The organism is Streptomyces incarnatus, from assembly GCF_001027185.1.
Taxonomy (GTDB): Bacteria; Actinomycetota; Actinomycetes; order Streptomycetales; family Streptomycetaceae; genus Streptomyces; species Streptomyces puniciscabiei.
Genome location: NZ_CP011497.1, coordinates 5,986,797 through 6,041,983, shown reverse-complemented (window position 1 = coordinate 6,041,983; position 55,187 = coordinate 5,986,797). Strand labels below are relative to the sequence as shown.

Below are 55,187 nucleotides of genomic sequence, written 5' to 3'. Positions count from 1 at the left end.
TGCACGGCACGGCCCTTGAAGTGGTCCGCCGCGACCGTGGTCGTCCCGCGCAGATAGAGCGGGTGGTGGGTGACCAGCAGGTCGGCGCCGAGCTTCACCGCCTCGTCGACGGTCTCCCGCACGGGGTCGACGGCGAACAGGACCCGGGTGACCTCCTGGTCGGGGTCGCCCACGACGGTGCCGACCGCGTCCCAGGACTCGGCCCGCTCGGCGGGCCACAGGTTCTCCAGCGCGGCGATGACTTCAGACAGACGGGGCACGAAGGCAAGGCTACCTGGCTGGTCCGGGCCGCCGTACCGCATCCGTCCGGTCTGGGCCCGGTCAGCACAAAGGCCCCGGTTTCCTCAGGTGAATCGCTTCTGCGCCACCCGTATGTGTGAAGCCTGAGTCGGCCCCTCCCACGCCTGCGCGTGCGAAAACTAGCTTCGTCGCCGGAGGTGACCGAACGATGACGGCCTGTGCGATCGAATCCCCGTCGACGGGCGGGGCCGGCGGTGCGGCGGGGACGGCGTTCGCCGTGACGGCGGACGGCGCGTACGCGGCCCGGCTCGCCCCGGCCGGCGACTGCTGGTTCCCGGAGCGCTGGACGCTGGACGGCCCGGAGCCGTACGCGGTGCCGTTGCCCGGCAACCAGCCGGAGGAGCCCGGTACCGAGGTGCAGCCCCTGTCCGACGGCCGCGTGCTGATCCACCGCCTGGCCGGGGACCGGCACACCTTCTCGCTGCTGTACCCGACCGGCCCCGGCACCGGCGAGCTGCCGCTGGGCGCGGTGGAGTGCCCGGAGCCCGGCACCCGGCTCACGCTGCTGCCGCCCGCACCGGGAGGCGTACGGGCGTACGCCCTCGCCGTCGGGCCGCGCTCGAGTGTGGTGTGGCTGGTGGCGGGCGGGGCGTTCGGGCCCGAGCGGCTCGCCGAGGTGGCGGGGCGCTGTTCGGGCGGGGTCTGGCTGGACCGCGCCGGGCGGATGCTGGCGCTGGACCGGGAGCCGGCCGGCGGGCCGGTGAAGACGGTCGTGGTGGACCTGGAGCGCGCGGAGGTCTCGCCGCTGCTGCAGATCGCGGCCGGCAGCGACGACCGGCTGCTGCTCGCCGACCCCGACAGCGGGCTGCTGCTCATCTCCTCCGACGCGCCCTCGCCGGGGCAGGAACGATTGGGCTGGGGCGTGCTCGGCAGCGCCCTGCCGGTGCGTTTCCCGGAGTGCCTGAGGATGCCGGAGTGCGCGGTGACGCCGTTCGCGATCCAGCCCGAGCAGGTGCTGACGCCGGAGCACTGTGCGGTGGCGCTGCGCGTCGACGGGCCGTACGGCAACAGCTGGGTGGCCGTCTGGCGGCCGGCCGGGCGGCGGACGGGCCATCTCCCGGCGCCCGAGGGGTGGCTGACCGGGGCGGGGCTGTGGACCCGGGACGGGGTGCTGCGGCTGCCGTACGCCACGGAGGAGACTCCGTGCGGCGTGGCGGAGCTGACGGTGCCCCGGGGGGAGACGGCCGCGGCGGACGGTACCGCCGCGGCGCGGGGGGATGCGGGTCCGGAGGGTCCGGTCCGGGACGGCACGGCTGCGGGGGCGCTCGGGGCGCCGCCGGAGCCGACGGCACCGGACCCTCCGGAACCTGTGGAACCGGTCACCGGTCAGCGCGCGCAACCGGGCGCCGCGGAGCCGGGGATGGCACGTCCGGTGCCGTTGCAGCAGGCGCCTCTGGGACGTCTTGTAACGAACTAGTGCCGGTTGGCGTGTGCGCCTGGATTCGGCCGGTGGTGCGCCGGTTACACTCGCCCGGCTGTACGAAAGATCATGTGACGGGGTGAATACGTCCGATGAGCGACACCAGCACGACCGAGCAGCTGTCTGCCGACTCTTCCGAGGCTGCCGGCCACGGCCGGCACCGGGGCCCGATCGCGGCCCAGGAGAACGAGACGGCTCCGCACGGCCGGCACCGGAGGCCGGCCGAGGAGTCCGCGGAGGCGGCTGCCTGACGGCGGCAAGATGAGGAGGGGGCGTCCGACGGGCGCCCCCTCCTCGCGTTTCTCACCGGTTCCCCCCTGTCCTCACCCGCGTTTCAGCCCCAGCACCTCCGCCGCCGCGAAGGTCTCCCCGGACGGCCGGTCCGCGTAGTGCGGGGTGAGCAGCGCGTCGAGCTCGTCGTACGTGAACGTCTCCTGCTTGCTGTCGAACTTGGCCTGCACCCGCGGCCGTTCGACGATCGCGACCATGCCGCCGTGGACGACGAGCAGCTGGCCGTTGATCCCGGCGGCGGCCGGTGAGGCCAGATAGCCGACGAGCGGGGCGACATGCTCGGGGGCCAGCGGGTCCAGGCCCTCGGCGGGCTCCTCGAACCCGGCGAAGACGTCCTCGGTCATCCGGGTGCGGGCGCGCGGGCAGATCGCGTTGGCCGTGACCCCGTACTTGGCGAGGGCGAGGGCGGTGGAGGTGGTCAGGCCGACGATTCCGCCTTTCGCGGCCGCGTAGTTGGGCTGCCCGGCGGAGCCGGCGAGGAACGCCTCGGAGGAGGTGTTGACGATCCGCCCGTAGACCTTCTCTCCCCCGGCCGCCTTGGACCGCTCCCGCCAGTGCGCGGCGGCGAAGTGGGTGGTGTTGAAGTGTCCCTTGAGGTGGACGCGGATCACCGAGTCCCACTCGTCCTCGGTCATGGAGAAGACCATGCGGTCGCGCAGGATGCCCGCGTTGTTGACGAGGATGTCGAGCCCGCCGAACTCGGTGATGGCCGACCGGATCAGTTCCCGGGCCTGTTGGAAGTCGCTGACGTCCCCGGTGTGGGCGACCGCCCGGCCGCCGGCCGCGCGTATCTCGGCGGCGACCTGTTCGGCCGGTCCCGCCGAGGCCTCCCCGGAGCCGTCCCGGCCGGGCCGCCCGTAGTCGTTGACGACGACGGCCGCGCCGAGCCGGGCGAGTTCCAGGGCCTCGGCCCGGCCGAGCCCGCGTCCGGCGCCGGTGACGACGGCGGACCGTCCTTCGAGTGGCAGTGGCATGGCTTGGGTCCTCAGATCTCGATGCACGTACGCAGGGCCGTCCCGGTACGCATCTGGTCCAGTGCCTCGTTGATCTCCGCCAGGTGGACCCGGTGGGTGATCAGGCCCGCCAGGTCGACGCGGCCGGCCCGCCACAGGGCGATGGTGCGCTCGTAGGAGCGCAGCACGTCGCCGCCGCCGTACAGGGACGGCAGGATGCGCTTCTCGTCGAAGAACAGCTCGAACATGTTGAGCTGGAGGAAGTCGTCCATGGCGCCGGCGCCGACCACGACGAGGGTGCCGCCGCGCCTGGTGTTCTCGTAGGCGGTGCGGGCGGTGGCCGACTTCCCGACGACCTCGAAGACGTAGTCGAAGCCCTCACCGCCGGTGACCTGCTGCTTGGCGTCGGCCAGCTCCTCCGGCGAAACCGCTTTGGTGGCCCCGAACCCGAGGGCGGACGCGCGCCGGGAGGCGACCGGGTCGACGGCGACGATCTCGGCGGCGCCCTTCAGCCGCGCCCCCTGCACCGCCGAGATGCCGACGCCTCCGCAGCCGATGACGGCGACCGACGAACCGGCCTGGACATCGGCGGTGTTGAGGGCGGCGCCGAGGCCGGTGGTGACCCCGCAGCCGATCAGCGCGGCGATGTCGTAGGGCACGTCGTCCGGGATCGGCACCGCGCAGCCGGCGTCGACCACGACCTCCTCGGCGAAGGTGCCGGTGCCGGCGAAGCCGAACACATCGGGAGTGCCGCCGCCGGAGCGCCGGAAATTGGGGGTGCCCGCGTTCATGAACCCGGCCAGGCACAGCTCGGTCTGCCCGCGTTTGCAGGCCGGACAGGCGCCGCAGGCGGGCAGCCAGCAGATGACGACGCGGTCACCGGGCTTCAAGTGCCGTACTCCGTCGCCCACTTCGAGGACATCACCCGCACCCTCGTGGCCCGGCACGAACGGGGAGGGCTGGGGCAGCACCCCGTTCATCGCGGACAGGTCCGAGTGGCACAGCCCGGTCGCCCGCACCCGGACCCTGACCTTGCCGGGGCCGAAGCCCACCGCCTCGACGTCGTCGAGGACCTCCAGCTTTTCCTGGCCGATCTCGTGCAGTACGGCTGCGCGCATGGTGCGGCTCCCCTCGGAGGCTGTCTCGGGCGTGCTGTCAGGAGTGCTGTACGACGGTGTCCGTGAGGACCGGCGCGTCGTCCCGCTCCACCGCGCTCACGGCCACCCGGACGCTCCCCTCCTGCCGCCACATGCGGATGCGCAGTGTCTCCCCCGGGTACACGACGCCCGCGAACCGGGTGGTGTACGACCGCACCCGGCTCACATCGCCGCCGAGCAGCGTGTCCACGACCGCCTTGAGCGTGATGCCGTAGGTGCACAGCCCGTGCAGGATGGGCCGGTCGAAGCCGGCGAGCTTGGCGAACTCGGGATCGGCGTGCAGCGGGTTCCAGTCGCCGGAGAGGCGGTAGAGGAGGGCCTGGTCCGCGCGGACGGGGCGTTCGACGGTCCGGTCGGGTTCGCCGGTGGGCGGGTCGAGGCGGACGGACGGGCCCCGGTCGCCGCCCCATCCGCCCTCTCCCCGTACGAAGATCTGGGCGTCGTTGGTCCACAGCGGGCCGTCGGCGTCGGCGACCTCGGTGCGCAGGACCAGGACGGCGGCCTTGCCCTTGTCGTGGACGGCGGCGAGCCGGTGGGTCGCCCTCGCCGTGCCCTCGGCCGGGATGGGGCGGTGGATCTCCAGCGCCTGTCCGCCGTGCAGCACCTTGGCGAGCTCGACCTCCACCCCGGGCATGGACAGCCCGCTGATCACGCCGGGCGCGCCGGAGCCCGCGACGGTGGCGAAGCTCGGCAGGACGTGCAGCCGGGACTCCAGGGTGTAGCGCAGTTCGTCGGGGTCGGTGGCGGGGGCGTCCTTGTCAGGGTTGGCTCCCGCGCCGATGCCGAGGTGGTACAGCTGCACGTCCTTGGTGGTCCAGGAGATCTCGCCGGTCCGGGGAGGGGCCGCGAGGGCTTTCGCTGCATCGATGGGCATACGGCTCCTGACGCTGGCGGTTCAAGACCCCGGTGCGGACGTCCGCACCGTCGGCCGCACCGAGGTCGCTACGGGCCGATCTAGAACGCGTTCCAGTCCGGCGCCCTCTGTATAGCCCAGCGCTCCACAGTTGTGAAGGCTCCTGACGCTGTGTCAGCGCAGTGTGGCGGCCCGGGGCAGTGACATTTGTACTGCCGGAGTCCGTACATGCGCCTCTGCCGCACGCGGGGGCCGGATTCCTATGGTCCTAGACATGACACCACGGGGACCCCGAGGACAACGGGGAAGCGCCGTCTCCTTCACGGGGGCGGTCAGGACGTACGGCGCGGTGCGCGCCGTGGACGGAGTCGACCTGGAGATCGGGTACGGGGAGACCGTGGCCCTGCTGGGCCGCAACGGGGCCGGCAAGTCGACGGCGATCGGCCTGCTGCTCGGGCTGTACGAGCCCGACGCCGGCGCCGTGGAACTCTTCGGCGCGGCGCCCGGGCAGTCGGTGCGCGCGGGCCGGGTGGGCGCGATGCTCCAGGACGCCCGGCCGGTGCCCCGGGTCACCGTGGGCGAGCTGGTGGGGTTCGTGGCCTCCCGTTACCCGGCACCGATGCCCCTCGCGCGGGCCCTGGAGCTGGCCGGGATCGCCGACCTGGCCGGGCGGCGGGTGGACCGGCTGTCCGGCGGGCAGGTTCAGAGGGTGCGGTTCGCACTCGCGCTGACCGGGGACCCGGCGCTGCTGGTGCTGGACGAGCCGACGGCGGCCCTGGACGTGGAGGCCCGGCAGGCCTTCTGGGAGTCGATGCGGACGTACGCCCGGCGGGGCCACACCGTGCTCTTCTCCACGCACTACCTTCAGGAGGCGGACGCCTACGCCGACCGGATCGTGGTCATCGACCGGGGCCGGATCGTCGCCGACGGCACGGCCGAGGAGCTGCGGCGCGCGGCGGGCGGCAACCTGGTTGGCGTGGACCGGGCCGGCCGGGACGCGGACGACTTCGCCCCGCTGCCCGGGGTCCGCTCGGTGGAGGTGCGGGGCGACCGGATCCGGCTGCGCACGGACGACTCCGACGCGACGGTGGTCGCCCTGGCCGAGCTGGGGGCGATCAGGGGGCTCGAGGTGACGCCGGCGTCCCTGGACGACGCGTTCCTGGCCCTGACCTCCCCCTCCCTGGAGGCGGTGTGATGCTCGCCTACGTCCGCCTGGAGACCCTCCGCACCCTCCGCGACCCCGGCTTCGTCATCGGCGGCATCGCCATGCCGGTGATGATGTACCTGCTGTTCACCAACATCGGTGAGACCGACGGGAGTTGGCGGACCGCGGCCATGGTCGGCATGGCCGCCTACGGCGCCGTGGGCGCCGCGCTGAACACCGGGGGTGCCGTCGCCGAGGACCGCGCGACCGGCTGGCTGCGCCAGCTCCGCGTCACCCCCATGACCCCCCGCGAGGTGGTGACCGGCCGGACCCTGACCGGCGTGGTCACCGTACTGCCCTCGATCGTCGCGGTACTGGCGGCGGGCGGACTGGCCGACGGCGTACGGCTGGCCGTCTGGCAGTGGCCGGCGATCGCGCTGCTGCTGTGGCTCGGCTCCATCCCGTTCACCCTGCTCGGCCTCGGCAACGGCTACCGGCTGACCGGGCCGAGCACCGGCGTGGTCAACATGGTGTGCAACCTGGGGCTCGCGGTGCTCGGCGGCCTGTGGTTCCCGGTCAGCCTCTTCCCCGGCTGGCTGCGGGATCTGTCGGTGTACACCCCCACCCATCGGTTCGCCCAGCTCGGCACCGCCGTATCGGAGGGGCGCGCACCGGGCGCCGGTGCCATCATCGTCCTGACCACTTGGCTCGTTCTGTTCGGTTCGTACGCTGTGCTGTCGTACCGCCGTCGGGCGGGGACCATCTGACCGGGGGACATGCAGACATGACGTGGGTTCAGGGAGTTCGGTGCCAGATACAGGCGCTGCAGGCCGAGCGGCACCAGTGGCGGGCCGCGCACGAGCGCTTCAAGGCCGCGCAACGGGCCGCCCGCAAGCGGGGCGAGGAGCCGGACGTCGACCATCCCGGCCCGCCGCCCACCGGATTCGCCCTGCTGCCCTGGCTGCTGATGGGGATGGGGTCCTTCTCCAACCTGCTCCAGGGCAAGACCCCGAACCCGTGGGTCGGCGGCCTGGGCCTGCTGGCCTTCAACTCCCTGTACATCTACGTCACCTTCCGCTCCTTCGACCGCGCGAAGCGGGAGGCCGCCTCCACCCGGGTGGCGGTGCTCCTCATGGCCCTGGTGACCACGGGCCTGGCGCTCGGCTACGGCGGCAACTGGCTGATGTTCTTCCCGCTGCTCGGCCTCGCCGTGGGCGCCGCGCTGCGCGGGCCGTGGCTGGGCCGGACCGGTCTGCTGCTGACGGCGTACGCGACCGGTGTCTCCGCCGTCCGCGGCGGCTGGGGGGACGCGACGAACATCGGCTACGCGACCTTCCTCTCCAGCATGGTGACGGCCGCGATCCTCGGCCTGTCCGAGGCGGTACGGGAACTGCGCGCCGCCCGCGAGGAGCTGGCCCGGCGCGCGGTGGAGAAGGAGCGGCTGCGCTTCTCCCGGGACCTGCACGACCTGCTCGGGCACACGCTGTCGGTGATCGTGGTGAAGTCGGAGGCGGCCCGGCGGCTGGCGCCGCGCGACATGGACGCGGCGCTGGGCCAGATCACCGACATCGAGTCGGTGGGCCGGCAGGCGCTCACCGAGATCCGCGAGGCGGTGACCGGCTACCGGGAGGGCAGCCTGGCCACCGAGCTGACCCGGGCCCGCTCGGCGCTGTCGGCGGCGAGCGTGGAGCCGGTGGTACGGCAGTCGGGGGTGCCGCTCGAACCCCAGACGGAGGCGCTGCTGGGCTGGGTGGTGCGCGAGGCGGTGACGAACGTGGTCCGGCACAGCGACGCCGGCCGCTGCGAGATCACCGTCGACAGCGGCGCCGAACAGGTCCGGCTCACCGTCACCGACAACGGCAGCGGCCGGCCGGCCGGCCGGACCCGGCAGGGCATCGGCGGCACCGGTCTGAAGGGGCTCACCGAGCGCCTCGCGGCGGCGGGCGGCTCACTCACGGCCGGCCCGTCGCCGCGCGGCGGTTTCACGGTGACCGCCGAACTCCCGGTGGAGCCGGCTCAGTTCGCCGCGGCGGGGGTCACTACGGCGCCCAGGGCGTGCTGACCGCCCAGCTGATGTCGTCGGTCCAGGACGTGCTGCTGTCGAAGTCGTTCGACCCGCCGTCGCTCGCGATGTACAGGTTGTAGTCGTAGTGGCGCAGGTATCGCGTCGGGTAGTTGTACGAGGCGAACGAGGTGCCGGTGCCGCTCTTGCCGGTCTGCGGACAGAAGGTGGCGTCGGCCCGGAACTGGGCGGTGCCGTCCATGGGCTGCCGGTAGAGCTTGTAGTTGTAGTGGCGCAGGTAGTCGCCGGGGTAGTTGCGCGACTCGAAGGAGACGCAGGAGCTGCTCGCGAGGCCTCGGCGGACGATCCAGGTGGCGTCGTTCCTGTCCAGGCCGGAGCTGCCGGAGGTGATGGCGGAGATGACGCCGGCGTCGTTCTGGTGGCGGACGTAGTCGCTGGTGCAGCAGGAGGTGGTGGCGCGCAGCGAGATCTCCGAGCCCGGGGTGAGCGTGCCGGTGCCGCCGGTCGCCCCGCCGTAGCCGACGGAGACGATGTTGGCCTGGACGGCGTTGTCGGCGGCGTCGGTCGGGATGCCGGAGGTCATGACGCCCTCGAAGAAGGAGCCGATGGAGCCGTTGCTGTTGTCGCCGCCGGTGCCGAGGACGATCGCGCCCTCCTGGTGCATCGGCGAGTATCCGCTCCTGGTCGGCTCACCTCCGGAATAGGTGGTCGTCAGCCCGCCGGATTGCGCATTCCCCCATTTGAGCGCGAAATGGTTCTGGCCGTTGTTCTTGAGCAGCGCGGTCACGAACGGCAGCGGTCCGGTGCCGGTGTCGGAGGAGTTCTTGCTGTATCCGGCGTCGGACTGGAACAGCCCGTTCTCCAGGTCGGCCTGCACCCAGGGGCCCTGCCCGTAGCAGGGGGAGAACCAGCACTCGGTGCCGAAGTTGATGGCGTCCATGTGGCCGTTGCCGGTGTCCTTGTTGTTGGTCTCGGCGTTGCCGTAGTCGAAACAGCAGCGGCCGTTGACGTGGGTGCCGGAGGTCACCATGTACATCCCCTCGGCGGCGCCGTTGGTGGCGACACCGGAGGTGGAGTTGTCCCGGTAGCCCATGCCGGCGGAGATCTCCAGGCCGTAGACCTGGTGGCCGCCGACGGTCACCGGCAGCGCGTCGGCGGGCGCACCTACATCGGCGGCGCCGGCGCCGCCCGCACCCTCGATCGTGAGGTCGTTGTGGCGGGAGGACTGGTCGTAGATCTTGGTGATGATGCAGGTCGTGCCGGAACAGAAGGAGTCCTGGGCGGGCGCGTTCGCGTATCCGCCAGCGGCCAGCAGCCCGATGTCCTTCGTGGCGCCGTCCGAGGCGCGCCGCACCTGGTAGAGCGAGCCGTTGTACGAGGAGTACAGCGCCCGGACCAGGCTGTGCGCGGCGACGCAGGGGGTGCCCGCGGCGGCGTAGACGTCACAGGGCAGCGAACTCGCGGCGGCGGCCTGGGGCACTCCGACGCCGAGCAGCAGCGCGGCGAGGGTCGCGCAGACGGCGAGCACGGACAGGGCGGCGCTTCTCAGCCGCCGGGGGCGTATGTGGGGGGAGCTCACGGGCACGGTGCACCTCGGATTCTCTCGTTCGGAATTTCGGACGCCGTTCGACCGAAATACCGAACCTATTCGACGACGAAAAGGGAACGGATTTCTGGAAATGCAGGGGCGATTGTTTGAGCACCGCCTCGGAGCGTCAACCCCCGCCGCACCGGACAATGCCAAGTCTTTAATCGGCGGCGGCCGCCCGCGCCGTGAGCAACGGCTGGAAGAAACCCGTCTCCTCGGGCATCAGCCAGGCGATGTCCGTGAAACCCGCACCGGCGACGAATCCGGCGAGCCGTTCCCGCCCCAGCGCCCAGTAGGCGGCCCGGCGCACCCGCACCTCCCACTGCCCCTCGCCCTCCCGGGCCGGGACCAGCTGGAAGTGCTCCAGCTCGTAGCGCTCGCCGTCCGCCTGCCACCGCCACAGCTGGAAGGTGACGGTCCGCCCGGTGCCGTCGGCGGGCTCGTGCACCTGCGGGGGCGTCGAGACCGGCCGCTCGCGCAGCAGCTCGTCGTAGGGGCGGGTACTGACGAGCAGCCGCCCACCGGGCCGCAGCACCCTGCGCATCTCCCCCAGCGCCGCCCGCACGTCCGGCTCGGTGAGGAGATGGGGCAGCGAGTTGTCGGCACAGACGACGGCGTCGAACCGGCCGCCGGGGAAGGGCAGTCGCCGCATGTCGGCAGCGGCGGTGGGCAGCGCCACCCCGAGCCGGGCGGCCTCCCGGCCGGCCCGGGCCGCGGCCCGCACGCTGAGGTCGGTCCCGACGACCCGGTGGCCGCGCAGCGCCAGCCCGATCGCCTGCGTGCCGATGCCGCAGGAGCAGTCCAGCACCTCCGCCCGCTCCCGGCCGACCAGGGCGTCCAGCGCGGCGCCCTGCCGGCGGACGCTCGCCGCCCAGTCCGGGTAGATCAGGTGGTAGTCGCCGGCCAGCTCGTCGTAGAAGCGCGCGGTCGAGGACTCGGGCATACGGCGAGGCTAGCGCGCCGAGCACCGGGATGGGCCGGGGTTCCCGGCCGTAACCTGAAGCCATGAACGAGATGCCCCGGGACCATCGGCCCGCCAAGTCCATTCGGGTGCTGCTCGCCGAGGACCAGGGCATGATGCGGGGTGCGCTCGCCCTGCTGCTCGGCATGGAGGAGGACATCGAGGTGGTGTCCCAACTGGGCTCGGGCGACGGCATCGTGGACGCCGTGCTCACCCACCGGCCGGACGTGGCCCTGCTGGACATCGAACTGCCGGGCATCAGCGGGCTGGACGCGGCGGCCGAGCTGCGGGAACAGGCGCCCGACTGCCGGGTGCTGATCCTCACCACCTTCGGCCGGCCCGGCTATCTGCGCCGGGCCATGGAGGCCGGGGCGGCCGGGTTCCTCGTCAAGGACGGGCCCGTGGAGGAACTGGCCGCGGCGATCCGGCGCGTGCTCACCGGGGAGACCGTCGTCGACCCGGCGCTGGCCGCCGCCGCGCTCAGCGCCGGGCCCAGTCCGCTGACGGCCCGCGAGTGCGAGGTGCTCAAGGCGTCGGTGGACGGCGCGACCGTCGCCGACATCGCCGGCAGGCTGCACCTGTCCGAGTCCACCGTCCGCAACTACCTGTCCTCGGCGATCGGCAAGACAGGCACCCGCAACCGCGCGGAGGCGGTACGGGAGGCCCGGCAGCAGGGGTGGCTGTGAGCCGCGAGCGCTGCTACTGGATCACCTCCGCGTTCCGGTAGGCCGTCCCCTCCGGGGCCGTGCAGGCGAACCACTCCACCGGCGAGCCGGCCACCGCCTGGGGCTCGACCATGGTGCTGGTGCCGTCCTTCCAGTCGCACTTGACCTGCCGGGCGGTAATGGGGACCTGGCCCACCACGAGCCGGGCGGGACCACCGGAATTCGCCTTGCCCAGGGCGAGGGCCCCCGACGCCAGGCTCGTGCCCGTCAGGGGCTCCCACCCCTTGAGCGTGTCGAAGATGATCGGTCTGAGCGGGTTGTCGCCGTAGTACAGGCCCGAGTAGTACGAGGTCATGCCGACCAGGTGCTGGTGCCGGTGGTCGGGAAGGAGGGCCGGCTCGATGCCGTACTTGCGCATCGCGGCCAGCTGCAGGGCCGCCTCCGACTCGTCCCGCGGCGCTCCCCACACGGAGACGACCACACGCCAGCTCTTGCCGTGGTCCGTCCCGCGCGCCAGCTCCGTTTCCTGTGGAATGTCCACATTCCGGTCCTCGGGGCTGGACGGCGCGGCCGCCACGGTCGGCTTGCGGTCGGTCTGGCCGGGCAGGCCGGTCACCGCCAGCGTCACCCCCGTCGACCCCGCCAGCACCAGCGTCGTGGCCGCTGCCACCGCCCAGCGGCGGGCTCTGCGCCGGCGCCCGCGGCGGATGACCGCCTCGACCGGGGCTATGCCGATCTCGGCCTCGTCCGCGGCGTCCGCGAGGAGGAGGGCGAGGTCCGTGTGCGTCATGTCGGTCATCTCGTTCATGTCGTGGCTCTCCCCATCCGCGCTCGTCACTTCCGGCCTCCGTGCGTCACCGTCTCGGCCAGTCCCGGTATGGCCCGGAGTTTCGCGATCCCCCTGGCCGCGTTGCTCTTCACCGTGCCGACCGAGCAGCCCATCGCCTCCGCCGCCTGGGTCTCCGTCAGGTCCTCCCAGTAGCGCAGGACCACTGCCTCCCGCTGCCGCACCGGCAGTTGGGCGAGCGCCTTGAGCAGCGCGCCGCGGTCATCGGCCTGCGCGATCCGGTCCCCCGTGTCGGCGATCTCGTGCACCAGGCCCGAGTCGTCCTTCGGAGCCAGGAACTCCTTGAGCCTTCTTCGGTGTTTGCGTGCGTGCAGGTTGATCATCACGCGCCGTACGTACGCCTCCGGATCGTCGGCGGCGCCGACCTTGCGCCAGGACACATAGACCCGCTCGAGCGTCGACTGGACCAGGTCCTCGGCGGCGTGCTGCTCCCCCGTGAGGAGAAATGCCGTACGCATCAGCCGCGGCCAGCGGCCGATCATGAAGCTCTGGAACTCCTCGTTCCGAGCGTTCTTCCCGTCCCCCATGGGCACCTCCTAGACATCAAAAGGAGTCCGTGGGAGGCCCGGACCGTTGCCTCACGCCGAAGAGGTTTTCCGCGGCAGCCACACCAGCATCAGCACCGCCCCGCCCAGGAGCACCGCCGTACTGGTCCGGAACGCCAGCGCGTAGCCGTCGGTCAGTGCCTCGGGGCCGTGGCCGCTGCCCGTGCCGGCCGCGGCGACGGTCGACATCACGGCGAGCCCGAGCGAACCGCCCATCGTGCGCGAGGTGTTGACCAGCCCCGACACTACACCGGCCTCGCCCGGAGCCGCCCCGGACGTGGCCAGGGAGGCGAGCGGGGTCGCCGCGAGGCCCGCACCGAGCATCATCAGGATCCCCGGGATCATGATCGCGTCGAGATACGCCTCGTGCGCGCTCATCGTCGACTGCCAGGCGAAGCCGGCCGCGGCCACCAGCGTGCCCAGCACCGCCACGGTCCGCGGACCGGCCGACCGCATCGGACGCGGCGCCAGCTTCGAGCCGACGACCACGGCCAGCGAGCTGGGAACCAGCGCGAACCCGGCCTCCAACGGCGTGTAGCCGAGCACGTTCTGGGCGTAGAGGGTCATGAAGTACCACATGCAGAACATGGCCGAGCCGGAGAGGAACATCGCCGCGTTGGCCGAGGCGACCGGGCGCAGCCGGAGCAGGCCGAGCGGCATCAGCGGGGCCGCCGTACGCGCCTCGACCAGCAGGAACAGGCCGATCAGCAGCAGCCCGGCGAGCAGCGGCAGCACCGTGGCGGCGGCCGTCCAGCCCTCCGCCTCCGTCTGCGAGATGCCGTACGCCAGGGTCGCGAGGCCCGCCGTGACCAGCAGCGCGCCCGGCAGGTCCAGGCGCCGCCCGTCGCCGGCCCGGCTCTCGGTGAGCCAGCGCACCGAGCCGGCCAGCACCAGAGCGCCCACCGGCACGTTGATCAGCAGCACCCAGCGCCAGGAGAACACGTCCACGAGGACCCCGCCGACCAGTCCGCCCGCGGCCCCGCCCCCGGCGCCGACCGCGGTCCAGGTGGCGATCGCGCGCGCCCGCGCCGGTCCCTCCGGCACCGCGGAGGTCAGCAGGGTCAGCGTCGAGGGGGCCAGCACCGCCGCGCCCAGGCCCTGCACGGCCCGCGCCAGCAGCAGCTGCCAGCCCTCCTGGGCGAGGCCGCCGCCCAGCGAGGCCAGCGTGAACAGGCCGAGGCCGACGAGGAACATCCGCTTGCGCCCGTACAGGTCGCCGGCCCGGCCGCCGAGCAGCATGAACCCGGCGAAGGCGATGGCGTACGCGTTCACCACCCACTGCAGGCCGGAGGCGGTCAGGCCGAGGCCGCCGCGCATGGACGGCAGGGCGACGTTCACCACCGACACGTCGAGGACGACCAGGAACTGCCCGGCGCAGGCGAGCGCCACCACCAGCCAGGTCGGCACGGTCCTGCGGCGGGATATGAGAGGTGTGGTGTCGGCGGCTTCCAGCATGGATGTCATGCTCTCAACCCCGTTACGGTCCTTGCATCAGCATTTCGGACCACCGGGCGTAGGGCGCGGGTCCTACGCCGCGCGCAGCACCCGCCACCTCGCGCACAGCCCCCGCCGCCCGCGCGCAGCACCCCCCACCCCGCACATGCAGCACCCCCACCCCGCACACAAAGCACCACCACAACCCTGACGTCACGTCAGAATCCCATGAGCTGGTCAAGGATTCATTAGAGGCCCGAAGCAACGGAATAGTTGCCTGTGCATACGAGGTTCACCTGTCACTTATCCCTACCAGGAGGCCTCGACTCCATGACCCACACGACGACCGACCAGCCGGCCCGGAGAGCGGGTGGCGCCGTGGTCCCGGTGCTCGCCTTCGCGGGCATCGTCGTCGCGGTGATGCAGACCCTGCTCGTGCCGGTCATCAAGGACCTGCCGCAGCTGCTGCACACCGCTCCCTCCAACGCCACCTGGGTCCTCACCTCGACCCTCCTGTCCGGCGCCGTGGCCACCCCGATCATGGGCCGGCTCGGCGACCTCTACGGCAAGCGGCGGATGCTGATCCTCAGCCTCGCCGTCATGGTGGTCGGCGCCCTGGTCAGCGCGGTCACCAGCCAGCTGCTCACCATGATCGTCGGCCGTACCCTGCAGGGCTTCGCCATGGGCGCGATCCCGCTCGGCATCGGCCTGATGCGGGACATGCTGCCGCGCGAGCGGCTCGGCTCGGCCATGGCCCTGATGAGCTCCTCGATCGGCGTCGGCGGCGGCCTCGCGCTGCCCGCCGCGGCCCTGGTCGCGCAGCACACGAACTGGCACGCCCTGTTCTACGGCGCCGCCGGCCTCGGCGCGCTGTCCATCGTCCTCACCCTCCTGGTCGTCCCCGAGTCCCCGATGCGGGCGGAGGGCTCCTTCGACCTGCTCGGCGCGCTGGGCCTGTCCACCGGTCTGGTACTGCTCCTGCTGCCCATCACCAAGGGCAGCGACTGGGGCTGGTCGTCCGGTACGACACTCGGTCTGTTCGCCGCGTCGGTCGTGGTCCTCGTCCTGTGGGGGCTGTTCGAGCTGCGCGTCCAGGCGCCCCTGGTCGACCTGCGCACGACCGCGCGCCCGGCGGTCCTCTTCACCAACCTCGCGTCGATCATGGTCGGCGTCGCGTTCTACGTCGTCTCCCTGGTCCTGCCCCAGCTGCTCCAGCTGCCCAAGGCCACCGGCTACGGCCTCGGCCAGTCCATGGTCGTCGCGGGTCTGTGCGTGGCCCCGCTGGGCCTGACCATGATGTTCACGGCTCCCGTGTACGCCCGGCTGTCCGCCAGGTACGGACCCAAGGTCACCCTCATCATCGGCCTGCTGATCATCGCGCTCGGCTACGGCGGCGGTCTCGGCCTGATGGACGCCGCCTGGCAGACGATCGTCACCTCCGTGGTCCTCGGCGCGGGCATCGGCCTCGCCTACTCCTCGCTGCCCGCGCTGATCGTCGGCGCGGTCCCGGCCTCGGAGACCGGCGCGGCCAACGGCCTCAACACGCTGATGCGGTCCATCGGCACGTCGGTGTCCAGTGCCGTCATCGGCATGGTGCTCGCCAACACGGCGAACAACGTGGGCGGCGTCGCGATCCCCACCATGCACGGCTTCCGGGTGTCCTTCCTCATCGCCACGGCCGCGGTGGCGGCGGGGCTGCTGATGGCGCTGTTCCTGCCGAAGGCCTCCCGGCCGGCTCAGCAGCACACGCAGCTGCGGGCCAGCAGCGAGGAGGACGCCGCGCTGGAGCGCGCCGAAGAGGTGCTGCGGGGCTTCCGGGGGCGGGTGCTGGGCGCCGACGGTGCTCCGGTCGCCCGGGCCAAGGTCACGCTGATCGACCGGCGCGGGCGGCAGGCCGGGGCGACCGTCTCCGACGAGGACGGCGGTTATGTGCTCGCCGTGCCGGCGCAGGGGGCGTATGTGCTTGCCGCGAAGGCCTCCGGCCATGGGCCGCTTGCCTCTTCCGCCACGCATTCCGGGGAGGAGAGGGCGGTTGAACTGGATCTCTCCTTGCCTGGGGAGACCGTGAGCGCGTAGAACTCGGGGGGAACTGCCGGCCGGCGGCTGCGGGATTCGTCGTGGCTGGTCGCGCAGTTCCCCGCGCCCCTTCGGGGCGCGCTGCAAGCGCCGTACGACCGGAAGGCCCCCATGTCCGCCACCACCCCCAAGCCCGAGATCCTGGCCGCCTTCGAAGCGGCGAAGGGCTTCATGCCCGTGGACGAGGGGCTGGCCCTGTACGAGGCTGCGGTGGAGGCGGGGCGGCTGGGGCTGCCGTTGCTGGAGGTCGGGACGTACTGCGGGCGGTCCACCGTGCTGCTCGCCGACGCGGCCCGGGCGGCCGGGGTCACGGCGCTGACCGTGGACCACCACCGGGGCAGCGAGGAGCAGCAGCCGGGGTGGGAGTACCACGACCCGGAGACGGTCGACCCGGAGGTCGGCCTGATGGACACCCTGCCGGCCTTCCGGCGGACCCTGTTCAAGGCGGGGCTGGAGGAGCACGTGGTCGCGCTGGTCGGCCGCTCGCCGCAGATCGCGGCCATCTGGAACTCCCCGCTCGGTCTCGTCTTCGTCGACGGCGGCCACACCGACGAGCACGCGGGCGCCGACTACGAGGGCTGGGCCCCCCATGTGGCCGAGGGCGGCCTCCTCGTCATCCACGACGTCTTCCCGGAGCCCGAGGACGAGTTCACCGGGCAGGCCCCGTACCGCGTGTACCTGCGGGCACTTGAGTCCGGGGCGTTCACGGAGGTCTCGGTGACCGGCTCCCTGCGCGTCCTGCGGCGAACGCGAGCGGGGATCTGAGGCCCCGGTTAGAGTCGCAGACGTGTCGTACCTAGGCCCGGAGTTCGATTCCCCGCAGCCGCGCCGGCCCCGCCGCGGCCCGCTGACCGTGGCGCTCGCCGCGCTGGTGCCCGGTGCGCTGCTCGGCTGGGTGGTGTACGAGGCGGTGGGCGGCGGTGGCGACGACGGAGGCCGTACGGCCTCGGCCGCTCCGGCGTCCGGTACGTCCGGCGCGCCCTCCCCGTCCACTCGCTCCGCCTCCCCGTCCGCCCCGCCTTCCGCGACGGACGACGGCAAGCGGCCCTCGGGAGGTTCCGCGTCCGGCCCGCTCAAGGGCAAGGTCGTCGTCATCGACCCCGGGCACAACCCGGGCAACTTCCAGCACAGCGCCGAGATCAACCGCAAGGTGGACATCGGCACCAACTGGAAGGAGTGCGACACCACCGGGACGTCCACCAACGACGGTTACACCGAGGCCCGGTTCACCCTGGACGTCGCGCACCGGCTGCGCACGCTGCTGGAGCAGCAGGGTGCCACGGTGAAGCTGACCCATGACGGCGACAGCCCGGCCTGGGGGCCGTGCGTGGACGAGCGGGCCCGGATCGGCAACCAGGCGCACGCGGACGCGGCGATCTCCATCCACGCCGACGGCTCGGCGGAGGGCAACCGCGGCTTCCACGTCATCCTGCCGGGATCGGTGCACGCCGGTGCCGCCGACACCCGGCCGATCGTCGGACCCTCGCGCGACCTCGGCACGCGCATCGCGGGGAACTTCGTGCGTGACACCGGTGAACCGCCGTCCAATTACGTCGGCGACGGTACCGGTCTCGTCACACGTACGGACCTGGGCGGTCTCAATCTGTCAACGGTTCCGAAGGTGTTCATCGAGTGCGGCAACATGCGCGATAGCAAGGACGCGGCACTGCTGACCAGTGGCGCCTGGCGGCAACGGGCGGCGCAAGGGATCTCTGAGGGAATCGTGAGTTTCCTGCGCGCGTCGTGACCGGAGGGCGGAACCGACCGGACAGCCGGATCTTGCGGACGGTAGTGTCTACCGACGACGAGACGACTCACGAAGGACTTGAAGTGAATATCCGCTCCCTCACTAGAGGCGACGGCGTGGTGATCGGAGCAGCGGTGGTGCTGTTCATCGCGTCGTTCCTCACTTTCGAGAGCATCTCCGCTTTCGGCGCCAGCCAGAGCCGGAACGCGTGGGACGACCTGGGCATGGGCCTGGGCATCTACATGGGCGCGGTCATCGGTGCCGTCCTCATCGTCGTCAACCGTTGTCTGCCCCAGCAGCGCAAGGTGCTCGGGCTCGACCTCGGCCAGGTCGGCACCGCGTTCCCGATCCTCGCGGCCTGGACGCTGCTGTGGTCGCTCATCGACATCCCGGACGGTCTGGACGCCGGTGCAGGTCTCATCCTCGGTCTGATCGCCGCTCTCGTCCTCGCGGGCGGAGCCATCGCCACCCCCCTCGTCCCCGCCCTCCAGGCCCCCCTGCTCCCGGCACCCAAGCCGGTCGCCCCGCAGCCCTACGGCGCCCAGCCGCCCGGTGGTTACGGCTACCCGGGTGCCCAGCCGCAGCCGGGCCAGCCGTACGGTGCCCAGCCGCAGCCGGGTCAGCCGTTCGGGCAGCAGCCGCCGGCCGCGCAGGCGGCTCCGGCGGGGGCGCAGCCGACCGCGGACTTCTCGCCGTTCTGGTTCGCCGTGCCGGTGACCCGTCCGCTGTTCGCGGAGGACGGCTCGCCGACCCCGATCGCCGAACTGGCGCCGGGCACCTGGTACCTGGCCGTCGAGCAGCGCGGTGCCGCGCTGGTCGCGCAGACCCAGGACGGCCGCCGGGGCGTCCTGCAGGACACCTCCGGCATCCAGCGCGGCTGAGTCCGCGGCACTGCCGTAGCCGGCCCCTCGCCCTTCCGGGCGGGGGGCCGTTGTCGTACAGTCGCCTCCCGGCAGTGAACTGACGGAGCGTCAGGAGGCAGGCGCATGCGGCTCGGTCTCGCACTCGGGTACTGGGGACGCGGCCCGGACGCCGGTCATGTGCCGCTCGCCCAGGAGGCGGAGCGGCTCGGGTACCACTCGGTGTGGACGGCGGAGTCCTGGGGCTCGGACGCCTTCACCCCGCTGACCTGGATCGCCGCACGGACCTCAACGATCCGTCTGGGTACGGCCGTTGCCCAGATGGCCGCCCGTTCGCCGGCCACCACCGCGATGCACGCGCTCACCCTGGACCACCTGTCCGGCGGGCGGATGATGCTGGGGCTCGGGCTGTCCGGGCCGCAGGTGGTGGAGGGCTGGTACGGCCGCCCGTTCCCGGCGTCGCCGCTGACCGCGACCCGGGAGTACGTGGACGTCGTACGCCAGGTGCTGCGGCGCGAGGCGCCGGTGGAGGTCGACGGGCGGTTCCATCCCCTGCCGTACCGGGGGCCGGACGGCACCGGCCTCGGCAAGCCGCTCAAGCCGATCACCCACCCGCTGCGGGCCGGTCTGCCCGTGCTGCTCGGCGCCGAGGGGCCGAAGAACGTGGCGCAGACGGTCCGCATCGCCGACGGCTGGCTGCCCCTGTACTGGGCGCCGAGCCGGCCGGAGGCGTACGGGGAGGCGGTTCGGGAGCTGCCGGAGGGGTTCCTGGTGGCACCGATGGCCCGGGTGAAGGTGTGCGACGACGTGGCCGAGGGGCTGCTGCCCGTGAAGGCCATGCTCGGCTTCTACATCGGCGGGATGGGCCACGCCTCCCGCAACTTCCACGCCGACCTCATGGCGCGCATGGGGTACGAGAAGGAGGCCCGGCGGATCCAGGAGCTGTTCCTGGCCGGGCGGCGCGAGGAGGCCGTACTGGCCGTGCCGGACGCCTTCGCCGACGAGATCTCGCTGGTCGGCCCGCGCGAACGCATCGCCGAGCGCCTGGACTTGTGGCGCGCGGGCCCGGTGACCGACCTGCTGGCCCTGTCACCGGACCCGCACACCCTCAGGGTGCTGGCGGAGCTGAACTCCTAGCCGCCGTGCGCGAGCTGGGACGACGACGGCACCTGCTCCTTGACCGGGGCGCCGGCGCTGCTGCCCGCGTCCTTGACCTTGCCGATGATGTCATCGAAGGCGCCCGCCGCGTTCCCGTCGCCGCTGCGCAGCTTGGCGGGGAGGTTCTTCAGGCCGTCGATGGCGGCGTTGAGGGGGGCGAGTGCCTTCGACAGCAGGGGGTCGCCCTGGGCGTTGCGGACGGCCGCCTTGAGCCGGTTGTAGGTGAACGCACCGGCCAGACCGGCCTTGACCAGGGTCAGCTTGCGGCCGTGGGCGCCCTTCTTGAACTTGCCGGCCTTCCACGGCTTCACGATCCACTGGTAGGTCGCGCCCGCCGCGAGGCCCGCGTTGGCCACGAACCGGGCCTTGGCGAACTTCTGCCGTTCGGCGGAGGTCGTCGGGCTGGGGGTGGCGGCGGGGGCGGCCTGGACCGCCGCGGTGTCCTTCGTACTGGTCTTCTCGCTGCTGCCGCAGGCGGTGGAACCGGCCAGCAGGGCGCAGCACACGGTGAGCGCCACCACGAGGCGCCGTATCGGTACGGGCACGGGGTCCTCCGGACGTGTCCTCCCCGAGTGGTCTGCTTCCTCCAGCAGGCTCACCCGGGACGGCCGGGTACGCCACTCGGCCGCCGCCGTTCGGGTTTCGCCGCGCGCCGCCCGGCAATCCGGAGAGTATGTCCCCTCGATATCGCAACAGTGCGAATCAGGCCGGGACGGTCATCGCGGTCGTCGCCGACATCATGGCGCTGATCCTCGGCCTGTGGATCCTGATGTACCTGCTGGACGCCAACCGCGCCAACAGCCTGGTCCAGTTCATCCACCACGCCGCCGCCTGGCTGGCGGGCTGGTCCCACGACCTGTTCACCTTCGACGAGGCCTGGGCGAGGGTGGTGGCCGGTTACGGCCTGGCCGCCGTGGTCTACCTGTTCGTGGGCCACGCCATCGCCAACCGGATACACCGGCACTGAGCCCGCGGGCCGGCCGCGGCGGAGCCGGTGGGCCGGCCGCAGCGGGGCCCGTGGGCCGGGCCGAGCGGAGCCCGAGGGCCGCGCCGCAGCTGAGCCCGTGCGCTAGCCGCAGCAGTCGGGGTCCAGGCCGGTCGGCAGGTACTCCCCGCCGAAGACCGCGCAGGTCGCCTCGTGGCCGCCCAGGGCCGCGACCGCGAGGAGCAGGGAGCCGGCCGTCCACGTGGTGAGTTCGCGGGGCCAGATCGCGTCGTCCTCGAAGACGTAGCCCGTCCAGTACAGGCCGCTCTCCGGGTCGCGCAGGTGCTGGATGGACTGCAGGATCGCAAGGGCGCGGTCCGACTCCCCCATCGCCCACAGGGCCAGGGCGAGTTCGCTGGACTCGCCGCCGGTGACCCACGGGTTGGGCACCACGCAGCGCACGCCGGCGCCGGGTACGACGAAACGGTCCCAGGACTCCTCAATGCGGGCCTTGGCCTCCCCGCCGGTCAGCGCGCCGCCGAGGACCGGGTAGTACCAGTCCATCGAGTAGCGGTCCTTGTCGAGGAAGCGCTCGGGGTGCCGGCGGATCGCGTGCCGGAGCCCGCCGACCGCCAACTCCCAGTCCGGCTGCGGCTCTTCGCGCTGCTCGGCGATGGCGAGCGCGCAGCGCAGCGCGTGGTGGATGGAGGAGCTGCCGGTGAGCAGGGCGTCCGCGGTGGGCGTGCCGTCGTCCTCGCGGCGCCAGCCGATCTGGCCGCCGGGCTGCTGCAGGGCGAGCACCCACTCCATGGCCGCGTAGACGGTCGGCCACAGGCGGTCCAGGAACGTGTCGTCGCCGGTGGAGAGGTAGTGGTGCCACACGCCTACGGCTATGTAGGCGACGAAGTTCGACTCGCGGGCGCGGTCGGTGACGTCGTCGTGGGCGCCGTCGGCGTAGGCGGCGTACCAGGAGCCGTCCTCGTTCTGGTGCCGGGCCAGCCAGTCGTACGCCCGCTCGGCGGCCTCGTGCTCGCCGGCCGCGTCCAGGGCCATCGCGGCCTCGGTGTGGTCCCACGGGTCCAGGTGGTGCCCGCGGAACCAGGGGATCGCGCCGTCCTCCCGCTGTACGGCGAGGATGCCGCGGACGGTGGCGGCAGCCTGCTCGGCGGTGAGGACCCCGGGCAGGACGAGGTGTTCTGTCCGGGGGGTGGTCACTTGGCGGCCGCCTCGTCGTCAAGCCGCGGCAGGTGCGGCTTGGTCGCGTAGACCACGAAGCTCTTGCCGATGAGCGGGTTCAGCGCCTGCTCGGCGACCCGGGTGGCGAGCGGCTTCTTCATGATGTCCCAGACCAGCAGCTTGTGGTACGCGCGCACCGGCAGCGCCTTGTCGTTGTCGACGCCGAACGCGCACTTCAGCCACCAGTACGGCGAGTGCAGCGCGTGTGCGTGGTGGCTGCCGTACGGCTTCAGGCCCGCCTGGCGGATCTTCGCCACGAGTTCGTCGGCCTTGTAGATGCGGATGTGGCCGCCCTCGACCTCGTGGTAGGCGTCGGACAGCGCCCAGCAGACCTTCTCCGGCCCGTAGCGCGGCACGGTGACGGCGATACGGCCGCCCGGCTTGAGCACGCGGACCATCTCGGCGAGCACGCCCTTGTCGTCGGGGATGTGCTCCATCACCTCGGAGATGATGATCACGTCGAAGGACTCGTCCGGGAAGGGCAGGTTGAGCGCGTCGCCCTCCATGGCGGTGGCGGTGGCGCCCTCCGGTGCCTCCCCGGCCTCCTTCATCGCCGCGAACCACTTGGCGACCTCGCGGATCTCCTCGCCGTTCTGGTCCAGGGCCACGACCTGGGCGCCGCGCCGGTAGCACTCGAAGGCGTGCCGGCCGGCCCCGCAGCCGAGGTCCAGGACTCGGTCGCCCGGGGCGAGCGGGAACCGGGAGAAGTCGACGGTCAGCACGTGGCCCTGCTTTCGGAGGAGACGCCTGCAACACTGGCCGAGCTCGCGGGGGCGACACTCGGTGCGGCCGCGGAACGGCCGGGGATCGGGGCCGCGGTGGGGGTTCCGCCGCGCGAGCCGGTGGGAGCGTGGGGGCGGCCGAGGTCCACGGAACGGGCCGCGCGGCCGGTGCCCGTCAGGCGGCCGGCGCGGGCGATGGCCGCCCGGTAGTGGGCCACCGTGCCCTCCGCGGCGCGGGCCCAGGTGAAGTTCCGCAGCACCCGCTCGCGGCCCGCGCGGCCGAGCCGCACCCGGAGCTCCGGGTCGCCGAGCAGCCGGCCGAGCCCGGCGGCCAGGGCGCCCGCGTCGCCGGGCGGCACCGCGAGGCAGGTCTCGCCGTCGCGGCCGGCGACCTCGGGGATCGCGCCGCCGGTCGTGGCGAGGAGCGGGGTGCCGGTGGCCATGGCCTCGGCGGCGGGCAGCGAGAAGCCCTCGTACAGGGAGGGCACGCAGGCGACCTCGGCCGAGCGGATCAGGTCGACCAGTTCGGCGTCGGAGATGCCCTTGACGAACTCGACGGCGCCTTCGAGGCCGTACCGCTCGATCGCCGCCGCGACCGGCCCCTCCTCGGGGCGCTTGCCGACGACGACGAGATGGGCGGCCGGGTGCTCGGTGCGCACCTTGGCCAGCGCCTCCACCAGGAACACCAGCCCCTTGAGCGGCACATCGGCGCTGGAGGTGGTGACGATCCGGCCCGGCACCTCGGGCACGGCCGGATTCGGCGCGAACAGATCGGTGTCGGCGCCGATGTGGACGACGTGGACCCGGTCGTCGCGGACGCCGAGGTGGTCGACGATCTCCTGCTTGGAGCTGCCGGAGACGGTGAGGACCGAGGGCAGGCGGCGCGAGACGCGCTTCTGCATGCGGGTGAAGGCGTACCAGCGGCGGACCGAGTACCGGCGCTGCCAGCCCTCGGCCGCGTCGAGCTCCAGCTGCCGGTCGACGGTGATGGGGTGGTGGATCGTGGTCACCAGGGGCGCGCCGATGTCGCCCAGCAGGCCGTAGCCGAGGGTCTGGTTGTCGTGCACGACGTCGAACTCGCCGCGCCGGGCGCGCAGATGGCGGCGGGCGCGCAGCGAGAAGGTCAGCGGCTCGGGGAAGCCGCCGGTCCACATCGTCGCGACTTCCAGGGCGTCGATCCAGTCCCGGTACTCGCCCCGGCCCGGCGTGCGGAAGGGGTCGGGCTGGCGGTAGAGGTCGAGGCTGGGCAGCTCGGTGAGGGTGAGCCGGGGGTAGCCCTCGTCGAGGACGGGGTACGGCTGCGAACCGATGACCTCGACCCGGTGGCCGAGCCGGGCCAGCTCACGGGAGAGGTGCCGTACGTAGACACCCTGGCCGCCGCAGAACGGGTTCCCTTTATAGGTGAGGAGCGCGATGTCGAGCGGTCGCTCGCCGTCGGCAGCGGGGTCCTGGTCGACGCCCGCCACACGGGCCTCAGCGGTCACTCCGTGCCCCCTTCTGCCTGCACTGTCCCGCGACACTACGCCGGGACGCTAATCTAGAACAAGTTTCAGACTTGATCGTTCAAGAGGCTCTGAATCTACCGGCAGGTAGGGGCGCTGTGAGCAGTGGATCAGGTGATTCGCGCCACGGCGCGGCGCCCTGCCATGCTGTGTGATCACGTGCCCCACAGACACCTTCACCGACTGTCACGGACGGGACCCATGCCTGCGGACATGCCTGCGGAATCCAAGGTGGAAGCCGGGACGGTCCGGCCCTCCTCGTCGCCGCTCACCGAGCGCCAGGAGGCCCGCCGCCGCCGGATCCTGCACGCGAGCGCCCAGCTGGCCAGCCGGGGCGGTTTCGACGCCGTGCAGATGCGTGAGGTCGCCGAGTCCTCGCAGGTGGCCCTCGGCACGCTGTACCGCTACTTCCCGTCCAAGATCCACCTTCTGGTCGCCACCATGCAGGACCAGCTGGAGCACATGCACGGCACCCTGCGGAAGAAGCCCCCCGCGGGTGACACGGCCGCCGAGCGGGTGGCGGAGACCCTGATGCGGGCCTTCCGCGCCCTGCAGCGCGAGCCGCACCTGGCCGACGCGATGGTCCGCGCGCTGACCTTCGCCGACCGCAGCGTCTCGCCGGAGGTCGACCAGGTCTCCCGCCAGACGACGCTGATCATCCTGGACGCGATGGGCCTGGAGAACCCCACCCCCGAGCAGCTCTCGGCGGTCCGCGTCATCGAACACACCTGGCACTCGGCCCTGATCACCTGGCTCTCCGGCCGCGCCTCCATCGCCCAGGTGAAGATCGACATCGAGACGGTGTGCCGACTGATCGACCTGACGGAACCGGGCGGGCACACCTGACCTGCGCCACTGAGCGTGCCGCGAGCCCGGCGCGGCTGGTCCTCAGCCGACCGGCGCCAAACCGCTCCACGCGCGTCCCGCGGGAGTCAGCGTGACCCACTGGTCCAGCAACCGCCGCGCCTCCTCCTCCGAGGCCGCCAGGGACACCTGCTGTGCGCCCCCGTGAACGCTGCGCCGCCGCTCCAGCGTGCCCTCGCTGCAGCAGGCGCACAGCAGCTCGAAGCTGCTCGCCGGCTCAGCGCCGTAGCCCTGCGCCAGGAACAGCTCGACCAGCGCTTCGATGTCGGAGGCCTGGCCCGCCTTCACCGTGACCGTGAACGTCGGCAGGTCGGAGGTCTCGAAGAGGAGGAGTTCGTCGAAGACGGGGTATTCGCGGCCGTCCACAACCCGGCGGCCCTTCGGTTCGCCGTCGTGGACGACGATCTCGCCGAAGCGGCGGCCGGCGGTCACCGGTACGTTCATGACCCGGCCCCGGGTCGGGCACAGCCGGTCGATCCAGACCACCTCCCGCTCCCCGCCCGTGTCCAGGCGCACGCAGGCCGGCCCGAACCGCCCGTTGATCTCGCCCTCCCCCTCCAGGAGTTGGATGCCGAAGCCGGTCCACGCCTCACGGGCCGTCGCCCAGTCGCGCTGGATGGTGGCGGCGATGCCCAGGTTCCAGTGAGCCGGTTCGCCCTCGCCGCGCGGGGCGCGGGCCGCGGCCTCGCGGCCCAGCTCGTACGCCTTCGCCCAGTTGCGCAGGAACTTGTGGGCGAGCGCGGCGTCGTACCACCACACCGCGCTCTCCGGCAGGTCCGGGAAGCCGGCGAGGACCCGCTCCAGCAGCCCGGCCGCGGACAGCCAGTCCTCGGCGTCCCATGCCTCGTACGCCTGCTTGATCAGCTGCTCGGCCTCGGACTCGTGCACGCTTCCCACCCTCGTCGGTATGTCGGAACCGCTGGAGCGTATCCGGCGGCTGCGACACCGCTACTCCTCCGGCGGGAACACCGCCTCCCCGCTCTCCAGCAGCGTGATCACGATCGCCTCCACCGGGCAGCTCTCGGCCGCCTCCAGGACGGGTTCGCCGGCGTCGGTGTCCGGCCGGACCGGATGGGACTGGCGGGCGGAGTCGAGGCGGAAGGCGTGCGGGGCGTGGTGGAGGCACTGGGCCGAGCCGATGCACACCGACCGGTCGACCTCGACGTGCCAGCGGTCGCCCATCGCCTACGCCCCCGCCGGCAGGTGGATCATCTTGTGCTCGAGGTAGGCGCCGTACCCCTCCGGGCCGAACTCCCGCCCCAGGCCCGAATTCTTGTAGCCGCCGAACGGGCCCAGCATGTCCAGGCTGAAGGTGTTGACCGAGTAGGTGCCGGTGCGGACCTGCCGCGCCACGTCGACGCCGCGCTCGACGTCGGCCGTCCACACGCTGCCGGACAGGCCGTAGTCCGAGTCGTTGGCGATCTTCACGGCCTCCTGCTCGTCGCCGTACGGGAGCAGGCAGATGACCGGCCCGAAGATCTCCTCGCGGGCGATGCGCATGGAGTTGTCCACGTCTCCGAAGAGGGTCGGTTCGACGTACCAGCCGCGGTCGAGCCCCGCCGGGCGGCCTCCGCCGGTGAGGACCTTGGCGCCCTCCTCCTGGCCGATCCGGATGTAGTCGAGGTTGCGCTGCTGCTGGCGGCGGGCGACCAGCGGGCCGACCTGGGTCGCCGGGTCCAGCGGGTCGCCGACCTTCAGCGCGCCGGCCGCTGCCGCGAAGGCGTCGGCGAACTCGTCGTAGCGTGCGCGCGGTACGAGGATGCGGGTCTGGGCCACGCACGCCTGCCCGTTGTTCATCCAGGCCGCCGGGACGATGCCGGCCACCGCCGTCTGCACGTCCGCGTCCGGCAGGACGACCGCCGCCGACTTCCCGCCCAGCTCCAGCGTGACCCGGGTGAGGTTGCGCGCGGCGACCTCCATCACGCGCTTGCCGGCCGCGACCGAGCCGGTGAAGGAGATCTTGTCGACGCCGGAGTGGCCCACCAGGTACTCGCTGACCTCGCGGTCGGCGGGAAGGATGGACAGCACGCCCTCGGGCAGACCGGCCTCCCGCACGATCTCCCCCAGGAGATACGCGTCGAGCGGGGACTCCGGGGACGGCTTCAGTACGACCGTGCAGCCGGCCAGCAGCGCGGGCGCGAGCTTGGCGGCGGCGACGAACTGCGGCACGTTCCACGGGACCACGGCCGCGACCACACCGACCGGTTCGCGGCGCACGAGGATCGGCCCGAGGACACCGTCCCGGCGCTCCTCGTACGGGTAGTCCCGCGCCACCCTGATCGCGGCGTCCCACACCATCATCGCGCCGAGCGCCTGGGCGAGGACGCTCCAGGAGTAGGGGGAGCCGTTCTGCGCGGAGATCACCCGGGCGATCTCCTCGTGCCGGGCGGCGATGCCGTCCTTGATGCGGGTGACGACCTCGATCCGCTCCTCAAGGCTCGCCCGCGGCCACGGCCCCTCGTCGAACGCCCGGCGCGCGACGGCCACGGCCCGGTCCACGTCCTGCCGCGAGGCGTGCGGCACCCGTCCGATGACCTCCTCGGTGTGCGGGGACACCACCTCGATCACGTCCTTGCCCAGGGGCTCGGTCAACTCCCCGCCGATGAACAGCTGTCCGTGTTCCACGAGCTCGGTCATGGCCGACTGCCTCCCACCGCACCGCATGTTTCTGACGCTGTTTCAGAACTGATATCAGTTCTAGTTAAACTAGGCCAGACCTAGGGCCGGATAGGCCCCCACCAGCCACTTTTCCGCTGGTGGGGGTGCCTTTATGCCGCCTGGGCCGTCTGTGGGCCGTCGTTGCCTTCACCGGCCGCCCGATACATGCCGTCGACCGCCCTCCGCGTGCGGCTCTCGCTGCTCGGCATGAGGTGCGTGTAGACCCTCAGCGTGAACCCTGGGTCGCTGTGCCCCAGGTACCGGCTCAGCGCCTTGATGTTCTCGCCGGCGTCGAGCAGAACGGACGCGTAGAAGTGCCTGAGCGCGTGCATGCCGTCCTCCCGGGATTCCGCGATCCGCCGGCCCGGCTCAGGCTCAGGGAGCACTCCGGCGGCCACCAGGGCGGGCTTCCAGGCGTCCCGGTTGAAGTTGTGACGCAGGAGCGCACCGCCCTCGGGAGCGGTGAACATGAGCTCCAACGAGCGACTGCGGTCAGCCCTCTTGGCACAGAACATGACCGTGCAACAGCTCGCAGAAGCGATCAAGGTCAATCCGAAGACCGTCGAACGCTGGATCACGCAGGGCAAGGTCCCTTACCGGCGCCATCAGTACGCCACTGCGTCCGTGCTGAATGTTGACGTCACAACGCTGGGGGAGGACACCCGCTCACTCGACAGCGCAACTGACCTCTGCAAGGCGGAGATCGTTACGGTCTACCCGCATCGTCACGTCGTACCGACCGACCTGTGGCGGAGATGTGTGAACGCGCCAAGGAACGCATCGACATCCTCGTCTACGCAGGCATCAGCCTGGCGGAAGATCCGCGTTTCCTGTGGGTCCTCAAAGCGAAGTCGCAGAGTGTCGCCATTCGGGTCCTGATGGGCGACCCCGAATGCGAGGCCGTCATTCGACGCGGCATCGACGAGGGGCACCGGATCATGGACGGCAAGATTCGGAACGCGCTGGTCAACTACCGCCCTCTGTTCACCAGCCACCCTGAGATCGCCTTCAGGCTGCATGACACCGTGCTCTACAACTCGATCTACCGTGTGGATGACGAGATGCTCGTCAACACGCACGTGTATGGCATCGGCGCCTACCTGGCACCGGTTCTGCACCTGCGGCGACTCCCGGGCGGCGGGCTCTTCGACACCTTTGCCAATAGCGTTCAGCAGACGTCGCGGTGCAAGGCCAGTGACTGAACACGACATACCAGGAGCATGAGGCATGGGACGTATCGACTACCTTCACGACCCCGACGCCCCGCCGGCCAACTCGGTCGTACCGTCGGTCGTTGCGTTCGTGCAGAACGATGCGGGACAGGTGCTCATGATTCAGCGCTCCGACAACGGGCGTTGGGCACTGCCCGGCGGTGGCCACGACGTCGGGGAGTCCATCAGCGACACCGTGGTGCGTGAGGTCTGGGAAGAGACCGGCGTCAAGGCCGAGGTCATCGGCATGTCCGGGATCTACACCGACCCCGGGCACGTCATGAAGTACGACGACGGGGAAGTGCGCCAGCAGTTCAGCATCTGCTTCCGCGCGCGGCCGGTCGGCGGTGAGCTGCGTACGAGCAACGAGACGACTCAGGTCCGCTGGGTGGACCCGGCGGACCTGCGTGACCTGGACGTCCACCCCACCATGCGACTGCGCATCGAGCACGCCATGGACCGGACGCGTACGACCCCCTACATCGGCTGACGCTTGGCGGCGGCGACACGTTCGAGCACGCGCGATGTGCTCGCAAGGATCTCTGGTTCCGCGCGGCGGATGAACGTGCCGATAAGGCTGTCCGGACCGTAGCGCCCTGCGATCTCGTTGACTCGGTCGATCGGGTTCGTGGGCGTTCCATCCGGCGTGGTGTTCATGCCGCAGTAGCAGAGCGCGTCGTTCAAGTGCGCGCTCTCACGAGGGAACTCACCCACCAGCTCGTCATGCAAACCGCGGGCTTCTGCCTCCATCCACGCGCACGAGTGGTGGGCTACGAGGTTCACGACCCGTTCGTCGGCATCGGCGACGTTGCGAAGGTAGCGAGCGCCGTCGAGCGGGTGAAAGCCGGTCTTGGCAAGGTCGGGGGCGTACCCGATGTCGTGAAGGACTGCCGCCGCTTCAAGCAGATCGGCATCCTCACCCAGGACGGGCGCGATCGTACGGGCCCGCTCGGCGACCCCCAAGCAGTGTTGCCAGCGCCGGGGCAGCGGCTCGGCAAGCAGCGACTCGGCGAGGGGGTAGGCCCACTCCGTCAGCTTCGACAAGCTACGAACGCTCCTCTCGAATCGGTGCGGCGCGGACCGTCCGCACCCTGCCTTGCCCACCACCGGCCAGCACGCTGGCCGCCTCCAACTTGTCGAGAGCCTTGGTCACGGTGGGCCGTGACACCCCGAACCGGGCGGCCAGGACGGAAGCGCTGGGGAAGGCTGCCCCCGCTTCGAGCCCTTCATCCGTGATGATCGCCGCGATCCGTTCGTCCAGCGGGCGCCGGTCGGCCGACTCACCCGCCCGCACGACACGCCACCGCCCACCGGGCACCGGTTCAGCCACGCCATCACGCTGGAGTACGCCGAAGGCGCGCAGGGCGACTCCTCGCGAGATCTTGTAGTCGCGCACGAGATCAGCAGCAGACGGGAGCTCCGTCACGTCCGGGTCTGCCTCGTGCGGGCCTTCAGCGCATCGGCGATCTTCAGGAAGGTACCCCGGGGGCTGGCCTGTTCTGCCACGCGCTCCCCCTCTCGGTCAGCCAATTGTCCTACCCCAGCTTCCCATGGTGCCCCGTCAGCTTGATGGGACCTTCTCCGCCTCATCAAGGCCCGCGCACGGCGCGGGCGCGCGCCGCGTTGTCGGCGGGGCCGCCGCCCTGTCTTCGCCAGCGGCGTCCGCCCGGCGGCGCGCTGCGTGCATGCGGGCGAAGGTAGGAAAACCCCGCTGTGGCTGGGGCGGTCGGCTCCACGGCTAGGCAGGGGTCCGTTGCGCCCTCCAGCAAACAAGACCATCGTGCCAGCGAGCGCATACCGCTTCGCCGCTCTGACATCGGCCGGACCTGTAGGAACCCGAGACCCCCTCACGGATCTTTTGCACATCGGCCGCATCACTCAGGCTTGGCGGCTTTCTCGCGATCCGCTTCGCATTTCTCAATGAGCTCTTGCACGCGCGGATCAGAGGCCAGATGCGCCGGAAGTTCTGTGTTGCGATAGACAAATGCGTCGGCAAGTTGCTCTGCAGTCAACCCGTGCGCTTCGGGGAGGTTCTTGTCTTTGGCGGTGTCCGATGGGGGTGTCCAGTACCCAAACCGCTCGTGCGTGAAGTCTGCGGCTGTGAGATCGGCGAACATAAGATTCGCTCCCGTCAGATCAGCTCCTAGGAACGTAGCGTTTTTGAGATCAGCACCAGAGAGATTTGCTCCCGTCAGGTTGGCTCCTGTGAAGTCGGCATCAGCCAGAAGAGCTGTACTCAAGTTCGCGCCTTGCAGATTAGCCCTTCTGAAGCTGACTTTGGCACATTTCGCGCCCAACAGTTCAATGCCTCGCAAATCTGCTTCGTTGAAATTGGCAAGCGTTAGGTTCGCATATGAGAGACGTGCGCCGCTCAAGTGCGTTCCGACTAGCTCCACCCTGTGTAGCATCGCTCCGTGAAAACGATTGTTAAGGACTCGGCGCACATCTAGATTGAGAATTGATCCCTTATCGAAGTGTGGACGGCGTCCGAGAACTGAAATGGCAGCTTGAACGTCCTCGCTGAGGTACGGCACGGGCTTGCTAAAGATATTGTCCTCTGTGGGCTCTGCCCTCTGTCGAATGAAAGCTGCCAGCACCTCCACGACTGTCGAGTGATCCTTCTCACTATCCCGCATGATGCGTTCAAGCGAGTAGATTCCTCCGAGTCGTTCCGTCAGGCTTTCAGAACCGAGGAGCTTAATAGCCTGCACGTATCTCTCTGTGACTTGACCCTCTCGGGATATTTCCGACTGCTCCCTATCTTTCGCTCGCGTATGCTGAAACATCATTTCGGTGTGTCGGTGATTCTTGTGCGTGTAGTAAAGGCCGCACGCTGCCACGGCACCTGCCCCGAGCGCGACCAGCATCGTGCGAAATCCTGTAATGACGACGCCGTCTGCTGGTTCGAGATTCTTCCGGCGAAGATGCGAACCATCGATCCACCATGGACCGTGCCAGAGGAGCAGCCCGTAGCCCACCACCAACAGGGTGAGGCAGCCTGTGAGCGCGATGCGCTTGGTCTTCGGCGTCATGCTCAGCAGCATGTCCTCGGGTTGGTCGCCGGAAGGGCTGGTAGCCGCTTTGCAGAGCAAGATTTGAGGCTCCGAATAGTCAACTGCCCCGCCCTGAGACGAGCCCCGAACCGTTGCTTCTAGGGTGCCAGTTCGCGCGGCTCGGGCCGTCTCTGGGCCGTCCGGCAGTGACCAACGTCGACAAGCAACGACAGGTAGCACGCACATCAGCGCAGGTCAGCCCAACGGCCAACCGCGTCAGATGACGTGGACACCCATTGAAACCAGTTCTAGTTATAGTGGGCAATGGCCGTGTGCCGCGTGCCGTGGGGCGGAGGACTGATGGTGACGACGTTCGAGCACGGCGGGGGCGTACGGTCCGTGGCGGTGCCCATCCCGGACAACCCCCTCGGTCACACGCTGGTCTACGTCGTGGCGACCGACCGTGGCCCGGTGCTGGTCGACACCGGCTGGGACGATCCGGCGTCCTGGGACACCCTCGTGGCGGGGCTGGCCGGCTGCGGTACGGCGGCGGAGGAGGTGTACGGCGTCGTCATCACGCACCACCACCCCGACCACCACGGCCTGTCGGCCAGGGTGCGCGAGGTCTCCGGTGCCTGGGTGGCGATGCACGCCGCCGACACCGCGGTCGTGCGGCGCACCCGGGAGGCCCGGCCGGAGCGCTGGTTCACCTACATGCACGCCAAACTCGCGGCCGCCGGGGCCCCGGAGGAACACCTGGCGCCGCTGCGCACCCCCCGCACCCTGCCCGGCCTCTCCCCCGCCCTCCCGGACCGGGAGATCGTCCCCGGCGAGCTCCTCGACCTGCCCGGCCGCAGGCTGCGCGCGATCTGGACCCCGGGCCACACCCCGGGCCACGTCTGCCTGCACCTGGAGGAGGAGCATCCCGACCGCCGACTTCCGGGAAATGGACGGTTGTTCAGCGGCGATCACCTGCTGCCGCGGATCACCCCGCACATCGGCCTGTACGAGGACCCCGAGGACGCGACCGTCACCGACCCCCTCGGCGACTACCTCGACTCCCTGGAGCGGATCGGCCGCCTGGCGCCCGCCGAGGTGCTCCCGGCACACCAGCACGCCTTCACCGACGCGCCGGGCCGGGTGAGGGAGTTGCTCGCCCACCACGAGGAGCGCCTGGCCGGGCTGCTCACCCTCCTCGCCGAGCCGCTCACCCCCTGGCAGCTCGCCGAGCGCATGGAGTGGAACCGCCCCTGGGCCGAGATTCCCTACGGCTCCCGGAACATCGCCGTCTCGGAGGCCGAGTCCCATCTGCGCCGGCTGGTCAAGCAGGGCCGGGCGGAGCCGGTGGCGGGGAGCGAGCCGGTGGCCTACGTGGCGGTGTAGCGGTGTAAGCGGTGTAAATGGTTCGTCCGCTCTGCCGCGCCCCTGCTACACAGCCGTATGGACCCCATGGAGCGGCTCTTCGCCGAGCGTGCCTGCGAGCGTGTGATCGTCGACTTCGTCCACCGGCTCGACCTCGGTGAACCGGCCTCCGTGGCCGAGCTGTTCACCGAGGACGGCGTCTGGGAGTGGCCCCCGCCGGGAGACGGGCGCCGGATCCGGGGACGGGAGGCCCTGCGCGGGTACTTCGGTTCCCGCCCCGCCGACCGGCTCTCCCGCCGCCTGATGTCCAACGTGCTGGTCACGGTGACCGGCCCGCGCACGGCCCGCTCCGTCGCGTACTTCACGACCTACCGCGTCGACGGACACGAGGGGCCGGGTGCCCCCGTCCCCGCCGGACCGCCCGTCCAGGTCGGTCACTACGAGGACACCTTCCGCCGGGTCGACGGCAGCTGGCTGATCGCCTCCCGCACCCTGCACCTGCCCTTCGGCGGGCCGACCCCGACGGCCGCCGGCGCACTCACCGGAAAGCCAGTTTCCTGATCAACTCCTCTGCGGGGGCGAGCAGTTCGACCTCCCGTCGGCTCATCGTCGGGTTGGCCGCTCGGCGCCTGCGGGCCTCGGTCAGGCCGGCCTCGGTCAGTTCGGAGGGGTCGGCCAGCAGCGCGGCGAGCAGAGCGCGCGCCGGATGGGCGAGGGGCGTGTCGTCCACGGCGACCTGGGCGAGGATCACCGCCGACATGCCCCAGTCCAGACCGGGGTCACCGTCCTCGGTGTTGGACCAGTCGATCACACGGGGGCCGTCCGGGGTGAGCATCACGTTGTCGGGGTGCAGGTCGAGGTGGAGCACACGGGCTCCCGGGTCGGCCGGGTGCCGTCCCGGTACGGCGTGCAGTTGCCGCAGCAGTGCGGCGAGCAGGGTGCCCGCCTCCGTCACGCCGATCCGCCCGTCGGTGAGTGCGGTCAGCAGGGTCGGACCGGACAGGCGTTCCATCACCAGATCGGTGCGCGAACCGGTGGGCCGCACCAGCGGCGCCGGGTACCCGTGCCGTCGTACGTACGCCATCACCGCCCCCTCGGCGGCCGCGTCCCCCCAGCCCTCGCGGTCCCGGCGCAGCACCCACGCCTCGTCGACCTCGTACACGTCGGCCGAGCGGCCCGAACCCAGCAGTCTCCCCGTCGTCATGGCCGTGACCCTAGTCACCGCTCCGGTGTGCCCACAGCCACCCCTCACCCCGCTCAGGGCGGCCGGTAAAGTGGCGGGGTCGTCATCACACCCGTACGGGGGGAAGCCGGTGCAATTCCGGCGCTGACCCTCCCCCAACTCTCGGCTTCGCTCGAGCCGGGGGCACCCCCATCCGTGAGCCGCCCTAAGCGCGGTGAGCCGGACCGCCCCGGACGGACGTTGACCGGCTCGCGTGCGTCGGCGGCCCGCCGCGCACGGCACCGTCGAGGTTTACGGAGCCGAGCCGCCCGGGGTCTCCCGTGCGCTGCCGGTTCCCCGCAGGAGAGGCAGTCGCCGACCATGAACGTCCGCCGCAGTGCCGCGGCTCTCGCCGCCATAGGCGTGCTGGCCGCCGCCGCGCCCGCCACGGCCGCCACCCAGTCCCCGTCCCCCTCTCCCAAGGCCGCGATCCCGTCCGGGCTGTACGGCACGTCCGACCCGACCTACGACGGCGTGTGGCGCCAGTCGCTGACGCTCGTCGCCCAGCGGACCCTCGGCTACCGGCCCGCGGCGCAGGCCGTGGACTGGCTCACCGGCCAGCAGTGCGCGAACGGCGCCTTCGCCGCGTTCCGCGCCGCCCCCGCCAAGGCCTGCGACGGCAAGGTCATGGTGGACACCAACAGCACGGCCGCCGCGGTGCAGGCCCTGAAGGCGGCCGGCGGGCACGACGACGCCGTCGGCAAGGCGGTCACCTGGCTGAAGTCCGTGCAGAACAAGGACGGCGGCTGGGGTTACTCGCCGGGCGGGGCCAGTGACACCAACTCCACCTCCGTCGTCATCGGCGCGCTGACGGCGGCGGGTACGGATCCGGCGGACGTCCGCAGGTCGGGCAAGTCCCCGTACGACCTGCTGGCCGCCATGTCCCTCCCCTGCGACCAGGACGGCGGCGGTGCCCTCGCCTTCCAGCCGGACAAGAAGGGCAAGCTGGCCGCCAACGCGGACGCCACGGCCGCCGGGGTGCTCGGCGCGCTCGGCAAGGGGTTCGTGGTTCAGGCCGGCAAGGCGCCCGCCGGGGACGCGTGCACCAAGGCCGGCCGCCCCGCGCGGATCGCCGACAACGCCGGTGCCTATCTGGCCGCGGCCGTGGGCCGGACCGGGCATCTGCGGTCCGCCCTGCCCGGCGCCAAGGACCAGCCGGACTTCGGCAACACCGCGGACACGGTCGTGGCGCTCGCCGCGGACGGGCGGACCGAGCAGGCGAAGAAGGCGTACGGCTGGCTGGAGAAGAACGCCGGGCCCTGGGCGGCGCAGAGCGGCCCGGCGGCGTACGCCCAGCTGATCCTCGCCGCGCACGCGGTCGGCGCGCAGCCCGGTGACTTCGGCGGCACCAGCCTGGTGCGGTCCCTCAACGCGCTCGGTCCCCTCCCGCAGATGGCGGCGACCGGGTACCAGCAGGAGACCAAGTCCGACGGCGGCTCAGGCTTCGGCGTCTGGTGGTTCGTCGGCGTCTGCCTCGTCGCGGGCATCGGCGTCGGCTTCCTGCTCAGCGGCCGGAAGAAGCGGCAGCCGTGAGGGCCGTCCGCCGCGCCGCGAGCCTGCTGTGCGCCGCGGCCGTCCTGCTGGCCGGGGCGGGGCAGGCGCAGGCCACCGGCTACCGCTACTGGTCCTTCTGGGAGCGGTCGGGCGGGCGCTGGACGTATGCCACGCAGGGCCCGTCGACCGCCCGCCTGGACGACGGCGCCGTGGCGGGCTTCCGCTTCGCGGTGAGCGCCGACTCGGCGGACGCGAGCCGGCCGCGCGGGGCGGCGGACTTCGGCACGATCTGTGCGGGGACGCCCGCCAAGGCCGGCACCAAGCGGGTGGCTGTCGTCCTCGACTTCGGCACCCCCGCGGACGCGCCGTCCGGCGAGACCCCGCCGGCCCGCCGCACGGCCTGCGCGAGGATCCCGGCCGACGCGACGGCCGCCGACGCCCTGGCGGCCGTCGCCCCGCCCCTGCGCTACGACACCAACGCCCTGCTGTGCGCGATCGCCGGGTATCCGAAGAAGGGGTGCGGGGAACAGGTTTCGGCGTCCACCGGCAAGAAGTCGCCGGAGCGGAGCGGCAGTTCGGGCAGTGGGCCTTCCCTGGGGTTGCCGGTCGGCGCGGGGGTGGTCGCCCTCCTGGCGGGGGCGGCGGTGTGGCAGGCACGGCGGCGACGCCATGCGGGGTGACAGCGGGGACCCGTCGGTGCGTACCCGCGGGCGGACCGTTCACCCCGGTGCCTGGTGGCTCTGGGCGCTCTCGCTCGGTACGGCCGCCACCCGTACCACCAACCCGCTCCTCCTGGCCCTCCTCGTGTCGGCCTCCGCCTACGTGGTGGCGACGCACCGCACCGGCACGCCCGCCTCCCGCGCCTACCCGGCCTTCGCCAAGCTCGCCCTCGCCGTGCTGCTCGTCCGCCTCGTCTTCGCGGTGGCGCTCGGCTCCCCCATCCCCGGCACGCACACCCTCCTCACGCTTCCCGAGGTCCCCCTCCCCCGCTGGGCACAGGGCATCCGCCTGGGCGGCAAGGTGACGGCGGAGGCGCTGGTCTTCGCCGCCTACGACGGCCTCAAGCTGGCCACCCTCCTGGTCTGCGTCGGCGCCGCGAACGCGCTCGCCAGTCCCACCCGCCTGCTCAAGTCCCTCCCCGGCGCCCTGTACGAGACCGGCGTCGCCGTGGTCGTCGCGCTCACCTTCGCCCCGCACCTGATCGCCGACGTCCAGCGGCTGCGCGCCGCCCGGCGCCTGCGCGGCCGGCCGGACCGGGGCCTGCGTGGCCTGCTCCAGGTCGGACTGCCGGTGCTCGAGGGCGCGTTGGAGCGCTCGGTCGCGCTCGCCGCCGCGATGGAGGCCCGGGGCTACGGCCGTACCGCCGTGGTCCCCGCCCGCATCCGCCGTACGACGGCCGCGCTCACCCTGGGCGGCCTGCTCGGCGTGTGCGCGGGAACGTACGGGCTGCTCACCGCGGAGGGCGGCACCTACGGCATCCCGCTGCTGCTCGCCGGTGCCGTCGCCGCCCTCGCGGGCCTGCGCCTGGGCGGCCGGCGTTCGCCGCGCACCCGGTACCGCCCGGACCCGTGGGACGCACGGGCCTGGCTGGTCACCGGCTCCGGTGCCGCGGTCGCCGCGCTGCTCGGCCTGGCCGCCGCCCGCGACCCGGAGGCGCTGCACCCGGGCGTGGTGCCCCTCGTCGCGCCCGCCCTCCCCCTGTGGCCGGCCGCGGCGATCCTCCTCGCCCTGCTGCCCGCCTTCGCCGTACCCAAGGACCCACCGGACCCCAAGGAGCCGTCGTGATCCGCTTCGAGGATGTCAGCGTGACCTACGACGGTGCGGCCGAACCCACCGTCCAGGGCGTCGGCTTCGAGGTGCCGGAGGGCGAACTCGTGCTGCTCGTCGGCCCGTCCGGGGTCGGCAAGTCGACCGTGCTCGGCGCGGTGAGCGGCCTCGTGCCGCACTTCACCGGCGGTACCCTGCGCGGCCGGGTCACGGTGGCGGGCCGGGACACCCGCACCCACAAGCCGCGCGAACTCGCCGACGTGGTCGGCACGGTGAGCCAGGATCCGCTCGCCCACTTCGTCACCGACACCGTGGAGGACGAACTCGCCTACGGCATGGAGTCGTTGGGCCTCGCCCCCGAGGTCATGCGGCGCCGGGTCGAGGAGACGCTGGACCTGCTGGGTCTGGCCGGACTGCGCGACCGCCCGATCGCCACGCTCTCCGGTGGCCAGCGGCAGCGTGTCGCGATCGGCTCCGTCCTCACCCCGCACCCGCGGGTACTGGTCCTCGACGAGCCGACCTCGGCCCTGGACCCGGCCGCGGCGGAGGAGGTCCTGGCGGTGCTCCAGCGCCTGGTGCACGACCTCGGTACGACGATCCTGATGGCCGAACACCGTCTTGAGCGGGTCCTGCACTACGCCGACAGGGTGGTGCTCCTCCCGGCTCCGGGCGAGCCGCCGGTCGTCGGCACCCCGCCGGAGGTGATGGCCGTCTCCCCCGTCTTCCCCCCGGTGGTGGACCTGGGCCGCCTGGCGGGCTGGTCACCACTGCCGCTGACGGTGAGAGACGCCCGCCGAATGTCTGCGCCCCTGAAGGAACGCCTGTCCGCCTCCGCACGGGGTGACACTCCGCCGACGGCGGCTGCGGGCGCGTCCGGGCTGGTCGCGCCCACGCGGCGGAGCCGCATATCGACACTGCCCGCGCCCCTTACGGGGCTCGTAGCTGCGGGCAGTCGTGCCGCTGGGGCGGCACGGGTGGGCGCAGCGGCACCCCGCCGGCGCGGGCAAGCGACCCAACCCCCGGCCGGCACCGGCACAGGGCGCCGCCTCCGGTTCCGGCGCCGTCCCACCCTCACCCCGGGCCCCTCGCAGCCGTACATCGCCGAGGTGTCCGCCCTCTCCGTCCGCCGCTCCCGCACAACCGCCCTACGGCACGTGAACCTCACCGTCGCCCCCGGCGAGACCATCGCCCTCATGGGCCGCAACGGCGCCGGAAAGTCCACCCTGCTCAGTTCCCTCGTCGGCCTCCTCGCGCCCACCACCGGGACGGTCACCGTCGGCGGGGCCGAACCCCACCGCACCGCGTCCCCCGCCCTCGTACGCCGCGTCGGCCTCGTCCCCCAGGAACCGCGGGACCTCCTCTACGCGGACACCGTCGCCGAGGAGTGCGCGGCGGCCGACCGGGACGCGGGAGCCGAGCCGGGGACCTGCCGAGAGCTGGTGTCCGAGCTGTTGCCGGGGATCACGGACGGCACCCACCCCCGTGACCTGTCCGAGGGGCAGTGTCTGACGCTCGCCCTGGCCGTCGTGCTGACCGCCCGGCCGCCGCTGCTGCTGCTCGACGAGCCGACCCGCGGCCTGGACTACGGGGCCAAGGCCCGCCTGGTGACCGTGCTGCGCGGTCTCGCCGCCGAGGGGCACGCGATCGTGCTGGCCACGCATGACGTGGAGCTGGCGGCCGAGATCGCGCACCGGGTGGTGCTGCTGGCGGAGGGGGAGGTCATAGCCGACGGGCCGACGGCGCACATCGTCGTCTCCTCGCCGTCCTTCGCGCCGCAGGTGACGAAGATCCTCGCCCCGCAGCAGTGGCTGACCGTGTCCGAGGTGCGCGAGGCCCTCGGATGAGCGCCCCACGCCTGCACGCCGTCCGTCTCGGCCCCCGCTCGCTCGCCGCGCTGGCCCTGGTCAGCGCGGTGGGGGTGGCCGCCTTCGGCTGGCCTTTCCTCGCTCCGCCCGCCTCGCGGCTGAGCGCGCACGCCCAGGACGCGCCCTGGCTCTTCGCCGGTCTGCTGGTGCTGCTGGTCGCGGTCGTGGCGGCGACGATCTCGGAGTCGGATCTCGGGCCGAAGGCCGTGGCCATGCTGGGCGTGCTGGCGGCGACGGGGGCGGCGCTGCGTCCGATCGGCGCGGGTACGGCCGGTATCGAGCCGATGTTCTTCCTGATGGTGCTCAGCGGGCGGGTGCTGGGACCCGGCTTCGGCTTCACCCTGGGCTCGGTGACGATGTTCGCGTCCGCCCTGCTCACGGGCGGGGTCGGACCGTGGCTGCCGTTCCAGATGCTGTCGATGGGCTGGTTCGCGATGGGCGCCGGGCTGCTCCCGGGCCCGGTCCGGCTGCGCGGCCGGGCCGAACTGCTCCTCCTCGCGGCCTACGGCTTCCTCGCCGCCTTCGCCTACGGCACGGTCATGAACCTGGCCGGCTGGCCGTTCATGGGCGCCGCCGCCTCGAACATCTCCTTCGACGCCCATGCCTCCGTCCCCGCCAACCTGGCCCGTTTCCTGGCCTACTGCCTGGCCACCTCGCTCGGCTGGGACCTGGGCCGGGCCCTGTGCACGGTCGTGCTGACCCTGGTCCTCGGCCCGGCCGTGCTGCGCGCGCTGCGCCGGGCCACGCGGCGGGCCGCCTTCGAGACGGCGGTCACATTCGACGGCCCCGCCGCGTGACGGGCGGCACAGCGAACGGTCCCGCTGCGCGAGGCGCCGTATGCGCACCGTGAGCGAGACGGTGAAGCACCCCACATGACGCAGGTCACCTACGATCCACGGCCGTAGCGCCAAATGTCCGATATCTCCCTTAGTGCACCCCCGCTGACCTGCGCTTTGAGACCCACGCCACAGAGCCGACGTTTCCCCGCCATCCGGCCACAACTAGTAAAAGGGGTCATTGCGGACGGCTTTCCGGGCTGCTTCTCTGGACGACGTCGCCAGGCGCCACGAGCCCACCCGGGCCGAGGCGCCGACGCATGCGGCCACAGCACGTGGCCCGTCCCATGCGGGCGATCCCCCGTCCCCGACGCAAGAGGTACTCCGTGTCCGTCTCCTTCATCCGCCGCATCGCTTCCCCGAAGAAGGCCCTCACCGTCGCCGCCGTGGCCGCCGCCACCGCCGGCATGGCCCTGACCGCGGCGCCCGCCCAGGCCGCCCCCGCGTCGGCCTCCTCCGCCCAGGCGATCGCGCACAAGATGATCCCGGACGCCGCGCAGTTCAACGCGTTCAACAAGATCGTCTCGCACGAGAGCGGGTGGAACCCCTCGGCCACCAACAGCTCCACCGGCGCCTACGGCCTGGTCCAGGCCCTGCCGGCCTCGAAGATGGCCTCCGCCGGTTCCGACTGGAAGACCAACCCGGCCACCCAGATCAAGTGGGGCCTGGACTACATGAAGTCCCGGTACGGCAGCCCGGTGAAGGCCTGGAACTTCTGGCAGGCCAACGGCTGGTACTGAGCCACTCGGTAGCCGCCGCCCAGCACGCATGCGCACCCTCGCCCTTCGACCGGCGAGGGTGCGCGCGCATGTCCGGACCTCGGGGGAGGCAGGAACGGGGCGTTGGGGTAGGGGTGCTCCTGCCTCCCTCGGGGTGGGCCGACCCGGGGGTCAGCCGGTGGTGACCCGGAGTTCCTTGACGCCGTTGATCCAGGCCGAGCGCAGCCGCCGGGGCGGCTCGACCGCCCGCAGGCCGGGCATGGCGTCGGCGATCGCGTTGAAGATCAGGTCGATCTCCAGGACCGCCAGGGACTTGCCGAGGCAGTAGTGGGGCCCGCCACCGCCGAACCCGAGGTGGGGGTTGGGGTCACGGGTGATGTCGAAGGCGTCGGGGTCGGTGAAGACCTCGGGGTCGTGGTTGGCGGAGGCGTAGAACAGCCCGACACGATCACCCTTCCTGATCCGCACCCCGCCCAGTTCCGTGTCCTGTGTGGCCGTCCGCTGGAAGGCGTTGACCGGGGTCGCCCAGCGCACGATCTCCTCGGCCGTCGTCCCGGGCCGCTCCCGCTTGAACAGCTCCCACTGCTCGGAATGGGTCAGGAACGCGTGCATCCCGTGCGTGATGGCGTTCCGGGTGGTCTCGTTCCCGGCCACCGCCAGCATCAGCACGAAGAAACCGAACTCGTCGGAGTTCAGGTTGCCCTCGTCCTCCGCCGCGACGAGGGTCGTGACGATGTCGTGGGCGGGGCACTCCTTCCGCTCGGCGGCCATGTTCATGGCGTAGGCGATGATCTCGGCGGCCGACTGGGCGCCGACCTCCTCGGTGATGGCGTACTCGGGATCGTCGTACGCGATCATCTTGTTGGACCAGTCGAAGATCTTGGACCGGTCCTCCTGGGGTACGCCGATCAGCTCGGCGATGGCCTGCAGGGGCAGTTCGCAGGCGACCTCGGTGACGAAGTCGAAGGGCCCGGAGCGGGCGCGGGCACTCGCGACGATCGCCTCGGCACGCGCCCGCAGCCGGTCCTCGAGGGCTCGTATGGAACGTGGCGTGAAGCCGCGCTGCACGATCTGCCGCACCCGCGTATGTTCCGGAGGATCCATGTTGAGCAGGATCAGCCGCTGGGCGTCGATCGCGTCGCGCTCGATGTGCTCGTTGAAGCGGATGATCGCGGTGTTGACGGTGGAGGAGAAGAGTTCGGGGTGCGTGGAGACGTACCTGACGTCGGCGTGCCGGGTCACGGCCCAGTAGCCGGTGTCGGCGAAGCCCGCGATGCCGCGCGGTTGCGGGATCCAGCGGACCGGCTCGGTGCGGCGCAGCTCGGCGAACTCCGGGAGGGGCACACGGTGGTGCAGCAGGTCGGGGTCGGTGAAGTCGAACCCGTCGGGCAGCGCGGGGCAGGGCATCGGAGAGCTCCCGTCGTCGTTCTGACGGCCCATCAGCGAGTGCGGTGAACGTAGTAACGGGTTCTACAAGTCGCAAGAGGTACGGCAACCCCAATCCGTGCGGAATTCGTGCAGATCGCGGCTTCGGCACCTGCAAGACCCTTGCGGTGATGGACATCACGTCAGCAGACTGCTGGACGGAACTAGAACGCGTACTAGTTCTGGAGGAGAGCCCTCTCGGAGAGGACCCGCACCCATGGCCGCCGAACCCGTGATCGTCGAAGCCGTACGCACCCCCATCGGCAAGCGCGGCGGCGCGCTCGCCAACCTGCACCCCGCCTACCTCCTGGGCGAGACCTACCGTGAACTCCTGGGCCGCACCGGCATCCCCGCCGACGCCGTCGAGCAGATCGTCGGCGGCACGGTCACGCACGCCGGCGAACAGTCCATGAACCCCGCGCGCACGGCCTGGCTGACCATGGGGCTGCCGTACGAGACGGCGGCCACGACGGTCGACTGCCAGTGCGGCTCCTCCCAGCAGGCCTCGCACATGGTGGCCAACATGGTCGCCGGGGGTGTGATCGACGTCGGCATCAGCTGCGGGGTCGAGGCGATGAGCCGGGTCCCGCTGGGCTCCGGCTCCAAGCACGGTCCCGGCAAGCCGTTCCCCGACGAGTGGAACGTCGACCTGCCGAACCAGTTCGAGGCGGCCGAGCGGATCGCCCGGCACCGGGGCCTGACCCGGGAGAACGTCGACGCGCTGGGGCTGCTGTCCCAGGAGCGGGCGGCGCTGGCGTGGGCGGAGGAACGTTTCAAGCGCGAGACGTTCGCGGTCCAGGTCCCGACCACCGAGGAGGAGCAGTACGCGGGTCAGGGCATGTGGCGGCTGGTCGACAAGGACGAAGGACTGCGGGACACCTCCCTGGAAGCCCTGGCCGGTCTGAAGCCGGTGATGCCGACGGCCGTCCACACGGCGGGCAACTCCTCGCAGATCTCCGACGGCGCGGCGGCGATCATGTGGGCGTCCAAGCGGATGGCGCGAGCGCTGAAGCTGAAGCCGAGGGCGAGGATCGTCGCCCAGGCCCTGGTGGGCGCCGACCCGCACTTCCACCTGGACGGCCCGATCGACGCGACGACCGCGGTGCTGGGCAAGGCGGGGATGTCCTTGAAGGACATCGACCTGATCGAGATCAACGAGGCCTTCGCGTCCGTGGTGTTGAGCTGGGCCCAGGTCTTCGACCAGGACCTGGACAAGGTCAACGTCAACGGCGGCGCGATCGCACTGGGCCACCCGGTGGGAGCGACGGGCGCCCGCCTGATCACCACCGCCCTGCACGAACTGGAGCGCGCGGACAAGGAGTTCGCCCTGATCACGATGTGCGCGGGCGGCGGCCTGGCCACCGGGACGATCATTCAGCGGCTGTAGCCGGGGTCCAGGAGGGGTGGCCGGCGCCGCCACGGACCCGTCGATCGAGCCTCCCCGGCAATCACCGGGAAGCGAGCGGCCCCACAGTGACAGGCAACTCGTCCGGGCAGCGGCCGACCGGCCTCACCCTCGGCCCCTGGAACAGGTACGACAGGCCGAAGCCGGCCGACACCACCACCCCTCCGCCCACCGCGTCCAGCACCCAGTGGTTGCCGGTGGCGATGATGGCCGAGACGGTGAAGAGGGGATGGAGGAGGCCGAGGGCCTTCATCCACCACCTCGGGGCGATGATCGCGACGACCACCCCGCACCACAGGGCCCAGCCGAAGTGCAGGGACGGCATCGCCGCGTACTGGTTGGTGAGCGCGGTCAGGGTGCCGTAGTCCGGCTTGGAGAAGTCCTGGACGCCGTGGACGGTGTCGATCATGCCGAGCCCCGGCATCAGGCGCGGCGGGGCCAGCGGGAAGAGCCAGAAGCCGGTCAGGGCGAGGAAGGTGGCGAAGCCGAGGGAGGCGCGGGCCCAGCGGTAGTCGACGGGGCGGCGCCAGTAGAGGACGGCGAGGACCGTCAGGGGCACCACGAAGTGGAAGGACTCGTAGTAGAAGTCGAAGAAGTCCCGCAGCCAGCCGATCCTCACGACCGCGTGGTTGGCCCAGTGCTCGATGTCGATGTGCAGGAACCGCTCGATGCCGAGCACGATGTGCCCGTGCTGCTCGGCCCGGGCCCGGCCACCGGAGATGGTGCCGCCGGTCGCGGCCAGCCGGACCTGCTGGTAGGCGGCGTACACGACCCGGATGAGCAGCAGCTCCAGGAGGAGGTTGGGGCGGGTCAGAACGCGGCGGAGGACGGGCAGGAGGGGGACGCGGCGAAAGCGGGCGGTGACCGGTGGCGCGTACTCCGCCGGGATCGGCCGCTGGTAGTGCGGGGACGTCCGGGACAGGAACGGTACGGTCGTGGCGGCGGCCAGCGCGGCGAGCAGGACCAGGTTGTCGCGCAGCGGGTACATCACCGGCATGTGCGGCAGCATCATCGTTGCCGGCAGGGTGGTGACCAGGATCACCGCCACCGGCCAGACGTACCGGTCGGAGGACCGTCGGCCGACCCGGCCGACCACCGCGAGCAGCACCCACAGCAGCTGGTACTGCCAGGCGGTGGGAGAGACGGCGACGACGGCGCACCCGGTGAGGGCGACGGCGAGCAGCAGCTGGCCGTCGTGGGCGTAGCGCACGGCGCGGCGCAGGGCGAGCGCGGCGACGGCGGCGCTGAGCACCAGGAAGAGGCCGATCTCCAGCGGGCCGGTCAGGCCCAGGCGGAGCAGGGCGCCGTGCAGGGACTGGTTGCCGAGGGCGTCGGCCTTGCCGCCGAGGCCGACCCCGGCCATGTGGTGCACCCAGTACGTGTACGAGTCGTGCGGCAGTGCCGCCCAGGCGAGCGCGGTGCAGGCGGCGAAGGTGCCGGCGGTGGCGGCGGTGGCCCGGCGCCGGTCGGTGAACCACAGCAGCGGGGCGAAGAGCACCATGGTCGGCTGCAGCGCGGCGGCCATGCCGATGCACAGGCCGCTCCCCCGTTCCCCGCGCACGGTGAAGCAGCCGAGCAGGACCAGCAGGACCGGGATGATGCTGGTCTGGCCGAGCCACAGGGCGTTGCGGACCGGCAGCGACAGCATGAGCAGGCTGATCGCGACCGGCGCGGCCAGCAGCGAGGTGCGTCGGCCGATCGGCTGGGGCAGCGCACGGGCGGCCACCAGGCCGAGGGCGACGACCAGCAGCAGGGTGCCGAAGGTCCAGCCCCAGCCGAGGGCGGCCTGCGCGGACTTGGTCAGCGGTTTGAGGACCAGGCCGCCGAAGGGGGTGCCGGTGAACCGGGTCGAGTCGTAGAGCGAGCCCTTCACGTGCAGGACACCGTGGGGGCCGACCCAGGTCTCCAGGTCGGTCAGCCGCTGGCCGCTCGGCGTGGTGAGGACGACGGTCAGCTGCCGTATCGCGAGGAGCGCGACCACCGCCCACAGGGCGAGCCGGGCCGCCAGCATCCTTGCCTCGGCCGGGGCCCTGCCGAAGGTGTCCGCCGCTCGCCCCCTGTGCTCCACGTCCGCCACGCCTCGTCGGCCTCCCGCCCCGTCGGTCCCGGCACCGGTGACACCGGATTCTGCTGAGAACCCTATGAGGGTCCCAGCCCCCGGAGAAGGACGCCGTACACCCCCGCTTCACCTGACGTCCGTTCTCCTTTTGACCGGATGACGACAGTCGGGGTGCAGGGCCGGTTGCCCGGCCGGGGCGCGAGAAGGATCACAGGGCGGGGCCGGAATGGCTGGTCATGAGTGGGCAGACGTACCTGCGTACGCGCCCTTTGGCTGCACCGTGCAGTTAAGTGCATACGACACGTAAGGGACCGAGGTCCCCCTATGGTCGGTTTTCGGCCCGTTTCCCGGCAGCGTCGCCGTACGGACCGTGCCCCTGTCCCCGTCGAAAGGTAGGCGAGCCCCGTTTTGGCGACCGCCACAGCAGTCTCCCAGCCCCTCCCGAAGCCCCGGCGGGCCACCACGGCCCGTGACGTCACCGTCACCGACCCCGCGCTGGTCAAGCGCGCCGTGAAGGCGGCCGCGCTCGGCAACGCGATGGAGTGGTTCGACTTCGGTGTCTACAGCTACATCGCGGTCACCCTCGGCAAGGTCTTCTTCCCGTCCGGCAACCCGACCGCGCAGCTGCTGTCGACCTTCGGCGCCTTCGCGGCGGCCTTCCTGGTCCGGCCGCTCGGTGGCATGGTCTTCGGTCCGCTGGGCGACCGGGTGGGCCGCCAGAAGGTCCTCGCCCTCACGATGATCATGATGGCGGCGGGCACGTTCGCGATCGGCCTGATCCCGTCGTACGCCTCGATCGGCGTCGGCGCCCCGCTGCTTCTGCTGGCCGCCCGGCTGGTGCAGGGCTTCTCCACCGGTGGTGAGTACGCCGGCGCGTCCACCTTCATCGCCGAGTACGCCCCCGACAAGAAGCGCGGCTTCTTCGGCAGCTGGCTGGAGTTCGGCACGCTGGCGGGCTACATCGGCGGCGCGGGTCTGGTCACCCTGATGACCGCGCTGCTGTCCTCGCACGACCTGGTGGCGTGGGGCTGGCGCATCCCGTTCCTGATCGCGGGCCCGATGGGCATCATCGGCCTGTACCTGCGGATGCGGCTGGAGGAGACCCCGGCGTTCGCGGCGGAGGTCGAGAAGGCGGAGGCCGCCCGGCCGAAGGTGCCGCTGCGCGAGATGATCGCGGGCCAGTGGAAGGCGCTGCTGCTGTGCATGGGCCTGGTGCTGGTCTTCAACGTCACCGACTACATGCTGCTGTCGTACATGCCGAGCTACCTCACCAGTGAGCTGAAGTACGACGAGACCCACGGGCTGCTGGTCGTGCTGGGCGTGATGGCCCTGATGATGATCGTCCAGCCGTTCGCGGGGGCGCTGACCGACCGGATCGGCCGTCGCCCCGTGATCGCGGCCGGTTGCGCGGGCTTCCTGCTCCTCTCCGTCCCGGCGCTGCTGCTGATCCGCCAGGGCAGCCTGCTCGCGGTGGGCCTGGGCATGGGTGCGCTGGGCCTCCTCCTGGTCTGCTTCACGGCGGCCATGCCGGCCGCGCTGCCCGCTCTCTTCCCGACGCGGGTGCGGTACGGGTCCCTGTCCATCGGGTTCAACGTGTCGGTGTCGCTGTTCGGCGGGACGACGCCGCTGGTGGTCACGGCGCTGATCGGGGTCACCGGGAACATGATGATGCCCGCGTACTACATGATGGCCGCGGCTGTGATCGGCGGGTTCGCGGTGTGGCGGATGTCCGAGTCGGCGGGGCGGCCGTTGCCGGGTTCCGCCCCGGCAGTGGAGCGGCGGTAGGCGGCGTAGGGGTTACCGCCGTATCCCGGGTGCGGGTGGGCTGTGGCTGGTCGCGCAGTTCCCCGCGCCCCTTCAGGGCGCTTCCCGAAGCCGGAACCGTTGACAACTCGGCGCCGTCTGTTGCCCTGTGAAACGCAGCCGCATAGTCACCCTGGTCCTCGCTCTCCTCGGCATACAGCTGAGCTGGCTCGTCGCGCCGGCCTACGCCTGTGGGTGTGGGGCGATGGTGCCGGATCCGGCGGCGGAGATATCCGTCGCCCAGGAGCAGTCCGTGCTGCGCTGGGACGGCCGTCAGGAGCAGATCGTGATGCGGCTGACGGTGAACGGCGACGCGCGACACGCCGCCTGGATCATGCCGGTCCCGCACCGGGCGACCGTCCGCCTCGGCGATCCCGCGCTCTTCGACCAGCTGTCCAGGGCCGTCCAGCCCGTCCACCGCACCCGGTACTACTTCTGGCCGAAGAACGGCGACTGGCCCTTCGACAGCCATGACGCGGGAGCCGCGGCCGCACCACCCGAGGCCGCCGGCGGCGTGGGTGTGGTCGGTCGCCAGCGGCTCGGCCCGTTCGACGTGGCCCGGCTGACCGCCACCGACCCGGCGGCCCTCGGCGACTGGCTGCACGCCCACGGCTTCCCCCTGCCCGCCCGGCTGAGGACGGCCCTGCAGCCGTACGTCGACCGGCGCTGGGAGTACGTGGCCGTCCGCCTCGCCCCGGACGCCCGGGGCACCGCGCTGCACGGCGCGCTGGACCCCCTCCACCTCACGTTCGCCGCCGACCGCCCGGTCTACCCGATGCGGCTGTCCCGGCTGGCCCGTACCCCACAGTCGCTCGGCCTGTACGTCCTCGCCGCCCACCGCATGGAGACCCGCGCCACGATCGGCGGTGAGCGGCCCGGCGTGGTCTTCGCGGGCCGCGTCCACACGCGGACCGGCACCCTGGGCAGGCTGGCCGCCGGCACGCCGTACCTGACCGCGCTCACCCAGCGGTTTCCCGAGCCCGCCCGCATCTCGGGCGACCACGAGCTGCGCCGCGCCGCGACCGACGCCCCGGTGCAGCAGGTGATCTACGACTACCGGATGCGTGCGGTCGGCGGGATCCCGGCCTGGCTGCTCACCGTGGGCGGAACACTCCTGCTGGTCGTCACCGCCGGCGCCGTGATCGTCGTACGGCGCTCCCGGCGGCCGGTGATTCCGCCGCCGCCTGTACAGGCTCCGCCGCCTTTCCCCCCGTCGGCGCCCGTCGGCTGAGACGATGTGTGCGGGAAGGGCAGACACTCGGGAAAGGCAGCAGGAGCATGAGCGACTCCCAGCTCTGGGACGACGTCGACGACTACTTCACCAGCCGGCTCGCCCCGGATGACGAGGCGCTGGAGGCGGCCCTGCGGGAGAACGACGCAGCCGGTCTGCCGCACATCTCCGTCACGGCGGCGCAGGGAAAGTTCCTCCAATTGCTCGCCCAGGCGCAGGGCGCGCGGCACATCCTGGAGATCGGCACACTCGGCGGCTACAGCACGATCTGGCTGGCCCGGGCCCTGCCCGAGGACGGCCGGCTCGTGTCGCTGGAGTACAACGCCAAGCACGCGGAGGTGGCCACCCGGAACCTCGCCCGGGCCGGCCTGGACCGGATCGCGGAGGTGCGGGTGGGGCCGGCCCTGGAGTCGCTGCCCAAGCTCGCCGACGAGAACCCGGCCCCGTTCGACCTGGTGTTCATCGACGCCGACAAGGCCAACAACGCGCACTACGTGGAGTGGGCGCTGCGGCTCACCCGCACCGGCAGCCTGATCGTCGTGGACAACGTGGTGCGCGGCGGCCGGGTCGTCGACGCGAGCAGCTCCGAGCCCGACGTCGTGGGCACGCGCGCCGCGATCGAGCTGATCGGCACGCATCCGAGGCTGAGCGGTACGGCGATCCAGACGGTCGGCAGCAAGGGCTACGACGGCTTCGCGCTGGCCCGGGTGCTGGACTGAGCCGTCGCGTCGCCGCCGGGCCGGGGCTCAGGCCTCGTGGTAGAAGCCGACGTTGACGCTGCGCGGCGCGGTGCGGTCCTGGACGACGATCTCGCCGGACCCGCCGCGCGGCAGCGGCACGGTCGCGCCGTAGCCGACGGGCTGCGCGTACTCCCCGACCATCAGCCGCACTTCGGACGACGGCTCGGCCTGGGAGCCGCGCAGCCAGGTGAGGTGCCAGCCGCCGTCGGGGCCGCACAGGAACTCCAGGTGGACCCGGGAGACGAACAGCCAGTCCTCGGGGGTGACCAGCCGGCACACGGAGGCGTCCCGGCCGACCCGGAGCACGGCGCCCGGCTCGCTCGGCGCCTCGGCCATCGTCATCCCGGCCGTGGCGCCCGCGTCGGCCCCGGAGACGGTGGCCATGGTGAGTTCGAGCACGCGCGTTTCCCCCTGTACGACCCTCTGCACGACCCTCGTTGCAGGGCGGCCGGATTGCCGTGCCGCCGCCGCATGATAAAACGCCCGGCGGGGCCGCGTCCGGCACAATGGGCTCATGACCGAGCGAAAGCCACCGGGTGTGCCGTTCGAGTCCTGGGTCGACAAGCAGATCCGTGACGCGCAGGGGCGGGGTGAGTTCGAGCGGTTGCCGGGCGCGGGTGAGCCGCTGCCCGCCGATCTCGACTCCGCCTACGACGAACTGTGGTGGGTCAAGCGGAAGTTGGTGCGCGAGGGTCTGTCCGTCCTGCCGCCCGCGCTCGCCCTGCGCAAGGAGGCCGAGGACGCGCTCGCGGCGGCCTACGCGGCGCCCTCCGAGCGGATCGCGCGGAAGATCATCGAGGACGTCAACGTCAAGATCAAGGACATGATGTTCAAGCCGCCGCCGGGTCCCCCGCTGGGCAGGAAGCCGTACGACGTCGAGGAGGTCGTGCGCGAGTGGCGGCAGCGCAGGGCTGCCGCCGGACGTGATCGTTCAGATGTGTAGCAGGCGCCCGGCCAGCTCCTGGTAGTCGCGCAGCGCCAGCCGGAGCTGCTCGGTGTCGGTGTCCGTGCCGGGTCCACGGTCCTCGGAGGCCTCCCAGGACCGCCGCAGCGTGCGCCGGCGCCGCTCCACGGCCTCCTCGAACCGTCCCGCGATCTCCTCCAGCACGTGATCGGCCTGCTCCACCGCGCCCCGGGGCTCGTCCACGAACCCGACGGCCAGCTGCCGCATCCGCTGCTCCCAGCGGGCCGTCTCGTCCTGGGTCAGCAGGGGGGCGCCGGTACCGGAGGGTGCCGGGGCCGGCTCGCCGACGCCGGAACCGCCGGGGGCCGGTGCGCCTCCGGCCGCCGCCCCGGTGCCGGGTGCGCCGGTACCGCCCTGCGCCGTCGGCCACGCGTCCGGCTCCCTGGACTCGGTGGTGTGCGCCTCCCGCCCGGTCACCTCCCCGGAGGACGGCACCCCCAGCCCGTCCTCGGGCATCGAGCTCTCGTACGCCCCCCCGCGCCCACCCTCGCCGGCCATCCGGCTCTCCGGTGACGTCCCGCCCTCTCCGGCCATCCGACGCTCACCCGGGATCCCGCCCTCGCGGCTCATACCGCTCTCACCCGGCATGCCCCGCTCGCCGGCCATCCGGCCCTCCGCCGGCATTCCAGCCTCGCTGGGCGTCTCGTTCTCGCCGGCCATCCGGCCCTCCCGCGGCGTTCCGGACGCGCCGGGCGTCTCGCCCTCGCCGGGCATCCGGCGCTCACCCGGCATGCCCTTCTCGCCGGTCATCCGGCCCTCCGCCGGTATCTCGCCCTCGCCGGGTATCCGGCGCCCGCCGGACACAGAAGTGTCATCCTCCGTCTCCTCCGCGAGGCCCGGTGGGTGTGGGGGTGTGTCCTCCGGGGTGAGGTCGTCGGCTGTCAGGCCGTTTCTGCCGGGGCCGATCGAGCCGGGGAGGCGGGTGGTGGCGCCGGGCGGTGGTTCGCCGGGGAGGCGTTCCTCCGGCAGGGGGTCTCTCGGCGTGTGGTGGCCCAGGGGCATGTCCTCCGGGGTCCAGTCCTCGTCCGGCGGCCGGCGGAAGCGGCCGGTCGGACGCTCGTCGGCGGGGCCGCTCATGCTGTCCGACATGATGCTCAACTCTCCTTCAGATGACCCCTGTTGAAGGCCCGAGGGGTGTGGGCGCGGCGGCGGGCGTGGGTCGCCCGGTGCCGGCCGGTCTCCCCGGAGGGGTGGGTCAGGTCGTCGAAGAGGGCGCGGGCGCCGACGAGCGCCGTACGCATCTCCTCGGTCCCGGAGCCGGCCTCGGTCAGCGCGTCGCGCGCCCCGGCACGGGCCACCCGGTGCACCTGCCGGTAGCCGTCGACGTGGTCGGCGTGGTGCACGGACAGCGCGGCGAGCTGCTCGTCGTAGCGCCCGCCGTCCGGGTAGCCGCGCGCGGCAGCGAGTTCCGCGAGCAGCTGGTCGGCCTCGGCCACCGCCTGCCGCGGCGAGGCGACGAAGTGTTCCTGCACGGCCGTCCAGCGGGCCGCGTAGTGCTCCTGCCCGGCCGGGTCCAGTGGCCGTTCCCGCAGCTCGCCGTGGCGTTCGACGCGCTCGGCGAGCTCCTGTTCGGCGGCCTTGGTGTCCCCGTCGTGCAGGGCCACGGCCCGCTCGTACTCGGGTCCGAAGCGCCGCTTCAGGCCGGGCCCGCCGTACCGTCCGCGGCCGCGCAGGAACGGGGCGGTGGCCGCGGCGATGATCACGACCGCCACGATCACGGTCAACACGATCATGCCAGTGGACATGCTTGCCTTTCCGTCGGACCGGCCCCACTGGCCGGCTCCCCCTCCGGGTGACCCGGAAGGGGAGCCACAAACGGCGGTCAGTCCGCGAAGCGGCGCAGCCCGGTCACCGACCACACCGCCGAGATACGCCCGTCCACCACCTCCAGCAGATCGATCCCGCTCTTCTGGCCGCCGTCCGGCAGGGTCACGTACCAGCAGCAGGCGACCCGGCCCAGCGTGCCGTCCACCGTCGGCGTGCCGTCGACGGCGTACCGCAGCCCGGGCCGCTCCTCGCGGAAGGCGGAGACCAGGCCGACGATCCCGGCGGGGCCGTGCACCGCGTCGGTGTCCGCGCCCCGGTCGGGGTCGTTCGCGAAGCGGATGCGGAAGCCGGGCGCGAGGAAGGCCTCCGGGCCGCTCAAGTCGCCGTTCCACAGGGCGGTCCAGCGGTCGAAGAGGGCGATGCCGGTGGCAGGGGTGAGGGCGGTGGTCTGTGGTGTCGTTGTCATGGGCAACAGCCTCCGCCCGGCCCGCGACACCCCCCTGTCGGTGATTGGGGTCACATCACGGTGGCCGCGTCGAGCGGTACGACGTCGGAGCCGAGCGTGTCGAGGGCGGCGAGGTCGACGGCGCGGTGCGGGGCCCGCTCGTCCAGGGCCGTCGCGGCGCGGACCCGGTCCAGCCGGAAGCCGCGCGGGGCGTCCCGCAGCCGGCACCACGCCGCCAGGTACCAGTGCTCCTCGCCGCCGAGGAAGCCGAGCGGCTCCACGTCCCGCGCGGTGATCCGGCCGGCGGCGTCGGCATACTCCAGCCGCAGCACCCGGCCCGCGGTCAGCGCCTCCCGCAGCGCGCCGGGCACCACGGGGCCAGCGGGCCGCTCCGGGCGGGCGGCCGGGACCAGCAGCCGTACCCGCTCGGTCAGCTCGGCCGCCGCCCTGCGCTCGCGTTCCGGCATCACGGCCAGCACCTTGTGCAGCGCGCTGCGCGCGTCCGCCGCGAACGGCGTTCCGGCCAGGGCGTGCAGGCCGACGGCGAGTGCGGTCGCCTCGGCCGGGGTGATGGTCAGCGGCGGCAGCGTCCGCTCCCGGTCGAGCACGTACCCCCCGCTGCGGCCCGGCTCGGCGTGGATGGGCACGCCGGACTGCTGCAGCGCGGCCAGGTCCCGCTCGATGGTGCGGACGCTGACCTCGAAGCGCCGGGCCAGCGCCCGGGCGCTGCGGGGCCGGGGAGCGGCGGCGCGCAACTCCTCGACGAGGGCGTAGAGACGGTCGGTGCGGTTCACGGCACCCAGTCTGCGGAAACCCGCTCGGCGGCACGGCGCGGAGCGCCGACAATGGCCGGCATGACGTGGACGATCGCCCCGGAACCGTACGACTCCCCGGTCGCCGCCGCCCTGTGGCGGGCGTACTACACGGAGGTCAGCGACCGCTGGTACCTGCTGCACGAGGGCCGCCGTACCGACCCCGTCGAGCTGGAGCGGGAGATCGCGGCCACCACCGGATCCGAACTCTCGCCTCCCACGGGGCAGTTGCTCGTCGGCCGGTACGGGGGCGAGCCCGCCGGTTCGGCGGGGGTACGGCTGCTGGAGCCGGACACGGCGGAACTGACGCGGGTGTTCGTGTACGAGCACCTGCGCGGCAGGGGCGGGGCCCCGTTGCTGGTGGCCGCGGCCGAGGAGGCCGCCCGGGCCCTCGGTGCCCGGCGGCTGATCCTGGACACCCGCTCCGACCTGGTCGAGGCCCGCACCCTGTACGCCCGGCTCGGCTACGCGGAGACCGGTCCGCACAACGACGACGTCTACGCCGAGCACTGGTTCCGCAAGGAGCTGGTGGTCAACTGACCCTGGCGCCGGTCGCGTTGTGCGGTCGTTCGCGGTCCGTGCCGCACAGTTCGCCGGTGAGTTCCCGCACGAGCTGGGTCAGGTCGGTGGAACGGCGGGGTTCCCACCAGTCGCCGAGGAGTTCGGCGAGGGACTCCTCGCGGGCCTTGGCGAGCCGTTCGGCGACCACGCGGCCGGAGGGCGTCAAGTACAGGTCCAGGCCCTGGCGTTCGGCGAGCTGCCGCTCCTCGACCTGGCGGGCGGCGGCGAGGACGGCCTCCAGCGGGACGGGGCTGCGCTCGGCGAGCACGCCCGGCTCGACGGAGCCGTACTTGCGGATGCGCAGCAGCATCCAGCTGGCGGCGGGCAGCAGGTCGTACCCGGCCCGCTCGGTGATCTTGCGGTAGATCTCGCGGCGGCCCGCGCGGGTGCCGAGCAGCGACAGCGCGCGGCAGCACTCGTCGTAGGAGGACCGCTCGACCGGGTTGGGCGGGATGGTCTCGGAGGCGTCCGGCGCGGTGACCGAGCCGCGCAGCGGGTCCTCCTTCAGGAGCCAGGCCAGCAGGAAGCCGAGGACGGCGACGGGGGCGGCGTAGAGGAAGACGTCGGTGATGGCGGA

General features: G+C 72.0%; 56 protein-coding genes and 2 pseudogenes (2 of these 58 cut by a window edge). 29 read left to right on the top strand and 29 right to left on the bottom strand.

Annotated elements, in window-relative coordinates; translation table 11 throughout:
- On the bottom strand, positions 1-260 hold the start of the coding sequence (locus tag ABB07_RS27265) for a Nif3-like dinuclear metal center hexameric protein (RefSeq protein WP_208901183.1). Its footprint begins 580 nt before the window's first position; 260 of the gene's 840 nt are visible here — the first part of the coding sequence; the start codon lies at positions 258-260; its stop codon lies beyond the left edge, outside the window.
- A gap of 188 nt (positions 261-448) precedes the next feature.
- Here ABB07_RS27265 and ABB07_RS27260 point away from each other — a divergent pair, with 188 nt between their 5' ends.
- Both ABB07_RS27260 and ABB07_RS27255 read left to right on the top strand, forming a co-directional pair.
- Entirely contained in the window at positions 449-1,717 is a 1,269-nt protein-coding gene (locus tag ABB07_RS27260) for a hypothetical protein (protein WP_208901182.1), read from the top strand.
- Positions 1,718-1,812: 95 nt separating this feature from the next.
- A complete protein-coding gene (locus ABB07_RS27255) occupies positions 1,813-1,971 on the top strand; it encodes a hypothetical protein (RefSeq protein WP_208901181.1) in 159 nt (52 codons plus the stop codon).
- A 72-nt stretch (positions 1,972-2,043) separates the two neighbouring features.
- On the opposite strand, the gene ABB07_RS27250 is transcribed toward ABB07_RS27255, so the two are convergent.
- Genes ABB07_RS27250 through ABB07_RS27240 form a run of 3 tightly spaced genes read right to left on the bottom strand, consistent with a single transcriptional unit; the run spans position 2,044 to position 4,995 of the window.
- Complete coding sequence (locus tag ABB07_RS27250) at positions 2,044-2,985, bottom strand: 3-oxoacyl-ACP reductase (RefSeq protein ID WP_208901180.1); 942 nt, start codon at positions 2,983-2,985, stop codon at positions 2,044-2,046.
- Between the two features lie 11 nt (positions 2,986-2,996).
- Positions 2,997-4,082, bottom strand: coding sequence for a Zn-dependent alcohol dehydrogenase (locus tag ABB07_RS27245; RefSeq protein WP_208901179.1), 1,086 nt, complete (start codon positions 4,080-4,082; stop codon positions 2,997-2,999).
- A 37-nt stretch (positions 4,083-4,119) separates the two neighbouring features.
- Positions 4,120-4,995 (bottom strand): MaoC/PaaZ C-terminal domain-containing protein, encoded by an 876-nt coding sequence (locus tag ABB07_RS27240; protein ID WP_208901178.1) that lies wholly within the window; start codon positions 4,993-4,995, stop codon positions 4,120-4,122.
- A gap of 253 nt (positions 4,996-5,248) precedes the next feature.
- Between ABB07_RS27240 and ABB07_RS27235 the strand changes: the two genes are divergently transcribed.
- The 3 genes from ABB07_RS27235 to ABB07_RS27225 are packed head-to-tail and all read left to right on the top strand — an operon-like array spanning position 5,249 to position 8,180.
- Positions 5,249-6,169, top strand: coding sequence for an ABC transporter ATP-binding protein (locus ABB07_RS27235; protein WP_208901177.1), 921 nt, complete (start codon positions 5,249-5,251; stop codon positions 6,167-6,169).
- Complete coding sequence (locus ABB07_RS27230; RefSeq protein ID WP_208901176.1) at positions 6,169-6,885, top strand: ABC transporter permease; 717 nt, start codon at positions 6,169-6,171, stop codon at positions 6,883-6,885. Before ABB07_RS27235 ends, ABB07_RS27230 begins: the two co-directional genes overlap by 1 nt.
- Before the next feature lie 17 nt (positions 6,886-6,902).
- On the top strand, positions 6,903-8,180 hold the full coding sequence (locus ABB07_RS27225; RefSeq protein ID WP_208901175.1) for a sensor histidine kinase: 1,278 nt from the start codon (positions 6,903-6,905) through the stop codon (positions 8,178-8,180).
- Here the strand turns inward: ABB07_RS27225 and ABB07_RS27220 are convergent.
- On the bottom strand, positions 8,158-9,726 hold the full coding sequence (locus tag ABB07_RS27220) for an alpha-L-arabinofuranosidase B (RefSeq protein WP_425264767.1): 1,569 nt from the start codon (positions 9,724-9,726) through the stop codon (positions 8,158-8,160). The two genes, ABB07_RS27225 and ABB07_RS27220, sit on opposite strands and share 23 nt — an antisense overlap.
- Positions 9,727-9,889: 163 nt before the next feature.
- On the bottom strand, positions 9,890-10,672 hold the full coding sequence (locus tag ABB07_RS27215) for a class I SAM-dependent methyltransferase (RefSeq protein WP_208901173.1): 783 nt from the start codon (positions 10,670-10,672) through the stop codon (positions 9,890-9,892).
- Between the two features lie 62 nt (positions 10,673-10,734).
- Between ABB07_RS27215 and ABB07_RS27210 the strand changes: the two genes are divergently transcribed.
- Positions 10,735-11,376, top strand: a complete 642-nt coding sequence (locus tag ABB07_RS27210) for a response regulator transcription factor (RefSeq protein ID WP_208901172.1) — start codon at positions 10,735-10,737, stop codon at positions 11,374-11,376.
- A gap of 13 nt (positions 11,377-11,389) precedes the next feature.
- Here the strand turns inward: ABB07_RS27210 and ABB07_RS27205 are convergent, their stop codons facing one another.
- From ABB07_RS27205 to ABB07_RS27195, 3 genes are read right to left on the bottom strand one after another with little or no spacing between them, the layout of a single operon-like run.
- Positions 11,390-12,163: a hypothetical protein gene (locus tag ABB07_RS27205; RefSeq protein ID WP_208901171.1), complete on the bottom strand. Its 774-nt coding sequence runs from the start codon at positions 12,161-12,163 to the stop codon at positions 11,390-11,392.
- 26 nt (positions 12,164-12,189) lie between these two features.
- Positions 12,190-12,729, bottom strand: coding sequence for a SigE family RNA polymerase sigma factor (locus tag ABB07_RS27200; RefSeq protein ID WP_208901170.1), 540 nt, complete (start codon positions 12,727-12,729; stop codon positions 12,190-12,192).
- Between the two features lie 51 nt (positions 12,730-12,780).
- Positions 12,781-14,202, bottom strand: a complete 1,422-nt coding sequence (locus ABB07_RS27195) for an MFS transporter (protein ID WP_208901169.1) — start codon at positions 14,200-14,202, stop codon at positions 12,781-12,783.
- Positions 14,203-14,511: 309 nt separating this feature from the next.
- Between ABB07_RS27195 and ABB07_RS27190 the strand changes: the two genes are divergently transcribed.
- The 5 genes from ABB07_RS27190 (at position 14,512) to ABB07_RS27170 (ending at position 20,001) form a co-directional block, all read left to right on the top strand.
- Complete coding sequence (locus tag ABB07_RS27190) at positions 14,512-16,257, top strand: MFS transporter (protein WP_208901168.1); 1,746 nt, start codon at positions 14,512-14,514, stop codon at positions 16,255-16,257.
- A gap of 111 nt (positions 16,258-16,368) precedes the next feature.
- Entirely contained in the window at positions 16,369-17,022 is a 654-nt protein-coding gene (locus ABB07_RS27185) for a class I SAM-dependent methyltransferase (RefSeq protein ID WP_208901167.1), read from the top strand.
- A gap of 22 nt (positions 17,023-17,044) precedes the next feature.
- A complete protein-coding gene (locus tag ABB07_RS27180; protein ID WP_208901166.1) occupies positions 17,045-18,004 on the top strand; it encodes an N-acetylmuramoyl-L-alanine amidase in 960 nt (319 codons plus the stop codon).
- 83 nt (positions 18,005-18,087) lie between these two features.
- On the top strand, positions 18,088-18,885 hold the full coding sequence (locus ABB07_RS27175; protein WP_208901165.1) for a DUF5336 domain-containing protein: 798 nt from the start codon (positions 18,088-18,090) through the stop codon (positions 18,883-18,885).
- 105 nt (positions 18,886-18,990) lie between these two features.
- A complete protein-coding gene (locus ABB07_RS27170; protein WP_208901164.1) occupies positions 18,991-20,001 on the top strand; it encodes an LLM class F420-dependent oxidoreductase in 1,011 nt (336 codons plus the stop codon).
- Here ABB07_RS27170 and ABB07_RS27165 read toward each other — a convergent pair.
- Positions 19,998-20,567 carry a hypothetical protein gene (locus ABB07_RS27165; RefSeq protein ID WP_208901163.1) on the bottom strand — a complete coding sequence of 190 codons (570 nt, stop codon included), beginning with the start codon at positions 20,565-20,567 and terminating at the stop codon, positions 19,998-20,000. The two genes, ABB07_RS27170 and ABB07_RS27165, sit on opposite strands and share 4 nt — an antisense overlap.
- Positions 20,568-20,695: 128 nt before the next feature.
- Between ABB07_RS27165 and ABB07_RS27160 the strand changes: the two genes are divergently transcribed.
- The gene (locus tag ABB07_RS27160) at positions 20,696-20,989 is read left to right on the top strand and encodes a hypothetical protein (protein WP_208901162.1); all 294 of its coding nucleotides are present in this window, start codon (positions 20,696-20,698) and stop codon (positions 20,987-20,989) included.
- 102 nt (positions 20,990-21,091) lie between these two features.
- Here the strand turns inward: ABB07_RS27160 and ABB07_RS27155 are convergent, their stop codons facing one another.
- From ABB07_RS27155 to ABB07_RS27145, 3 genes are read right to left on the bottom strand one after another with little or no spacing between them, the layout of a single operon-like run.
- Positions 21,092-22,162 carry a prenyltransferase/squalene oxidase repeat-containing protein gene (locus ABB07_RS27155; protein ID WP_208901161.1) on the bottom strand — a complete coding sequence of 357 codons (1,071 nt, stop codon included), beginning with the start codon at positions 22,160-22,162 and terminating at the stop codon, positions 21,092-21,094.
- Positions 22,159-22,905, bottom strand: coding sequence for a class I SAM-dependent methyltransferase (locus ABB07_RS27150; protein ID WP_208901160.1), 747 nt, complete (start codon positions 22,903-22,905; stop codon positions 22,159-22,161). Before ABB07_RS27150 ends, ABB07_RS27155 begins: the two co-directional genes overlap by 4 nt.
- A complete protein-coding gene (locus ABB07_RS27145) occupies positions 22,899-24,389 on the bottom strand; it encodes a glycosyltransferase family 4 protein (RefSeq protein WP_208901159.1) in 1,491 nt (496 codons plus the stop codon). The genes ABB07_RS27150 and ABB07_RS27145 overlap by 7 nt, the downstream gene beginning before the upstream one ends.
- Before the next feature lie 231 nt (positions 24,390-24,620).
- Between ABB07_RS27145 and ABB07_RS27140 the strand changes: the two genes are divergently transcribed.
- The gene (locus tag ABB07_RS27140) at positions 24,621-25,253 is read left to right on the top strand and encodes a TetR family transcriptional regulator (RefSeq protein ID WP_208901158.1); all 633 of its coding nucleotides are present in this window, start codon (positions 24,621-24,623) and stop codon (positions 25,251-25,253) included.
- Positions 25,254-25,295: 42 nt separating this feature from the next.
- Here the strand turns inward: ABB07_RS27140 and ABB07_RS27135 are convergent, their stop codons facing one another.
- The 4 genes and pseudogenes from ABB07_RS27135 to ABB07_RS27120 all read right to left on the bottom strand — a co-directional run.
- On the bottom strand, positions 25,296-26,159 hold the full coding sequence (locus ABB07_RS27135) for a tetratricopeptide repeat protein (protein WP_208901157.1): 864 nt from the start codon (positions 26,157-26,159) through the stop codon (positions 25,296-25,298).
- Positions 26,160-26,219: 60 nt separating this feature from the next.
- Positions 26,220-26,453: a ferredoxin gene (locus ABB07_RS27130; RefSeq protein ID WP_208901156.1), complete on the bottom strand. Its 234-nt coding sequence runs from the start codon at positions 26,451-26,453 to the stop codon at positions 26,220-26,222.
- 3 nt (positions 26,454-26,456) lie between these two features.
- A complete protein-coding gene (locus ABB07_RS27125) occupies positions 26,457-27,908 on the bottom strand; it encodes an aldehyde dehydrogenase (RefSeq protein WP_208901155.1) in 1,452 nt (483 codons plus the stop codon).
- A 131-nt stretch (positions 27,909-28,039) separates the two neighbouring features.
- Positions 28,040-28,402 (bottom strand): annotated as a pseudogene (locus tag ABB07_RS27120) (tyrosine-type recombinase/integrase); the annotation flags it as partial.
- Between the two features lie 40 nt (positions 28,403-28,442).
- Here ABB07_RS27120 and ABB07_RS27115 point away from each other — a divergent pair.
- A pseudogene (locus ABB07_RS27115) lies at positions 28,443-29,153 on the top strand (helix-turn-helix domain-containing protein).
- Positions 29,154-29,156: 3 nt separating this feature from the next.
- Complete coding sequence (locus tag ABB07_RS27110) at positions 29,157-29,630, top strand: NUDIX domain-containing protein (protein WP_208901153.1); 474 nt, start codon at positions 29,157-29,159, stop codon at positions 29,628-29,630.
- Here the strand turns inward: ABB07_RS27110 and ABB07_RS27105 are convergent.
- The 3 genes from ABB07_RS27105 to ABB07_RS27095 all read right to left on the bottom strand — a co-directional run bounded on the left by ABB07_RS27105 (position 29,618) and on the right by ABB07_RS27095 (position 32,172).
- Positions 29,618-30,184, bottom strand: coding sequence for an HD domain-containing protein (locus ABB07_RS27105; protein WP_208901152.1), 567 nt, complete (start codon positions 30,182-30,184; stop codon positions 29,618-29,620). The two genes, ABB07_RS27110 and ABB07_RS27105, sit on opposite strands and share 13 nt — an antisense overlap.
- Before the next feature lies 1 nt (position 30,185).
- Positions 30,186-30,536, bottom strand: coding sequence for a GntR family transcriptional regulator (locus tag ABB07_RS27100; RefSeq protein ID WP_244189540.1), 351 nt, complete (start codon positions 30,534-30,536; stop codon positions 30,186-30,188).
- 478 nt (positions 30,537-31,014) lie between these two features.
- The gene (locus ABB07_RS27095) at positions 31,015-32,172 is read right to left on the bottom strand and encodes a pentapeptide repeat-containing protein (protein ID WP_208901151.1); all 1,158 of its coding nucleotides are present in this window, start codon (positions 32,170-32,172) and stop codon (positions 31,015-31,017) included.
- A 321-nt stretch (positions 32,173-32,493) separates the two neighbouring features.
- Here ABB07_RS27095 and ABB07_RS27090 point away from each other — a divergent pair, with 321 nt between their 5' ends.
- Positions 32,494-33,516, top strand: a complete 1,023-nt coding sequence (locus tag ABB07_RS27090; RefSeq protein WP_208901150.1) for a Strvi_7410 family MBL fold metallo-hydrolase — start codon at positions 32,494-32,496, stop codon at positions 33,514-33,516.
- 57 nt (positions 33,517-33,573) lie between these two features.
- A complete protein-coding gene (locus ABB07_RS27085) occupies positions 33,574-34,056 on the top strand; it encodes a nuclear transport factor 2 family protein (RefSeq protein ID WP_208901149.1) in 483 nt (160 codons plus the stop codon).
- Here the strand turns inward: ABB07_RS27085 and ABB07_RS27080 are convergent.
- Positions 34,034-34,699, bottom strand: coding sequence for a phosphotransferase (locus tag ABB07_RS27080; protein WP_208901148.1), 666 nt, complete (start codon positions 34,697-34,699; stop codon positions 34,034-34,036). The two genes, ABB07_RS27085 and ABB07_RS27080, sit on opposite strands and share 23 nt — an antisense overlap.
- A 339-nt stretch (positions 34,700-35,038) precedes the next feature.
- Between ABB07_RS27080 and ABB07_RS27075 the strand changes: the two genes are divergently transcribed.
- The 6 genes from ABB07_RS27075 (at position 35,039) to ABB07_RS27050 (ending at position 41,419) form a co-directional block, all read left to right on the top strand.
- Positions 35,039-36,250 (top strand): SCO2321 family membrane protein, encoded by a 1,212-nt coding sequence (locus ABB07_RS27075; protein ID WP_208901147.1) that lies wholly within the window; start codon positions 35,039-35,041, stop codon positions 36,248-36,250.
- Positions 36,247-36,891: an SCO2322 family protein gene (locus tag ABB07_RS27070; RefSeq protein WP_208901146.1), complete on the top strand. Its 645-nt coding sequence runs from the start codon at positions 36,247-36,249 to the stop codon at positions 36,889-36,891. The genes ABB07_RS27075 and ABB07_RS27070 overlap by 4 nt, the downstream gene beginning before the upstream one ends.
- The gene (locus ABB07_RS27065) at positions 36,881-37,996 is read left to right on the top strand and encodes a CbiQ family ECF transporter T component (protein WP_208901145.1); all 1,116 of its coding nucleotides are present in this window, start codon (positions 36,881-36,883) and stop codon (positions 37,994-37,996) included. Before ABB07_RS27070 ends, ABB07_RS27065 begins: the two co-directional genes overlap by 11 nt.
- Positions 37,993-39,822 (top strand): ABC transporter ATP-binding protein, encoded by a 1,830-nt coding sequence (locus ABB07_RS27060; protein WP_208901144.1) that lies wholly within the window; start codon positions 37,993-37,995, stop codon positions 39,820-39,822. Before ABB07_RS27065 ends, ABB07_RS27060 begins: the two co-directional genes overlap by 4 nt.
- Positions 39,819-40,640, top strand: a complete 822-nt coding sequence (locus tag ABB07_RS27055) for an ECF transporter S component (RefSeq protein ID WP_208901143.1) — start codon at positions 39,819-39,821, stop codon at positions 40,638-40,640. Before ABB07_RS27060 ends, ABB07_RS27055 begins: the two co-directional genes overlap by 4 nt.
- A 365-nt stretch (positions 40,641-41,005) precedes the next feature.
- On the top strand, positions 41,006-41,419 hold the full coding sequence (locus ABB07_RS27050) for an aggregation-promoting factor C-terminal-like domain-containing protein (protein WP_142218866.1): 414 nt from the start codon (positions 41,006-41,008) through the stop codon (positions 41,417-41,419).
- Positions 41,420-41,569: 150 nt separating this feature from the next.
- On the opposite strand, the gene ABB07_RS27045 is transcribed toward ABB07_RS27050, so the two are convergent.
- Positions 41,570-42,805, bottom strand: coding sequence for a cytochrome P450 (locus ABB07_RS27045; RefSeq protein ID WP_208901142.1), 1,236 nt, complete (start codon positions 42,803-42,805; stop codon positions 41,570-41,572).
- 235 nt (positions 42,806-43,040) lie between these two features.
- On the opposite strand from ABB07_RS27045, the gene ABB07_RS27040 reads away from it, so the two are divergent.
- A complete protein-coding gene (locus tag ABB07_RS27040) occupies positions 43,041-44,210 on the top strand; it encodes a steroid 3-ketoacyl-CoA thiolase (RefSeq protein ID WP_208901141.1) in 1,170 nt (389 codons plus the stop codon).
- 61 nt (positions 44,211-44,271) lie between these two features.
- On the opposite strand, the gene ABB07_RS27035 is transcribed toward ABB07_RS27040, so the two are convergent.
- A complete protein-coding gene (locus tag ABB07_RS27035; RefSeq protein WP_208901140.1) occupies positions 44,272-46,305 on the bottom strand; it encodes a bifunctional glycosyltransferase 87/phosphatase PAP2 family protein in 2,034 nt (677 codons plus the stop codon).
- A 390-nt stretch (positions 46,306-46,695) separates the two neighbouring features.
- On the opposite strand from ABB07_RS27035, the gene proP reads away from it, so the two are divergent.
- From proP to ABB07_RS27020, 3 genes are all read left to right on the top strand, one after another.
- Positions 46,696-48,072: a glycine betaine/L-proline transporter ProP gene (proP, locus tag ABB07_RS27030; protein WP_208901139.1), complete on the top strand. Its 1,377-nt coding sequence runs from the start codon at positions 46,696-46,698 to the stop codon at positions 48,070-48,072.
- 127 nt (positions 48,073-48,199) lie between these two features.
- Positions 48,200-49,321 carry a DUF2330 domain-containing protein gene (locus tag ABB07_RS27025; RefSeq protein WP_244189538.1) on the top strand — a complete coding sequence of 374 codons (1,122 nt, stop codon included), beginning with the start codon at positions 48,200-48,202 and terminating at the stop codon, positions 49,319-49,321.
- A gap of 47 nt (positions 49,322-49,368) precedes the next feature.
- Positions 49,369-50,040, top strand: a complete 672-nt coding sequence (locus tag ABB07_RS27020; protein WP_208901138.1) for an O-methyltransferase — start codon at positions 49,369-49,371, stop codon at positions 50,038-50,040.
- A gap of 27 nt (positions 50,041-50,067) precedes the next feature.
- Here the strand turns inward: ABB07_RS27020 and ABB07_RS27015 are convergent, their stop codons facing one another.
- Positions 50,068-50,460 carry an FHA domain-containing protein gene (locus tag ABB07_RS27015; RefSeq protein WP_208901137.1) on the bottom strand — a complete coding sequence of 131 codons (393 nt, stop codon included), beginning with the start codon at positions 50,458-50,460 and terminating at the stop codon, positions 50,068-50,070.
- A gap of 115 nt (positions 50,461-50,575) precedes the next feature.
- Between ABB07_RS27015 and ABB07_RS27010 the strand changes: the two genes are divergently transcribed.
- On the top strand, positions 50,576-51,004 hold the full coding sequence (locus ABB07_RS27010; protein WP_208901136.1) for a DnaJ family domain-containing protein: 429 nt from the start codon (positions 50,576-50,578) through the stop codon (positions 51,002-51,004).
- Here the strand turns inward: ABB07_RS27010 and ABB07_RS41035 are convergent.
- The 4 genes from ABB07_RS41035 to ABB07_RS26990 form a co-directional block, all read right to left on the bottom strand.
- Complete coding sequence (locus tag ABB07_RS41035; RefSeq protein WP_244189537.1) at positions 50,993-52,114, bottom strand: hypothetical protein; 1,122 nt, start codon at positions 52,112-52,114, stop codon at positions 50,993-50,995. The two genes, ABB07_RS27010 and ABB07_RS41035, sit on opposite strands and share 12 nt — an antisense overlap.
- A 5-nt stretch (positions 52,115-52,119) precedes the next feature.
- Positions 52,120-52,770, bottom strand: a complete 651-nt coding sequence (locus ABB07_RS27000; protein WP_208901135.1) for a hypothetical protein — start codon at positions 52,768-52,770, stop codon at positions 52,120-52,122.
- A 77-nt stretch (positions 52,771-52,847) separates the two neighbouring features.
- Positions 52,848-53,258 (bottom strand): nuclear transport factor 2 family protein, encoded by a 411-nt coding sequence (locus tag ABB07_RS26995; protein ID WP_208901134.1) that lies wholly within the window; start codon positions 53,256-53,258, stop codon positions 52,848-52,850.
- A gap of 50 nt (positions 53,259-53,308) precedes the next feature.
- Positions 53,309-54,031, bottom strand: coding sequence for a helix-turn-helix transcriptional regulator (locus ABB07_RS26990; protein ID WP_208901133.1), 723 nt, complete (start codon positions 54,029-54,031; stop codon positions 53,309-53,311).
- 51 nt (positions 54,032-54,082) lie between these two features.
- Between ABB07_RS26990 and ABB07_RS26985 the strand changes: the two genes are divergently transcribed.
- Positions 54,083-54,589, top strand: a complete 507-nt coding sequence (locus ABB07_RS26985; protein ID WP_208901132.1) for a GNAT family N-acetyltransferase — start codon at positions 54,083-54,085, stop codon at positions 54,587-54,589.
- Here the strand turns inward: ABB07_RS26985 and ABB07_RS26980 are convergent.
- Positions 54,582-55,187, bottom strand: partial view of an MDR family MFS transporter gene (locus ABB07_RS26980; protein ID WP_208901131.1) — the end only. Its footprint extends 1,434 nt past the window's final position; only the last 606 of its 2,040 coding nucleotides appear in the window; its start codon lies beyond the right edge, outside the window — the gene reads right to left on this strand; its stop codon occupies positions 54,582-54,584. The genes ABB07_RS26985 and ABB07_RS26980 overlap by 8 nt on opposite strands.

Bases quoted from the DNA above. Each gene is read 5' to 3' on its own strand.
- ABB07_RS27260 (WP_208901182.1), top strand. From the start codon at position 449: ATGACGGCCTGTGCGATCGAATCCCCGTCGACGGGCGGGGCCGGCGGT.
- ABB07_RS27255 (WP_208901181.1), top strand. From the start codon at position 1,813: ATGAGCGACACCAGCACGACCGAGCAGCTGTCTGCCGACTCTTCCGAG.
- ABB07_RS27250 (WP_208901180.1), bottom strand. From the start codon at position 2,985: ATGCCACTGCCACTCGAAGGACGGTCCGCCGTCGTCACCGGCGCCGGA.
- ABB07_RS27245 (WP_208901179.1), bottom strand. From the start codon at position 4,082: ATGCGCGCAGCCGTACTGCACGAGATCGGCCAGGAAAAGCTGGAGGTC.
- ABB07_RS27240 (WP_208901178.1), bottom strand. From the start codon at position 4,995: ATGCCCATCGATGCAGCGAAAGCCCTCGCGGCCCCTCCCCGGACCGGC.
- ABB07_RS27235 (WP_208901177.1), top strand. From the start codon at position 5,249: ATGACACCACGGGGACCCCGAGGACAACGGGGAAGCGCCGTCTCCTTC.
- ABB07_RS27230 (WP_208901176.1), top strand. From the start codon at position 6,169: ATGCTCGCCTACGTCCGCCTGGAGACCCTCCGCACCCTCCGCGACCCC.
- ABB07_RS27225 (WP_208901175.1), top strand. From the start codon at position 6,903: ATGACGTGGGTTCAGGGAGTTCGGTGCCAGATACAGGCGCTGCAGGCC.
- ABB07_RS27215 (WP_208901173.1), bottom strand. From the start codon at position 10,672: ATGCCCGAGTCCTCGACCGCGCGCTTCTACGACGAGCTGGCCGGCGAC.
- ABB07_RS27210 (WP_208901172.1), top strand. From the start codon at position 10,735: ATGAACGAGATGCCCCGGGACCATCGGCCCGCCAAGTCCATTCGGGTG.
- ABB07_RS27205 (WP_208901171.1), bottom strand. From the start codon at position 12,163: ATGAACGAGATGACCGACATGACGCACACGGACCTCGCCCTCCTCCTC.
- ABB07_RS27200 (WP_208901170.1), bottom strand. From the start codon at position 12,729: ATGGGGGACGGGAAGAACGCTCGGAACGAGGAGTTCCAGAGCTTCATG.
- ABB07_RS27195 (WP_208901169.1), bottom strand. From the start codon at position 14,202: ATGCTGGAAGCCGCCGACACCACACCTCTCATATCCCGCCGCAGGACC.
- ABB07_RS27190 (WP_208901168.1), top strand. From the start codon at position 14,512: ATGACCCACACGACGACCGACCAGCCGGCCCGGAGAGCGGGTGGCGCC.
- ABB07_RS27185 (WP_208901167.1), top strand. From the start codon at position 16,369: ATGTCCGCCACCACCCCCAAGCCCGAGATCCTGGCCGCCTTCGAAGCG.
- ABB07_RS27170 (WP_208901164.1), top strand. From the start codon at position 18,991: ATGCGGCTCGGTCTCGCACTCGGGTACTGGGGACGCGGCCCGGACGCC.
- ABB07_RS27160 (WP_208901162.1), top strand. From the start codon at position 20,696: ATGTCCCCTCGATATCGCAACAGTGCGAATCAGGCCGGGACGGTCATC.
- ABB07_RS27140 (WP_208901158.1), top strand. From the start codon at position 24,621: ATGCCTGCGGAATCCAAGGTGGAAGCCGGGACGGTCCGGCCCTCCTCG.
- ABB07_RS27130 (WP_208901156.1), bottom strand. From the start codon at position 26,453: ATGGGCGACCGCTGGCACGTCGAGGTCGACCGGTCGGTGTGCATCGGC.
- ABB07_RS27125 (WP_208901155.1), bottom strand. From the start codon at position 27,908: ATGACCGAGCTCGTGGAACACGGACAGCTGTTCATCGGCGGGGAGTTG.
- ABB07_RS27110 (WP_208901153.1), top strand. From the start codon at position 29,157: ATGGGACGTATCGACTACCTTCACGACCCCGACGCCCCGCCGGCCAAC.
- ABB07_RS27095 (WP_208901151.1), bottom strand. From the start codon at position 32,172: ATGACGCCGAAGACCAAGCGCATCGCGCTCACAGGCTGCCTCACCCTG.
- ABB07_RS27090 (WP_208901150.1), top strand. From the start codon at position 32,494: ATGGTGACGACGTTCGAGCACGGCGGGGGCGTACGGTCCGTGGCGGTG.
- ABB07_RS27085 (WP_208901149.1), top strand. From the start codon at position 33,574: ATGGACCCCATGGAGCGGCTCTTCGCCGAGCGTGCCTGCGAGCGTGTG.
- ABB07_RS27080 (WP_208901148.1), bottom strand. From the start codon at position 34,699: ATGACGACGGGGAGACTGCTGGGTTCGGGCCGCTCGGCCGACGTGTAC.
- ABB07_RS27075 (WP_208901147.1), top strand. From the start codon at position 35,039: ATGAACGTCCGCCGCAGTGCCGCGGCTCTCGCCGCCATAGGCGTGCTG.
- ABB07_RS27065 (WP_208901145.1), top strand. From the start codon at position 36,881: ATGCGGGGTGACAGCGGGGACCCGTCGGTGCGTACCCGCGGGCGGACC.
- ABB07_RS27055 (WP_208901143.1), top strand. From the start codon at position 39,819: ATGAGCGCCCCACGCCTGCACGCCGTCCGTCTCGGCCCCCGCTCGCTC.
- ABB07_RS27045 (WP_208901142.1), bottom strand. From the start codon at position 42,805: ATGCCCTGCCCCGCGCTGCCCGACGGGTTCGACTTCACCGACCCCGAC.
- ABB07_RS27040 (WP_208901141.1), top strand. From the start codon at position 43,041: ATGGCCGCCGAACCCGTGATCGTCGAAGCCGTACGCACCCCCATCGGC.
- ABB07_RS27020 (WP_208901138.1), top strand. From the start codon at position 49,369: ATGAGCGACTCCCAGCTCTGGGACGACGTCGACGACTACTTCACCAGC.
- ABB07_RS27010 (WP_208901136.1), top strand. From the start codon at position 50,576: ATGACCGAGCGAAAGCCACCGGGTGTGCCGTTCGAGTCCTGGGTCGAC.
- ABB07_RS41035 (WP_244189537.1), bottom strand. From the start codon at position 52,114: ATGTCGGACAGCATGAGCGGCCCCGCCGACGAGCGTCCGACCGGCCGC.
- ABB07_RS27000 (WP_208901135.1), bottom strand. From the start codon at position 52,770: ATGTCCACTGGCATGATCGTGTTGACCGTGATCGTGGCGGTCGTGATC.
- ABB07_RS26995 (WP_208901134.1), bottom strand. From the start codon at position 53,258: ATGACAACGACACCACAGACCACCGCCCTCACCCCTGCCACCGGCATC.
- ABB07_RS26985 (WP_208901132.1), top strand. From the start codon at position 54,083: ATGGCCGGCATGACGTGGACGATCGCCCCGGAACCGTACGACTCCCCG.